Below are 56,355 nucleotides of genomic sequence, written 5' to 3'. Positions count from 1 at the left end.
CGGCTTGAGGCGACCTATCCGCAGCTGAAATTCGTCCTTGCCACGGCGGGTGAGGCCGGCAAGCAGGTCAACGACCTTGAAGACATGATGGCGACGCGCAACATCGACGGCCTTGTCGTTCTGCCGTTCGAGAGTGAGCCGCTGACCGGCCCGGTGAAGGCCGTGAAGGACGCGGGCAAGTGGGTGACCGTCGTCGACCGTGGCCTTGCCATCGACGGGGTCGAGGATCTTTACGTCGCGGGCGACAACACCGCCTTCGGCCGCGTCGCGGGGGACTATTTCAAGGCCAACCTGCCATCGGGCGCCAAGATCGTCGTCCTGCGCGGTATCCCGACGACGCTGGATAACGAGCGTGTCGATGCCTTCCAGAAGGCCATCGAAGGGTCGGGGATCGAAATCCTGGACATGCAGCACGGCAACTGGAACCGTGACGACGCCTTCACCGTGATGCAGGACTACCTGTCGAAATACCCCCAGATCGACGCGGTCTGGGCGGCGGATGACGACATGGCGATGGGCGTGACCGAGGCCATCGCACAGGCGGGCCGGACGGATGAGATGTGGATCATCGGCGGCGCCGGGATGAAGGAAATCGTCAAGCGGATCATGGACAAGGACCCGCAATTCCCGGTGGACGTGACCTACCCGCCCGCGCTGATTTCCGCCGCGATCGAGATGACGGCGCTGCGCTTCGTCTCCGACACGCCGGTCTATGGGCGCTTCATCATCGGTTCCACCCTCATCACGCCGGAGAACGCGGAACGGTTCTACTACCCCGACAGCCCGTTCTGATCCGGGGCTTTACGACACAGGACGGCCGGGGCGGGGCACCGCTCCGGCCGTTTTCGTTGTGGCGAGGCGCGTCGTCAGGACGCGCATCGGCGGGCCTGGGGGGGCGAGCAAGCCGACCGCGTCCCGGACCTGATCCGGGACCTCTTCCTCCGGCGGCGGCGGTCCCGGATCGGGTCCGGGACGACAAAACTCAGGCCTTCCCGTTCTTCTCCGCCGCCGTCAGCCCGCGCGGGGTGGCAGAACCCGAACGCTCAGGCGCGGCGGCCGCCGAAAAGCCGTTCGACCAGCACGAAGAACAGCGGCACGAAGATCACGCCAAGGATCGTCGCGCTCAGCGTGCCACCCAGAACCGCCGCGCCGACCGCCTGACGCCCGCCAGACCCCGCGCCGGTGGACAGCACCAGCGGCAGCACGCCCAGCGAGAAGGCCATCGAGGTCATGATGATCGGGCGGAAGCGTTGCCCCGCCGCCTCGCGCACGGCGCTGTAAAGCTCCTCCCCCGCCTGATACCTGTCGCGCGCGAATTCCACGATCAGGATCGCGTTCTTGCCGGTCAGGCCGATGACGGTCAGCAGCCCGACCTGGAAGAAGACGCCGTTGTCGAAGCCCGCGAACCGCGCGGCGGCCAGCGTGCCGACGACACCGATGGGCATGGCGAGCATCACCGCGAAGGGGATGGTCCAGCTTTCGTAAAGCGCGGCAAGGCAGAGGAACACCGCCGCCAGCGACAGCGCGTAAAGCAGCGGGGTCTGGCCGCTCGAGTCCCGTTCTTCCAGCGACAGCCCGGTCCAGGCGACCGAATAGCCGCCGGGAAGCTGGGCCGCCAGCCGCTCCATCTCGGCCATCGCCTCGCCGGTGGACACGCCCGGCGCGGGGGAGCCCTGGATCTGCATCGACGGCACACCGCCATAGCGGGTCAGGCCCTGCGGCCCGTATTGCCAGCTTTCGGTGGTGAAGTTGGCGAAGGGGACAAGATCGCCCGAACTGTTGCGCACCCGCCATTTCTGAAGGTCGGCGGGAACGGAGCGCGCGTCGGCCTCCCCCTGCACATAGACCCGCTTGATGCGGCCATTGTCGTTGAAGTCATTCACATAGCGCCCGGCCCAGGCGATGGACAGAAGGTTGCCGACATCGCTGGGCGACACCCCCATCGCGCCCGCCGCGCGCCAGTCGATATCAAGGTTGAACTGCGCCGCATCCTCAAGCCCCGAGGGCCGGGCGGACGCGATCAGCGGGCTTTGCGCGGCCATGCCCAGAAGCGTGTTGCGCGCACCCAGCAACTCCTCATGGCTTTGCCCGCCCTGCGCCTGAAGGTAGAAGTCAAAGCCCGAGATGTTGCCAAGCTCGATCACCGCGGGCGGGACGATGGGAAAGACCATCGCGTCGCGGATGCCCATGAAGGCGCCAAAGGCGCGGCCCGCGATGGCCTGCACGTTCTGGTCCGGGTTCGGCCGTTCGGCCCAGTCCTTCAGCCGGATGAAGGCCAGGCCCATGTTCTGCCCCCGCCCCGCGAAGGAGAACCCGGCAACGCCGAAGGTGGATTCCACGCTCGCCCCCTCGGCAGAGTTGAAATAGGTCTCAACCTCCTGCACGACCTCAAGCGTGCGTTCCGCCGTGGCCCCCGTCGGCCCCTGGATCAGCGTCATCAGGATGCCCTGATCCTCATTCGGGAGAAAGCCGGTCGGCGTGGTCATGAAAAGCCAGCCGATCGCCGCGCCGATCCCCAGATAGACAAGTCCGACGCGGATCGGGCGGATGATGACATAGCCCACGGTCCGGCTGTAACCGCCCAGCACCGCCTCAAACCCCCGGTTGAACAGGCCGAGGATGCCGCGATGCGTATGATGGGCGTCCTTCGCGCGCAGGATCGTGGCGCAAAGCGCGGGCGTCAGCGTCAGCGCGACCAGCACCGACAGCGCCATGGCCGACACGATGGTGATGGCGAACTGCCGGTAGATCACGCCGGTCGAGCCGCCGAAAAAGGCCATCGGCACGAAAACGGCCGACAGGACCAGCGCGATGCCGACCAGCGCGCCGGTGATCTGGCCCATCGACTTGCGCGTCGCCTCGCGCGGGTCAAGGCCCTCTTCCTCCATGATCCGTTCGACGTTCTCCACCACGACGATGGCGTCATCGACCAGAAGGCCGATGGCCAGCACCATGGCCAGCATGGTCAGCACGTTGATGGTGAACCCCGCGATGCCGAGGATCGCGAAGGTGCCAAGGATGACGACCGGCACCGCCAGCGTCGGGATCAGCGTGGCGCGGACGTTTTGCAGGAAGAGAAGCATGACGAGGAAGACGAGGACGATTGCCTCGAACAGGGTCTTCACCACCTCTTCGATCGAGATCTGGATGAAAGGCGTCGTGTCATAGGGGATGACATAGCTGACGCCTTCGGGGAAGAATTTCGAAAACTCCGCCACCCGGTCCTTCACCCGCTGCGCCGTATCAAGCGCGTTGGCGCCCGAGGCAAGCTGGATCGCCATGCCGGAAGACGGCTTGCCATTATAGCGCGCGATGACCGAATAGTCCTGCGCGCCAACTTCGACCCGCGCGACATCCTTGAGAAGGACAAGGCCGCCATTCGTCTCGGCCCTGAGAACGATATTCTCGAAATCCTCGGGCGTGGAGAGAAGCGACTGCGCCGTGATGGTGGCGTTCAACTGCTGGCCGTCCATCGTCGGAAGCGTGCCGAAGGCGCCGGCGGAGATCTGCGCGTTCTGCGCCGAAACCGCGTTGACGACATCGCTTGGCGAAAGCTGGAACGCGGCCAGTTTCGACGGGTCGAGCCAGATGCGCATCGCATATTGCGCGCCAAAGACCTGAACGCCCCCGACCCCCTCGATCCGGCTGAATTCATCCACGAGGTTTGAGTTGAGGTAATCCGACAGGTCGGCCTGATCCAGCTTGCCGTCGTCCGAGATCAGCCCGATGACCATCAGGAAGCTCGACGTGGATTTCTGCACCCGAAGGCCCTGACGCTGCACCGTTTCGGGCAGAAGCGTGGTGGCCTGCGCCAGCTTGTTCTGGACCTGAACCTGCGCGATATCGGCATCGGTCCCGGTCTCGAACGTCAGGTTGACCGAGGCGGAGCCATCGGAGGTTGAGCTTGACGACATATAGCGCATCCCGTCGAGGCCGGTCATCTGCTGTTCGATGATCTGGGTGACGGTATTGGCGACCGTTTCCGCCGAAGCGCCGGGGTATGAGGCCGAGATACGCACCGAAGGCGGCGCGATCTGGGGATACTGCGCGATGGGCAGGGTCAGGATCGACAGGATGCCGACCCCCATGATGAGGATCGAGATGACCCAGGCAAAGACCGGGCGGTCGATGAAAAAGCGTGCCATTCCTCGGTCTCCGGTCAGTTCGCGGCAGGCGCGGCGGCGGGGGCGTCGGTCTTTTCTTCCGGCGTGACCTTGGCGCCGGGCGCGATCTTCTGAAGCCCTTCGACGATCAGCTTGTCGCCGGGCGCGAGGCCATCGGTCACGATCCAGTTCGCGCCCTGATCACGCAGCACGGTCAGCTGCCGCTGTTCGACGACGTTGTCGGCATTGACGACCAGCGCCGTCGGTTGCCCGCGCCGGTCGCGCCCGATCCCCTGTTGCGGGGCGAGGATGGCGTTGTCCACCACGCCCTGCGGCATCTCGACCTGCACATACATGCCCGGCAACAGCAGATGGTCGGGGTTGGGGAACATCAGCCTGAGGACGATCACCCCGGTCAGTTCGTTCACATGCGGCTCTGCCGCTTCCAGATGCCCTTTCTGGCCGTAGTCCGATCCGTCCGCCAGACGCAGCGTCACGGTCGGGTCCATGCCGCGCGTGGCATCGGGGTTGGCGCGGCGCCAGCGCAGAAGCTCGGCCGCGGACTGGGTCACGTCGACATAGACCGGGTCAAGGTCGCGGATCACGGTCAGCGCCGTCGCCTGCCCCGCCGTCACCAGCGCGCCCTGCGTCGTCTCGCTCAGGCCCACGACACCGGACAGCGGCGCGCGGATGGTGGTCCGGTCAAGGTCAATCTGCGCCGATTGCAGGTTCGCGCGTGCCACCTTCACGGCGGCATCGGCGACGTCGCGGGCGGCGATGGCATCGTCAAGGTTCTGCTGGCTGACGACCGAGCGGCCCAGCAGCGTTTCCTGCCGCTTCGCCTCACTTTCGGCCGACCGCAGCGTCGCCTCGGCCTGCGACAGCGCGGCTTCGGCGGCGGCCACCTTGGCCTCATAGCTCGCGGCGTCGATCTTGTAGAGGGGGTCGTTCTGCGCCACCTCCGCGCCCTCGTTGAAAAGGCGGTCGGTGATGATCCCGCTGACCTGCGGCCGCACCTCGGCCACGCCCGAGGCCGCAACCCGCCCCGGCAGGGGGGAGATCAGCGTCACCGGCTCTGCCCCCAGCGTGACGACGGTCACGGGCTGCGGCGGCGTCTCGCCCGCGCCTTGCGCGAAGGCGCCGACCGAGGTCCCGAGGATCGCCGCAGCAAGAATGTAAGCAAATCGCAGCATGAAGCGCCCCTCGAAAGACATGATCCTGTTCGGCCCTAAAGGAACATATCCGGCGGGCGGCCACCAGTCGCCCTTTTGCGCATTGACGCACAGAACTTCGTGCGCGCGTCGCGAAACCCTTGGGCAACATGCACAAATCCCCGGCAGTCAGCGAACGCCCCTTGCGTCAGGCAAAGCGGCCCCGCGTCCGGTTTGCGAAGCGCACCAGCGACAGCATCACCGGCACCTCGACGAGCACCCCCACGACGGTCGCAAGCGCCGCGCCGGAGTTGAGGCCAAAAAGGCTGATCGCGACGGCGACGGCAAGTTCGAAGAAGTTCGACGTCCCGATCAGGGCGCAGGGCGCTGCGATCCGGTGCGGCACGCGCAGCGCATAGGCCGCCGCATAGGCCAACGCGAAGATGCCGTAAGACTGGATCAGGATCGGCACAGCGATCATCACGATCACCTGCGGCCGGTCAAGGATCACCTGACCCTGAAGCCCGAAGAGGATCATCACCGTCGCGATCAGGCCGACCACGGACCACGGCTTTATCCTGTCGCGAAAGGCCTCGATCCGCGCGGGGCTGCCAAGCGCCTTGCGCGTCCAGATCCCCGCCGCCAGCGGCAGCGCAACGAAGAGGACGACCGACAGGACAAGCGTCCCCCAAGGCACGGCGATATCCGTGACGCCAAGCAGAAACGCCACGATCGGCGCGAAGGCAAAGACCATGACGACGTCATTCACCGAGACCTGGAGGAGCGTATACCCCTCATCCCCCTTCGTCAGTTGCGACCAGACGAACACCATCGCCGTGCAAGGGGCAGCGCCCAGAAGGATCAGCCCCGCGATATATTGCTGCGCATCGGCAGGCGCGATCCGGTCGGCGAAGACATGTTCGAAGAAGAGAACGCCAAGCGCGGCCATGGTGAAGGGCTTGATAAGCCAGTTGACCACCAGCGTGATCGCCAGCCCCCTGGGCTGTTTCAGCACACCGCGCAGCGCGCCGGGATCGACGCCCACCATCATCGGATAGACCATCGCCCAGACCAGGACGGCCACGATCAGGTTCACCTTCGCAACCTCAGCCGCCGCGACAGCGGTCACAAGACCCGGCGCGATGCTGCCGATGCCGATCCCGGCGGCCATCGCCAGCGCGATCCAAAGCGACAGGTATTTTTCAAAGACGCCCATCGGACCTTACTCCCCAACCCTCAACCGCCCGGCGGCAAGCGCCGAAAGCGCGACCATCACCGCCGCCGTCCCCAGCATCAGGGCAAGTCCGCCGGACTGATAGGTCAGACCCGACAGCACCGTCCCCAGAAGCCGCCCGGCGGCATTGGCCATGTAATAGAAGCCGACATCCATCGTCACCCTCTCTTCCCGTGTGAAGGCGAGGATGAGGTAGGAATGCAGCGCCGAGTTCACGGCGAAGATGGCGCCGAAGACCAGAAGCCCCGCAACCAGCGTCACAGTCAACCAGCCCTGCGGCGCGGGCGACAGAAGCGCGGCAAGGGTCAGGAGCGCCGGAACGACCGCCAGCGCCCAGGCCCAGCCGCGCGCGGCGCGGGCCAGATCGCCTTCGGACCGGGTCGCGGCCCGCAAGATGCGCGGCGCGACGGCCTGAACCGCGCCGTAAAGGATGATCCAGAACGCCATGAAGATGCCGATCAGGAAGAAGGCGGCGCGGTTGCCCGCCGCGCTGCCGTCCGATAGCACCGCGTAGAAATAGATCGGGATACCAACCACGAACCACACGTCCCGCGCGCCGAACAGGAACACCCGCGCCACGCTCAGCCAGTTCACATTGGCCGAGGGGGAAAAGACCTGCGTGAACGTCACCCCCTTGCGCCCCTGCGGCAGCCCCGGCGGCATCGCGAGCATGACGGCGACAAGGATCAGCGCAAGGGTGGCGGCCATGGCATAGACCGCCAAGACGAAGCCCAGCGTTGACAAAAGCGCAGCACCCAGAAGGAAGCCCAGCCCCTTCACCGCGTTCTTCGACCCGGTCAGCACTGCGACCCAGCGGAAAAGCCCCCCCTCCCCTTTCGGGGCCAGCAGCTTTACCGCCGATTTCGACGACATCTTGGCCAGGTCCTTGGCCACGCCACTTGCCCCCTGCACGGCCATCACATAGGCGACGGACAGCGCCACCCCCCAGCTTGGATCAAGCTCTGCCAGCGCCAGAAGGGCCGCGACCTGCACGGCAAGCCCCGCATAAAGCGTGGAGGTCAGGCCAAAGCGTGCGGCGATCCAGCCCGCCGACAGGTTGGTGACCATCCCGGCGACCTCATACAGCACGAAAAGGTACGCAAGCTGCACCGGCGTGAAGCCGAGCGTGTGGAAGTGCAGCAGCACCAGCATCCGCAGCGCGCCGTCGGTCAGCATGAAGGCCCAGTAGGCCGCCGTCACCGCCATATAGGCCGCGAACCCCTCGGGCCGCGCCGTCAAAGCGCGCGCCCCACCATCATCGCCACATCGACCAGACGATGCGCATAGCCCATTTCATTGTCGTACCAGGCGTAGACCTTCACCTGCGTGCCGCCCACGACCATGGTCGAGGGCGCATCGACGATGCTCGACCGCGTGTCGTTGGTGTAGTCGGCCGAAGCCAGCGGCCGTTCCTCATAGCCAAGGATACCGCTCAGCGGGCCTTCGGCGGCGGCCTTGAACAGCGCGTTGACCTCCTCCACCGTCGTCTCCCGCGCCATTTCGAACACGCAATCGGTCAGCGAGGCATTCAGAAGCGGCACCCGGACGGCGTGGCCGTTCAGCCGCCCCTTCAACTCGGGATAAATCAGCGTGATCGCGGTGGCCGATCCGGTGGTGGTCGGGATCAGCGACGTCAGGGCGGACCGCGCCCGGCGCAGGTCCTTGGCCGGGCGGTCGACGATGGTCTGGGTATTGGTGACGTCATGGATCGTGGTGATCGACCCATGCCGGATGCCGATCGCCTCATGCAGGACCTTCACCACCGGCGCGAGGCAGTTCGTGGTGCAGGAGGCGGCAGTGACGATCCTGTGCCGCGCCGGGTCATAGCTGTCATCGTTGACACCATGGACGATATTGGCGGCCTCTGCGTCCTTCACCGGGGCGGAGACGACCACCTTCCTGACGCCCGCCGCGAAATAGGGTTCCAACGCCGCCGCGCTTTTAAAGGCGCCGGTGCAGTCGATGACGACATCGACCCCCTGCAAGGGCAGCGCGGACAGGTCCCTTGCCCCGATGAAGGGCAGGCGCGTGCCGTCGATGGTCACGCTGTCCGCGTCGTGGGTGATGTCGGCCGACCAACGCCCATGCACGCTGTCGAATTCCAGCAGATGCGCGTGCATCGCCGGATCGCCCACCGCGTCGTTGATCCAGGCCACCCGCGCCCCCCGCTCCAACAGCGGTTTCAGCGCAAGCTTGCCCATCCGGCCAAGGCCGTTCAGCGCATAGACGGTCATTCCGACGCCTCCGTCCCCGCGATCGCATCCACCGCCTTTTGCAGCGAGATCCGGTCAAGCGCGGCGATCGGCAGGGCGGCGAAGGCCCTGATCCGGTTTTGCAGCGCGCCATAGGCCTGATGGAAGGCAAGGTTCCTTTCGGCTTCGGTCCCCTCGGCCTTCACCGGGTCGGGCATTCCCCAATGGGCGCTGACCGGCTGGCCGGTCCAGGCGGGGCAATCCTCATTCGCGGCCTGATTGCAGACGGTGAAGACGAAGTCGAAGTTCGGTGCGTCCGGCCCCTGAAACTCCGCCACGGTCTTGGACCGCAGGGGCGAGATGTCGTGACCGTTCTGCCGCAACACATCCAGCGCGAAGGGGTTCAGCGACGATTGCGGCCGCGTTCCGGCCGAATGGACGTTGAAACGGTCCCCGGCCTCCTTGCGCAGGATCGCCTCGGCAAAGATCGACCGGGCAGAGTTCCCGGTGCAGATGAACAGGACGTTGTATTTTCGGTCTGTCATGGTCTCGGGTCCTTTCGTCGGGACGGGCAGGCACAGCTCCGGCCGACCGCGGCAGCAGTCGAGCAGGAGGTAATCGAAGGTCCGCCGCACCTCCTCCATGTCGATGCTGTAGCGCAGCGAGGTGGCGGCGCGTTCCTGGCTGACCAGCCCGGCCTGCATCAGAGCGGAAAGATAGGCCGAGAGGGTCGAGGGTTTCAGCCCCAGCGCCCCGGCCAGTTCCCCGGCCGGAACCCGGTCCGGGTAGCGGCGCATGAGAAGCCGGAACAGCGCCAGGCGCTGCGGGTGGCCAAGGGTGGTCAGGCGGGAGGGAATCAGTGTTTCCATAATTCACGAATATATGAAACAGGATGCCGCACAACCGCTATTCCGCGATGTTACAAGAACTTCATGGAAGCCGCCCGCCGCCTCACATCTTCGTTCTTCCCCTTCCGCCCATCCCGCTCCGGTGGCAGAATGGCGCAACGAACAGGAGCGCCCGCATGAGCTATGCCAAGACCGAAGACGCCGTTGCCCGCCTGACGCCGGAACAATACCGCGTCACGCAGCAAAACGGCACCGAACGGCCGTTCACCGGCGAATATGACGACCATTTCGAACCCGGCCTTTACGTCGATATCGTATCGGGCGAACCGCTTTTCGCCTCATCGGCCAAGTTCGCCTCTGGCTGTGGCTGGCCGTCGTTCTCGAAACCCGTCGTCGATGCCAACGTGACCGAGCTTCGCGACACCACGCATGGCATGGTCCGCGTCGAGGTGCGGTCGGCCCATGGCGACAGCCATCTGGGCCATGTCTTCCCCGACGGGCCGCGCGCGATGGGCGGGCTGCGCTACTGCATCAACTCCGCCAGCCTGCGCTTCATCCCGAAGGACAGGATGGAGGCCGAGGGCTATGGCGCCTATCTCGATCAGGTGGAGGATCGCAAATGACCGAACGTGCCGTTCTAGCCGGTGGCTGCTTCTGGGGCATGCAGGACCTGATCCGCAGGCTGCCCGGTGTCGAAAAGACCCGCGTCGGCTATACCGGCGGCGATGTCGACCACGCCACCTATCGCAACCACGGCACCCATGCCGAGGGGATCGAGGTCCTCTTCGACCCGGCGAAGATCAGCTTTCGCACGCTGCTGGAGTTCTTCTTCCAGATCCACGACCCGACCACGCCGAACCGGCAGGGCAACGATCTGGGCATGTCCTACCGCTCGGCCATCTACTATACGTCCGAGGCGCAGAAGGCCGTGGCGGAGGATACCATCGCCGACGTGAACGCAAGCGGCCTTTGGCCCGGCAAGGTCGTGACGGAGGTTGAGCCTGCGGGCGATTTCTGGGAGGCGGAGCCAGAGCATCAGGATTACCTGAAACGTTTCCCGAACGGCTATACCTGCCACTTCCCCCGCCCCGACTGGGTCCTGCCCAAACGCGCGGCGGAATAGACCCTATTTCGCGTCGCGCTCCATGATCCATTCGACCTCGGGCGCGGCGACGAAGCGCCATTTGCGCAAGGGGCCGGCCATGACGTTGAGGTAATACATCTCGAACCCGTAGGGCGCGCCGCAGGGATGGTGGCCGCGCGGGACGCAGACGACATCACCGTCCTTGACCGCCATGGTTTCGTCGAGCGTGGCGTCGTCGGTATAGACGCGCTGCACCGCCCAGCCTGAGGCGGGGTTCAGACGGTGATAGTAGGTTTCCTCAAGATAGGTGATGCGGGGGAAGTCGTCCTCATCATGGCGGTGGCTCGGGTAGCTTGACCAGTGGCCCGCAGGCGTGAAGACCTCGGTCACCAGAAGGCTGTCGGCATAATCCTCGGCCTCCATCGCGATGTTGTTGATATGGCGCGTGTTGGTGCCGCACCCGCGTTCGGTCAGCGTGATGCCCTCCGGCCCGATCCGCCGCGCGGCGTGGCCGCCCTTACCGGGGGCGGAACAGACGGCGATCACGCAATCGGTTTCGGCGGTGGCGGTCCAGTCGGCGCCGTTCGGGACGTAAAGGCAGTGCGGCGGGGTCTTTTCGAAGACATTCATCCGGTCGCCCAGCATGCCCCAGTCCTGCCCGGCGGCCCGCATCGCGGCCTTGCCTTCCACCATGACAAGGATTGCCTCACGATCCCCCGTCGCCTCGGCGGCACTTTCCCCGGCCCTGAGGCGATAAAGCGCAAAGCCGACATAGCGCCAGCCGGCGGTGGCGGGCGTGATGTCATGCACCTTGCCATGGGTGCCGAAGGGGCGATGCAGCAATCCGCTCATGGGTCTTGTCCTTTTCATCGGTGTCGCGGGGGGGCTCAGACCAGCCCCGCCTCGGCGGCAAGCGTCTTCAGCGTCCTCAGGCCAAGCGACTGGTAGTGAACGGGATCGCGAACTTCCGGGTCCTGCTCCGCCTCGATCACGATCCAGCCGCCATAGCCGCTGTCCTTCAGGATGCGCAGCAAGGGCGCGAAGTCCACCCCGCCTTCGGGATCGCCCGGCACGGTGAAGACGCCCGCGCGGACCCCATCCATGAAGGACATGCCGGTGTCGCGGACCTTTGCCATCACCTCGGGCCGGACGTTCTTGGCATGAAAATGCGCGACGCGGCCCGCGTATTTGCGCAAGACAGGGGCCGGGTCCGCGCCATGGCCGCCAAAATAGCAATGGCCCGCGTCAAACAGAAGCTTCATCGCCGGGCCGGTCGCGGCCATGAAGGCGTCGATTTCTTCCGGGGTTTCGACCACGGTTCCCATGTGGTGATGATAGACCAGCGTGATGCCCTGCGCGGCGGTGAAATTCGCCAGTTCCTCCACCTTCGCGCCGAAGTCGCGCATCGCCGCCGCCGTCAGGACCGGGCTTTGCGACAGCGCCACATCGCGCCCCTGGATGGAGTTCGAAGTTTCGCACACGATGCAGACCGCTGAGCCGTTATGCTTCAACTTGTCAAGGTGGCGCTGGATCGCGGCCTTTTCCGCCGCGACCGGCTGTGTCAGCAGGTTCAGCGAATACCAGCCCGAGATGAAGGCAAGGCCATGGCCCCCCAGAAGCTGGCGCAAGGCCTCGGGGTCGTCGGGCCAGCGGTGGCCATTCTCGATCCCGTCAAAGCCGATCGCCGCCGCCTCGCGGAGGATCTGGTCGGTGGGGATATGCGCGCCAAGGCTTTGGTCGTCGTCATTGGCCCAGGCGATGGGATTGGTTCCGAAACGGATCATTCTGCCCTCAATTCACCAGCGATTGCCGCGCCACGCCGTCCAGATAGCGCGCATAGGCCTGTTTCAGTTTCTCCGTCGCGCCCACCTCTGGCACCGCGACATCCCACCAGTGGCCCGCCTCGCCAAAGCTGGGGCCTTCGGTCGGATCTGTCTCGATCACGATCACCGTCGGGATATTACGCCCGCGCGCGGCGGCGATCTGGTCTTCCAGATCGGCGATGTCACGGGCCTTGACCGCATGGGCGCCCATCGCGGCGGCATGGGCGACATAGTCGATCTGGGGCTCTGCCGCGATGTTGCAGTCCTTGTAGAGGTTGTTGAACGCCTCGCCCCCGCAACCCTGTTGCAGGCGGTTGATACAGCCAAAGCCCCGGTTGTCGGTCAGCACGACGGTAAAGGGAATGCGCCGCATGACGGCGGTGGCGAGTTCGGAATTGGCCATCATGTAGGACCCGTCGCCGACGAAACAGATCACCTCGCGCTCTGGCCGGGCAAGCTTTAGCCCCATCGCCCCGGCGATCTCATACCCCATGCAGCTATAGCCGTATTCCATGTGATAGCCGCCCTGGCCGGGCTGCCAGAGAAGTTTCAGCGCACCGGGCATGGTCCCGGCGGCGCACATGGCGATGGCATCGTCGCCGGTCGCGCGCTGGACCGCCCCGATCACCTCGCAATCCATCGGGCGATACCCGGCGGGGACATCGCCGCGCGGCGCGCAATGGGCGGTGACGGCGTCAAGCCAGGCGCTGCGCGCGGCGGGGTCATGGGCCGTGGCCTTGTAGCCCCCAAGCCGCGCGCTCAACCGTTCCAGCGCCACACCGGCATCGGCCATCAGCGGGACGGCCCCGTGCTTCATCGCGTCATAGGCCGCGACATTGATGGAGATGAGTGTGCGCCCCGGACGGGAGAAGAGCGACCACGATCCGGTGGTGAAATCCTGAAACCGGGTGCCGACGCCAATGACAACATCCGCCTGCGCGCAAAGCGCGTTCGCCGCCGCCGACCCGTCAACGCCGCAGGCGCCGAAATTCATCGGATGGGCCTGCGCCAGCGCGGATTTCCCCGCTTGCGTCTCTACCACCGGAATGCCGTGGCGGGTCGCGAAATCGGCCAGCAGCTGTTCCGCGCCCGCATAGATCGTGCCGCCGCCCGCGATGATGACCGGGGCCTTGGCCGCCGCGATCAGGGTGGCGACGCCATCAAGCTCCCGCAGGTCCGGTTCCGGGCGGCGGATATACCAGACGCGCGGTTCGAAGAAGGCGGCGGGATAGTCGTACCCCTCGGCCTGCACGTCCTGACAGAAGGACAGCGTCACCGGGCCGCAGCTTGCCGGATCGGTCAGGGTCGCCATCGCGCGGGGCAACGCAGTCAAAAGCTGCTCTGGCCGGGTGATCCGGTCGAAATAGCGCGAGACGGGGCGGAAGCAGTCATTGGCGCTGACCGTCCCATCCTCAAAATCCTCGACCTGTTGCAGCACCGGGTCGGGGCGGCGGTTGGCGAAGACGTCGCCGGGGATCAGCAGGACCGGCAGGCGATTCACATGCGCCAGCGCCGCCGCCGTCACCATATTGGTCGCGCCCGGCCCGATGGACGATGTCACCGCCATGCAGCGCCGCCGCTTCATGCCCTTGGCATAGGCGATGGCGGTATGGGCCATGGTCTGTTCGTTCTGCCCCCGCCAGGTCGGAAAGCCGTTGCCCGCCTTTTCCAGCGCCTCGCCCAGCCCGGCGACATTGCCATGGCCGAAGATGGCCCAGATGCCATCGACGAAACGCTCCCCCTCCTCGGTCATCTGCGCGGACAGCCATTTCACCATGGCCTGCGCGGCGGTCAGCCGGATGGTCCCGTTCATCCCCGTCACCCTTTCCTTCCCGAATGCGCGGCGCGCGCGCTATCCCAGATGGCGCACAGCCGCTCGAACCGGCCGGTCATCTCTGCCACGGCGTCGGCATTGGCCATCTCGCCCTTCAGCCAGGCCCGCGCCGCATCGCCAAAGATTGTCCGCCCGACGGCAAAGCCCCTGACCAGATCGAACCCGGCCGCGACCGCGAAGCTTGCCGCCAGCCGGTCCTCCGGCGCATCAAGGCCAAGGACCACGATGCCCCGCGTATTGGGATCGTTCTCCTCGATCGCGGCGACGGCGGCGGCCCATCCGGCGGCATCGGCCATCGGCTCAAGCTTCCACCAGTCGGGATAGACGCCGATCTGGTAAAAGCGCCGGATCAGCGCGGCGGTGGTATCGGCGGTGACCGGCCCGACCTTTGAGGGGATCACCTCAAGCAGAAATTCAAGCCGGTTGCGACGGGCGGCGGTGAACAGGCGTTTGACGACCCTTTCCTGCGCGGCGCGCATGTCCTCGCTGTCGTCGGGGTGGCAGAAGACCAGGAACTTGACCACATTCTCCCGCGCCCATTCGCCAAGGCCACCGCAATCGGGGCCAAGCTCCGCCTCGGTCGCGACCGGGCGGGAGCCGGGAAGTTCACAGGGCCGCCCTATCCATAACCCGGTGCCAGAGGCGCGATGAAGCGCCCGCCGCCCGATCCGGTTGTCGCAAAGGATGCCGTAACCGACGCGCCCCCGCTGTACGGCCAGCGCGGCATCAAGGCACAACTCCTTGAACGCGCCGCCCTTCGCCGGGGTGTAACCCTCCATCTCTTCCAGTTGCAGGCGGTGGTCGAAGGCAAAGGTCCTGAGCGTCGACCAGTCGCCCCCGTTGCGGGTGTGCCGCGTCGTCGCCCAGTGGATCTGTTCCAGCTCCGCATCGTTCCTCAGGTCCGGGCGCTGGACGCCACGGCGCAGGAAGAAGTCCAGCTCGGCCTCGGTCGGGTAGGACGGCGTGCAGCCATGGCGGCTGACGGCGAAGGCACCGCAGGCATTGGCGTAGGTCAGCGCCCTCGGCCAGTCGGCGGCGAACGGGTCGTCGGCCGCCATCCAGCCCTTGAGGAGGCCGGCAAAGAACCCGTCCCCCGCGCCAAGGACGTTGAAGACCTCGATCGGGAAGCCGGGTCCGGTCTGGCCGTCATCAAGGCTGGCGGGGATCGCGCCCGCGATGGCCACCGCCCCCTTGGCGCCCCTCTTGCAGACCAGCGTTGCGCCGCTCACCTCCCGCACGGCACGAAGGGCGGCGAGCGTGTCGGTGGAGCCTCCGGCGATGTGAAACTCCTCCTCCGTCCCCACGATCAGGTCGAAGTAATGCAACGTAGACAGCAGCTTTGCCGTCACCGCCCCGCTTTCGACGAACCGGCTTTCGCCATCGCCATGCCCCGCCACACCCCAGAGGTTCGGGCGGTAGTCGATATCAAGCGCGGTGCGCAGCCCATGCTTGCGCGCCAAGTCCAGCGCCTTCAGCACCGCCGCCTCGGTGCGCGGATGCGACAGGTGGGTGCCGGTCACCACCACGGCGCGGGACGACGCGATGAAGCCTTCGTCGATATCCCCCTCATCCAGCGCCATGTCTGCGCAATTCTCCCGGTAGAAGATCAGCGGGAACTGATCCTCATCCCGGATGCCGAGGATCGCCAGCGCGGTCAGGCGATCAGGGTCTGTGACGACGCCGTCGGTCGAGACACCCTCACGCGCCAGTTGCTCAAGGATGAAGCGGCCCATGTGTTCGTCGCCGACACGGGTGATGAGGCCGGCACGCAGCCCCAGACGCGCGGCGCCGCAGGCGATGTTGGTGGGCGAGCCGCCGATATATTTCTCGAACGAGCCCATATCCTCCAGCCGTCCGCCGACCTGCGCGCCGTAAAGATCGACGCTTGCCCGGCCGATGGTGATGATGTCCAGCGTCTTGTCCGTCATATGTCCGTCCCGATCCGCACCGGCGCCCCGTTCGAACGCGCCATGGCGTGAATGATTGTCTCGATCTCCAACCCCGCCGCAAGGTCCGGCCCGGCCGCCCGCCCCCCGGCGATGGCGCGGCAAAGGTCGCGCGCCTCGATCACCTTCTGTTCGTTGAAGCCGAAGTTATGCCCCGGCGCCGGGCAGAAGGCGGCGAAATCCGGCTGGTCGGGGCCGGTCAGGTGGCGGGTGAACCCGGCCTCCCCTGCGCGATGAACCCACAACTCGTTCATGGTCTCCTGATCGAAGACCAGCGTGCCTTCGCTGCCATGCACCTCCCATTGCAGCCGACACTTGCGCCCCCGCGCCACGCGGGAGGTGGCAAAACTGCCCTGCGCGCCCGAGGTGAAGCGGATCAGCGCAAGGGCGCTGTCCTCATTCTCCACCCGTTTCGGCCCGTCGGGGGCGGGGCGTTCGGCCACGGCGATCTGGGTCATCGCCGTCACCTCCGCCACCGGCCCCATCAGCGCAACCATCTGGCTGACAAGGTGGCAGCCCAGATCCCCCAGCGCCCCCAGCCCGCCTTCGGCATGGGTCATGCGCCAGCTCCACGGCAGGCCGGGATCGGCGGAATAATCCTCATCATAAACCCCCCGGAAGGACAGCGGCCGACCGATGGCGCCGCCTTCGACCAGCGCGCGGGCGGCCTGAAAGGCGGGGCTGCGCAGGTAGTTGTAGCCAAGGATCGTGACCTGACCCGGATGCGCGGCGGCGGTCGCGGCCATGGCGCGGGCATCGTCCAGCGTCAGCGCCATCGGCTTTTCCAGCCAGACATGCTTGCCCGCCCGCAACGCCGCCTCGGCCATCGGCCGGTGCAGCCCGTTCGGCGCGGTGATCGACACGACATCGACCGCCGGGTCCGCCACCGTCGCGCGCCAGTCGTCGCTGGCGCGGGCGAAGCCGAACTGCCCGGCAAAGGCGCGCGCCCTGTCGGCGGGCGTGTCGCACAGAACCTCAAGCCGCGGATGCGCGCCGCCAAAGACCGTCGCGACATTGCGCCAGGCCATCGCGTGGCACTTGCCCATGAAGCCGGTGCCGATCAGCGCCACGCCAAGAGGGGTGCGGGGCATCTCCATCCTAGCCGACCTTCACCACCGCCCCGGTCCGCGCCGAGGTCAGCGCCGCCTCGGCCAGTTCCAGCGCCTTCAACCCGTCCTCGCCGGTCGTGGGCGTCGGCGCGCAGTCCGCCACCGCCTTGCAAAACGCCGCAATCTCATTCGCATAGGCGGCCGTATAGCGGGTCATGAAGAAGTTCAGAAGCGGTGGCCGGGAGAACCCCGCACCATCCGCAAGCTCAATATTCGCCTCATGCGTGTTGCGCGCTGAAACAAGGCCCTTCGACCCCAGAACCTCGATCCGCTGATCGTAGCCATAGCTCGCCCGGCGGGAGTTGGAGATGGTGCATTGCTTGCCGCTGGCGGTGCGCAGCACGACGGTGGCGCTGTCATAATCGCCCAGTTCACCGATCTTCGGGTCGGTCAGGACGGACGCGGCGGCATAGACGGTTTCGACCTCCTCCCCCAGAAGCCAGCGGGCGACGTCGAAATCATGGATCGTCATGTCGCGGAAGATCCCGCCCGAGACCTTGATATAGTCCGCAGGCGGCGCGCCCGGATCGCGTGAGGTGATGGTGATCATCTCCACCTCGCCCACCCGGCCCGCGTCGATGGCGGATTTCAGCGCCATGAAATCCGGGTCGAAGCGGCGGTTGAAGCCAACCATCAGGGTGCCGCCCTCGGCCTTGACGGTGGCCAGCGCCGCCTTGACCCGCGCGACATCCAGATCGACGGGCTTCTCGCAGAACACATGCTTGCCGGCGCGCACGAATTTCTCGATCAGGTCGGCATGGGTGTCGGTCGGCGTGCAGATCACCACGGCGTCGATGTCACCGGCGGCGGCAATTTCGTCGATGGAGCGGATGGCGCAGCCATAGTCGCGCGCCACCTCCTTCGCGGCCGCCTCCATCGGGTCAGAGACCGCGACAAGCGCTGCCCCCGTGGTCGCGGCCACCGCGCGGGCGTGAACCTTGCCGATACGGCCCGCGCCAAGAATGCCAAAGCGAACTGACATCATCTTCCTTTCCCGGCGCCTTGCGCGCCCTTGTCTGGGGTTACTCCGGGTAGGCCCCGGAAACGTTCTGATCGAAATCGACGATGGCCCCGGTCATCACGCCTGACCGTGGCCCCAGCATATAGGCCGCAAGGCCCGCGACGTGGTCAGGCTTGACCAGCATCCCGAAGGGCTGGCGTGCCTCTGCCTCGGCCAGCCAGCCGTCACCCGCACCGTGAAACCGCCGCTGGACGGCATCCTCGCCCGGCGTGTCCATCCAGCCGCAATTGATCCCGTTGACCCGGATACGATGCCCGGCCAGCGCGTTCGCCGCGTTCTTCGTCACATTCGCCAGCGCCGCCTTCGAGGCCGCGTAGGGCGCCAGGAAGGACTGCCCGCAATGGACCACCATCGACAGGATATTGACCGCCGCCGCCGGATGCCCGCCTTCGACCGCGCGTTGGGCAAGGCGCTGTAGCGCGAAGAACGGTCCGCGCGCATTCGCGGCCATGACCCGGTCCCAAAGGTCCGGCGTGGTGTCGAGGATCGAGCCGCGATCGGTCAGCGCGCCCGCGTTCACCAGCGCATCGACCCGCCCCATGGCCCCGGCGGCACGGTCGACCAGATCAATGACCGCCCGCGCATCGGCCAGATCGACGGCCATGAACGCCGCCCCCAGCCGCCGCGCCGCCGCCTGCCCCTTTTCGGCGTCGCGCCCGGCAAGGACCAGCCGGGTGCAACCCTCGGCCACCAGCCGCGCCGCGATGGTAAGGCCAAGCCCCTGGGTGCCGCCGATCACCAGCGCGGCGGTGTCGCGATGGGGTGCGTCGGTCATCCCGCCGCCTCGTATTCGGGCTGCGTCTTGGCGCCGGTGATATAGGCGACGACGTCCTGACCGTCGGTCTCTTCCTTGCGCAGGTTGGCGCAGATGCGGCCGCGCCGCCAGACGACGATCCGGTCGCAAAGATCCATCACCTGCCGCATGTTGTGGCTGATGAGGATCAGGGGTTCGCCCGCCTCTTTCAGCGTGCGGATGATGTTTTCCACCTGCGCGGTTTCCTGGACGCCAAGCGCCGCCGTGGGCTCATCCATGATCGTCAGCTTGGAATGAAAGGTCGCGGTGCGCGCGATGGCCACGCATTGCCGCTGACCGCCCGACATGTTCTCGATCGTGTTGCGGATGTTGGGGATCTTGACCCCGGTCCGTTCAAGCCCGCGCATCGTCGCCTCGCGCATCGCCTTGTAATCGAGGATGGAGAAGGGGCCGAGCCTGACCTTCACCTTCTCGCGCCCCAGAAACAGGTTGTCGGGAACGTCGAGATGATCGGCGAGCGCAAGGGTCTGGTAAACCGTCTCGATCCCGGCCTCGCGCGCCGCAAGCGGGCCGTCGAAATCGACATAGCGCCCGTCGAACCAGACCTTGCCGGATGTGCGCTGCTCCACCGCCGTGATCTGGCGCACGAAGGTGGACTTGCCCGCGCCGTTATCGCCCATGATGGCGACATGCTCGCCCTTGCGGATCTCGAAGTTGCAATCGACCAGCGCGTGAACGCCGCCGTAATGCTTGGTCAGCCCCTCGGTCCGCAGGATCACCTCGCCGGTCTGCGCGCCCGCCTGCGGGGCGGTCCGGTCCGTCGCCTTCGTCTGACTATCGCTTGCCATGGTCCCCTCCCCTACATCCGGGCCGCGTTGCGGCTCTGGCGCCATTGGTCAAGCACGACCGCGCCGACGATGATCGCGCCCTTCACCATCTCCTGGTAATAGGCGTCGAGCCTGAGAAAGGTGAAGCCAGAGATGATGACGCCGAAGATCAGCGCGCCCAGCACGGTGCCAAGCATCGACCCGCGCCCGCCTTGCAGCGACACGCCGCCGATCACCGCCATGGCGATGGCGTCAAGCTCATACATCTGGCCCATGCCGGCCTGCGCGGTCAGGTTCTTGGAACTCAGCACGATGGCCGCGATCGAGGCGAGCATCCCGGCGATGGCATAGATCAGCACCTTGTGCCGCGCGACCTTGATCCCCGACATCCGCGCCGCGTCCTCGTTCGAGCCGATGGCATAGGTGTGCTTGCCGTAGACGGTGTATTTCATCACGAAGTGAAACAGGATCGCCAGCGCGACGAAGATCGCGACCGGCATCATGCCCTTGCCGATGGCGGCATAGCTGTCGGTCGGGAAGGAAATCGGCTGCCCCTTGGACCACCACTTCGCCAGGCCCCGCGCCGTCACCATCATGCCAAGCGTGGCGATGAAGGGCGGGATGCGGGTATAGGCGATCAGAAGCCCGTTGATGACGCCCGCGACGATGCCGCAGATCAGGCCGACAACAATCGGCACGATGACCGGCAGATCGACAAGGCCAAGTTCGGGGAACATCGCCTTGGGGTTCGGGTTGCCGTTCACCGTCGCGACCTGCGCGAAGCTCATCGCGATCATGGCCGTGGCGCCGACGACGGAACCGGAACTCAGGTCGATGCCGCCGCTGATGATGACCTGCGTCACCCCCAGCGCGATGATGCCGACGATGGCGACCTGAAGAATGATGATCTTCAGGCGCGGTTCGTTGAACAGCGTGTCCACGTTGTCGCGGGTGTTGAAGAGAAAGCTGTCATGGATCAGAAGCCGGCCCAGGACCTCGAACACGACGATCATCAAGATCAGCGCGATCAGAACGCCCAGTTCCGGCGGGCGGGCGCGTTTGGAGGCATCGAAGGTCAGCCCTCCGACGCCATGCGTCGTCTCCGACATGGGTCTCTCCTCCTGTTCCGGCGGCGGGATTGGGGGCGGCCGGGTGGCCGCCTCCCCCCCTTGCTGTGGTTTCGGCTCAGTTCTTCGACAGGAACTGGTCGATATTGGCCGGGGTGACCAGCTGGAACGGGATGTAGACCTTGGTGTCCACCGCCTCGCCCTTCGACAGCTTCAGCGCCGCGTCAAGCGCGCCCGCGCCCTGACCGGCGGCATCCTGAAACACCGTCGCGTCCAGATCGCCCGCCTGCATCGCGGCCAGCGCGTCCTGCGTCGCATCGACCCCGCCGACGATCACGTCGGCCATGCTCATCCCGGCCGCCTTCATCGCCTGGATCGCGCCGATGGCCATCTCGTCATTGTTGGAGATCACGGCATCGAACGGCTCCCCGGTGGACAGCCAGTTGGTCATCAGGTCCTGCGCCTCGTCGCGCGACCAGTTGGCGGTCTGCTCTTGCAGGATGTTCAGCGTCACGCCGCATTCGCCCGACGCCATCACGTCATGGATATCGGCGGTCCGCTGCACGGCGGCCTGGTTGGACAGCTCACCCATCATGACATAGATGTTGGCCTCGGTCTTGCCCGCCTCGGACAGAAGGCGGCAGACCTCCTTGGTTTCAAGCGTGCCGGATTCGCGTTCATCGGACGCGACGAAGGCCTGATTGTCGGGCAGCGTGTCGACGTTGATCGGTTCGCGGTTGACATAGACAAGGGGAACGCCCGCCGCCGCCGCGGCATCCGACATCGCCTGCGTGGCCGAGGTATCGACCGGGTTGACGATGATCGCATCGACGCCGCTGGCGATGAAGTTGTTGATCTGGTCCAGCTGCTTGGCCACGTCGTTCTGCGCGTCCTCCACCTGGATATCGACGCCGTCCATGGCGTCGGCCTGCTCGATCATCCCGTTGCGCAGCACGGTCAGGAAATTGTCGTCGAACAGCGCCATCGACACGCCGATATTTTCGGCGGATGCGACCGTTCCCATCAGGGTTGCGGTCAGCGAGGCTGCAAGCAGCATCTTCTTCGTCATCTGGGTTCCTCCTCCCGAGGGTGTCGGTGTCCGGCGCACCGTGTTTTCTCTGCCGGAAAGCCCCGGAGATCCGGGCAGTCCCGCACTAGGCCGCAAGGGCCTTTACCTGCGCGGAGATAAACGCGAATGAGGCGCGAATGGCCGTCAGCGGATCGGGCAGCGCATGGACCGCGGGCGAGAAGCATTCATAGGAAAATGCCCCGTCATAGCCCGCCGCCAAAAGCGCCCGGATCTGTTCGATATTTCCCAGCCGGTCGCTTTCATCGACCAGCACGCGGTGTTCGTCCTCCATCTGGCCGATGGTCAGGCCGGGGTCCGTCACGGCAGAGATATGGACGATGCCGGTCTGGCCCGGATAAAGCGGCCCGCCACCTGCAAGGGTGTGGTGGAAGGTGTCGTGGACGATCCTGTAGACGCCGTTGGCGTCAAGCACGCCGATGGTCTCGACCAGTTCGGCCTTGCTGCGCAGCGAGGACCGGGCGAAGCCCAGCGGTTCGACCAGCGCGACCATGCCCGCATCCTCAAGCATCCCCCGCGCGCCTTTCAGCGCGACGCGCAGGTTGGCCTGACGTTCGCCATTGGCGGTGGCGGTGCCGTCGTTGCGCGGGATCAGGCTGATCGTTTCCCCCCCGGCGGCGGCGGCGATGGCGACAAGGGCGCGGACTTCATCGGCGATGGCGTCGGACCAGCTGTTGAACGGGTAGACCTGGCTGACGCCCAGTATCCGCAGCCCGCGATCGCGCGCCATGGCGCCTGCATCGGCGGCGGCGATGCCGTCGAAGATCGGGCGGCCCAGATCGTTGCGCACCTCGATGCCCGTGACACCAAGCGCCTGCGCGAGGTCAAGGAACGCCGCATAACCCAGCCCCGGCGCGGTCATCTGGTTCAGCGCGAATTTCATGTCGTTCCCCCCTGACGCGGCCGGTAGCCGGCTGGCCTGCATGTCGGGCGGGATACTGCGGATGGAGGGACGATTCCGTCAACGAGTCGGCCCGCTCTTTTCGTCATTAATGACGAAAACACATGCGCCTGAATGACGAAAAAACGTCACTCACAACATTTCGGCAAGCATCACGCGGGGTTCAAGGAAATGCTGCGATCCCGGCCCGCTATCGGGCTTCCCGGCCGCCGCGATCATGAATCCCAGCAGGTCGCGGCACAGCTCCCGCAAGGGGGTGGAGATGACCATGACGGCATAGCCATCCAGCAGCGCGGCGCGGCTTTCGCCGGTCAGTTCGTTGACGATCAGGGCGACCTTGCCGGGCGGGCGCGCCTCGCGCAGCGCGCGGATCGCACCCTCCATCCCGCCGCCCGCCACATAGATGCCGCGCAGATCGGCATGGCGGTTCAGAAGGTCCAGCGTCGCCTCATAGGTCACCTCGACCGTCTCAAGGTTCACCAGCGCCTCAAGCACCGTGAAGGCCGGGGCCGTCTCGCGCACGAAGGACCGGAACCCGACCTCGCGCAGATCATGCCCGTGCCAGCGGTTACCGCCGACAAAGATCGCCAGCTTGCCGGGCTGCGCCACCGTCCGCGTCATCATCCAGGCGGCCAGCCGCCCGATCTTCATGTTGTTGAGGCCAAGGTAGCTTTGCCGGATACCCTGCCCGAAATCGTTGAGAAGCGAAAAGACGGGGATATTCGCGCCGGTCAGGTCGCGCACCACCTGGTTCAGCTTCTGGTGATTGATCGCCACGGCGGCGACGGCATCGACCCGGCCGCGAAACTGCGCCATCGCGGCGGCGAATTCCTCGGGCGATTGCGAGGTGACATAGCGGATCAGCGGTCGGATGCGGACATCGCTGCGGGCTGCCGCCGCTGCCTCGATCTCACGCGCGAAGGTCTGGTAGAATTCATGCTTCTTCTTGATGAGAAGGAAGCCCAGCCGCAGTTCGGGAACCTGCTGGACCATGCGGAACTCAAGCAAGCCGCGCGCGTGATAGCCGACCTTGTCGGCGGCGCGGGCGATCTTGCGCAGCGTCTCTTCCCGCACGGTCGACCGGCCGTTCAGCGCGCGATCCACCGTCGCGACGCTTAACCCCGCCTCGCGGGCGACATCCTTCATGGTCGGCCGACGCGCCATTGCCCTTCCTGATCCCGATTGCGTGGCGCGACTATGATAGGTCCGGCCCGCGACCTCAAAGGGATATTGACCGGCGCGGCGTCAGCGCAGCGCCTCGGTCGCGATGGTGCGGGCAAGGTCGCGCACGATCAGGCCCCGCGCGGCGGCAATGTCGGCGGCGGTTCCCGCGCCCCCGATGGGAACGGTCAGGTCGAACAGACGCCCCCGGTTTCGCCCGCCCTCGGTCGCAACGAAATACTGCCCCGACAGGCGCAGCGCGCCGCCCGCATCGGCGACCATGTCGGCCACCCGCACCTCGATGGCGGCATCCGGGCCGGTGGTAAAGGGCCATGGCTCTGCCGCCACGCGGGCGCCGGTGATCCGGCTGAGGTAGCTGGACAGTTCCAGCGTCATCGCGCGCACCGGCTCATCCGCCCAGAGAAGCTTGGGGTTGCTGGTCAACGCACCACCCGCGTCACGGGTGAAGATCTCTTGCGATGAGGCATAGTCGGGCAGCGACAGGTCCCGCACGACGACTGACCCGAACGCAACGGCGACGTGATCCCCGGCCGGGGCCGTCGGCACCGCAAAGCGCTGTTCGGGACCGGCGAAGCAGGCGGACAGCAGGACGGTCACGGCCAGCAGCGGCAGGGGTCTGAGCGTTGTCATCATGTCACCGTCCCATCAAAAGCGAATTCGGTTTGCGTTCCAGCGCGCGGGCCAGCGACGATACCGCCTGGGCCGCGCGCTCCACCTCGCGGATCGCGGCGCGGGTGTCGCGGGCGATGCCCGCATTCGCCTGATACCCTTTCAGCGTCTCGCTGGCCTGCGCCAGCACGTCCTGCGCCTTCTGGATCACCGCGGGCAGCCCCTCGGTCGCCTTGGCGAATTTCTCGGCCGCGCCGCTGGCCGAGGAAAGCGCGCTGTTGGCGTTCTCGATCGCCCCGCCCTCACGGATCTGGGTCAGGATGGCGCGCATCTCATCCAGCGTCTTGTTCAGGTTGCCCGACAGCGCCTTGGTGTCGTCCGAGGCCAGAAGCCCGCGCGCATCCGTCACAAGGCCGTTGATATTGCCCGGCACCGCCCGCGCATCGTCGCCACTGATCAGCGCATTGGCGCTGGCCATCAGGTCGATGGCGTTGTTCAGAACCTCTTCGATGGGCAGGGCGTTGATCCGCTGGAAGACCCCCTCGGCGGTGGCGGAGACGTCGGAGATCTTGCTGTCCGTCGTCGGGATCACCGGGCTTGGCCCACCCGTCATGTCGATCGCGGCCTCCGCCACGCCGGGGACGGTGACCAGTTCCACGTTCAGCCCGCCGGTGAGGATAGAGGCCGACACCAGCCGGGCGCGCAGCCCTTCCTTCACCCGGTCGTTCAGAAACGCCAGGGCGTCCTCTGGCCCGCCGCCGCCTTCAAGGCCCAATCGCCCCGGCTGGATCGACAGCGTCGCGGCCAGCCGCACACGCTCGTCTCCGAAACGCTCGGAGTCGACGATACCGTTCAGCGCCGTCACCTTGCCGATGGTCAACCCGTTCAGCGTGACCAGCGCATCGGACGTCAGGCCCGCGACGTTATCCTGGAAAATCGCCGTCAGGTTCAGCGCCTCGCCTTCCTCACCGGCAAAGACGCTTGACCGCGCGCCGGCCTCGTCGGGGTAGACTGCAAAGACCGCGTTCTGGTTTACCGGCGTGCCGCCGGAGACGACGGTTTCGAACGTCACCCCGCCCGAGACGAGCGAGGCGATGGACTTGAAGTCGATGCTGGCGCCCCCCGGCCCGACCGAGAAGGAAAAGCCCGAGGCATCCCAGAACCGGGTGGAACTGTTGATAAGGCCGTCATGCGGCTTGAAGATCAGCGCCTCGGCCTCGGCCGTGGATCCGTCGTCTGAAATCCGGGTCTTGCCGATACGCCCGACCTCGATCCCGCGATAAAGGATCGGCGTGTTTTCGGTCAGCATCGTCTCCCCCGTCGCGCGCAGGGTCAGATAAAGCCCGTCGCGGCCCATCCGGTCCAGCGGCGCATCGGGCAGGCCGGTGAAATCCTGCTGCAAACCGTCGGGGGTGTCGTTCCAGATCCCCTCGATGAAGACGCCCGTCAGAACCGTATCCAGCCCCGAAACACCCTGCGTCGTCACCCGTGGCCGCACGATCCAGAACCGCGCGTCCTTGTCGACATAGTCGGCCACGTCCTTGTTCAGCCGGACGGTGACCAGCACATGCGACAGCCCCTTGGTGAAGCTGACGCTTTCGACAAGGCCCACCGTCACGTCGCGATAGCGCAGCTCCGTCTCGCCCGCGCGCACGCCTGACGCGCTGTCGAAGGTGATCGTGATCACCGGCCCGCGGTCGGCATAGCTTTGCCAGGCGACCCCCAGCACGATGGCCAGCGCCAGAAGCGGCACGATCCAGACGATCGAGACCCTTTCCAGTAGGCTCTTGCGGGCGCTTTTCACCGGCACTTTCGGAGCAGCAACCTGGTCAGGCATCGGCCCCCCTTCCCTTCCGGCGCTCGGCCCGATCCGCGTCCCAGATCAGGCGGCTGTCAAAGCTTTGCGCCGACAGCATGGTAAAGATCACCGACAGCGCGAAGAAAAGGCTTGCCCGTCCCGGCGTGATCGAGGCCAGCGCATGAAGCTGCACCAGCGACGACAGGATCGCGACGACGAAAACGTCGATCATCGACCAGCGGCCGATATATTCGACCACCTCGTAAAGCTGGTGCCGCCTTTCCCGCGACAGCCGCGCGCCGCGCGTCACGCCGATGGCCAGCCCGGCGACGGCAATGAACTTGCCGATCGGGATCAGGACGCTGGCGGCAAGGATGACGCCCGCAATCGCCCAGTTGCCGTGTTGGGCAAGCTCAACCGCGCCGCCGACGATGGTGTTGTCCTGCCGGATGAAAAGCGTCCGCGTCTCAAGCATCGGGTAGATATTCGCCGGAATGTAGCAGATCAGCCCGACGATCCACCACGCCCAGACCCGCTGAAGGCTGGTCGTGTCGCGTGAGGCAAGATGCTGACCGCAGCGCGCGCAGGCTTCCGTCCCCGCCGGCCAGACCCGCGTGCAGCGCGTGCAGGCCACCAGCCCCATCTCGCGCGCGGTTCTTATGTCTCCAGCGACTTCCATACCGAGTACCTGCACATGAGCGTATCCTGCACGACGATCATCACCACGAGAACGGCAAACATCCAGAACGCCGGACCGAAATTCACCTCGGCAAGATCGCTTATCTTGACCAGGGCCACCGCGCAACCAAGCGCGAAGATTTCCGCCATAGACCACGGCCCGAGCGATTCCGCAAAGCGGAAGGCAGCGCGCGCGCCGGGCGCTGCGGGCCGGTTGCGCACCACCGGCACCAGGACATAGATCAACAGCATCAGCCGCATCATCGGGACGACCACGATAAAACCCAGAACCGCCAGCGACAACGCCGCGAGCGGCCCGGAAAAGGCAAACGCGGCATCAAGGATCGAACTGTCGTTGTGAACGCCCCCCGCCCCGATGCGGAGGAAGGGAAAGACCGACGCCGCAACGATCAGGATCAGCACCGTCACGGCCATCGCGATCAACTGCTTGCCCGCCCGACGGCGCGGCGCGATCAGGACCGTGTGACACCGCGCGCAAACCGCCCGCTCGCGCGGCGCGGGTTCGACGATCTCATAGACGGCATCGCATTTCGGGCAGGCGATCAGCCGTTCAAGGTTCAGCCTATTCGTCGCCCCTTCGGCCATGCGCGACTCTCCCCCAAGCGTCAGGGGGCCAGAGTGCCGCGCCCGCGAAGGATGAACAAGGGCCGAGCGTGGGGCGGTCGCACGAAAGACCGCCGGGATTGAGGGTAGCAGGCCATGATGTTGCCGCCGAGGTATTCCAGAGCTTTCGTAGAGTAGTGTCTATTCCGCCGAAACAGAGCCTAAATTACCCCTGAAAGCCGCTCTTCCGTCTCGGGCAGGCGCTTCAGGCTTTCGGCGATGCGCGCGCGCCAGCGGGGGCCGCGCGACAGGGCGTCCTGATAGGCCTCGGCCAGTTCATCCGGGCGGTCCTCGGCCAGGACGGCAATCAGGAATTCGGCCTGCGCGCGGTCCTTGCGCGACTTCAACTGATCCGGCCCGCCCTTGCGTCGGTCGGCAACGATCAGCTTGTGGATCGCGAAGCGCTCTGGCCGCGGGATCTGGACCAGAACACCGTTGCGATAAAGTGCGATGGCGGGGATCGGGTCGGCGATCAGGAAGTTGAGGTAGTTCAGCGCCTGCGCGCTGACCCCCAGCGCCGGAAGCGGCCTGACGGTTTCTTCGCCGAAGGCAGGCGTCAGGAACTCAACCATCGTCTCGGAATGGCTCTGCCGCCATTTCCAGACCTGTTGATCGCCGATCCCCGGCAACGGATCGAATTTCAGCGCTGTCAGGATATCGGCGGGCGCTTCCTCAACCTTGTCGTCGAGGGCGACCGAGAGGCGTTCAAAGCTTGCCAGATCGATGTCGCCGGTCTGTGCCAGATCCTCATGGTCCATGCGAACGCCCAATTCGCCTTGATAGAGACTATATGCGGTGGTCCCGACCAGCGTCCCGCCCAGCCGAAACACCCCCGCGCGGGCGAAGGCCAGAAGCATGGACCCGGTTTCCCGATCCGTGGCGATGAACCCTTCGGCCCGCAGCGTCCGCGCCAGCCGTGTCATCCGGGCACGGCGCTGATCGGCCTCGGCCTTCAGGGCCTGCGCCTTATCCAACCGCGCGCGCAGGTCGTCACTCTCCTCGCCCAGATAGCGGCTTTTCATCTCGGTCCCGATGCGGAAACGTTCGTACAGATAGGTGCGCCCGTTGCGCTGGCGCGCCTCGATACTGCCCAAAAGGGCGGCGGCGCTTTCGTCGAGGTGAAGGCGCAGCAGGTCCTGATAGGCGACCACGGCGGGGCGGCTGTGCGCGGGGATCTGCATTGGCGTCCTTTCTGTGTGCATCATAAAATATATTGATGCACATAATCCGGCAAGTGTGCAGCAAATATTCTTTTGATACACGCGGCTCCCGTGGCCCGTCAGGCGATGACAGAGACACTTCTGACCGACGGCTCCACCGCCCGCAGCGCTGCAAGAAGCCTTTCGCGCAAATGCTGCTCGACATAGCGCGCATGAAACCGCGTCGGCGCGGCTAGGGTCAGGCTGCCTTCCTCCATCCCGACTTCGGTCAGCGGATGGAACCACGCGCCATAAACCGCCGCATCCTCCCCATGAAGCCGCGCCTGCGCGCCAGCCCAGAGTGTACCATCGGCGGCCGGTTGCGGCGCCGCGCGAAGCGGCACGACATTCGAGGCCCCCTCCCCTGCCCCGCTTTCGGCAGGCGCGACGCGGGCGATGAAATCCTGCCCGATATGGGGCCAGACAGGGCGCGTATCCTCCATCATTCGACCCAAATCCAGCCCGTAGACACTAACCCGCCCCCGCGCGCCCTGCCGTTTCAGGACCATCCAGCCAAGCGCGCGCAGCTTCGCCATCTCGCGTTTCACGGTGCGTTCGTCGACCGACCAGAGCTTTGCAATCTCCCCCTGCCCCATCGTTAGCTCATCGCGCTGCCAGTTGTAGCGCGTGGTGATCAGCGCCATGATCCGAAGCACCTGACGCTGCGCATGTTTGTCCTGCGCCAGGGCAAAGGCCATGAGGGCCGAGAGGATATCGTATTTCCGGGAAGCCGCTTCACGGCCGACCGGCCGGGGAAGCTGCATGGCGCTCTCCTGTCCCTTGCCCGTTCCGCTGTGGAACGGTGATTCTGCCTCGATCCAATGGGCCTTGTTGGCCTCTGAAGGTGAAAATCGTGTCAGCTCAACGCTCTTCACCGCTTATCGGCTATTTGCGTCCGGTTTTAGGATTCTGTCAAGGGCGCGGTGAGAGTGGGGGGTTTTTGACCCAAACCTATTTCGAAGAAAAAGGGTTTCAATGGTTATGGGGGGCGTCCTGGGTGTCCCTTATTAAGGTAATTATGTCCCCCAATATCGAGTGGGGCGTAATCTCATGTCCCGCAATATAGTCTCTGATCCGCGCTGCGGTCCCCATGGCGCCGGAGACCTCCGATTCGGCGCCAAAACCCTGTGCCGGGCCTGAAAAATGGCGCGGAGGCGGAACCTCTCCCTGACTATAACTTCGCTTTTGCAATTTTGGCAAATCCGGCGTATTTCGGAAATCAATAAGAATTTACGTCTAGAACGAGGAAGAGCATGTATACCCATGAGGACCTGGCACGGCTTCAGGCGCAATCGCTGAAGATGCAAAGCTGGATCAGGCAGCAGACTTTCAGCCCCGAGAATATCAAGACCCTGCGCCGCTTTTCATCCTGGGAAGTGTCGGAGCTGATCTTCCAGATCAACCAGTCCACCTTCCGTGGCCGCCTTGCCGCCGAGCCCGATCTGCCGGGTGGTGAGGTTGAACCCGACGGCCGTCAGCGCTGGTTCTCGCTGGATGAGATCAACGAACTGCGGCGGAAGATGAAGATCAACCGCAAGACGCTGATGCCGCCCCGCCCCGCGGGGAAACGCGCCTTCCGCGCTGCTGTGGCGAACTTCAAGGGCGGCGCCGGGAAATCCACTGTCGCGCTGCACCTCGCCCATGCCGCGGCGCTGGACGGCTACCGCGTGCTGGTGGTGGATTTCGACCCGCAAGCGACGCTGAGCCATTCGATGGGCCTGACCGACGTCGCCGAGGATTATACCGTCTGGGGCATCATGGCCCGCGACCTGATCCGCGAGACGGACCGGATGAACGCGGCGGCGTCCGGCGCGGCCTCCGGCACCACCCTGCCCCGCCGGCAGATCCCCGGCTCGATCCGCGATCTTGGCCTTGGGGAGTTGCGCCATGGCGACTTCATCAAGACCACGGCCTGGTCCACGATAGACATCATCCCGTCCTGCGCCAACGCGGCGTTCGTGGAATTCGCCAGCGCGCAGTACCGGCACCTGAACCCGGAATGGTCCTTCTTCGCCGCCGTCTCACGTTACCTCGACGGGCTTGGCGATGACGATTATGACCTCATCCTGTTCGATTGCCCGCCCGCCATCGGCTATCAGTCGATGAACGCGGTCTTCGCGGCCGACATGCTCTATATCCCCTCCGGCCCCGGTTACTGGGAATATGACAGCACCACCAGCTTCATCGGTCAGCTTGCCGAGGCGCTTGAGGATCTGTCGGGTTTCGGCGCGACCTTCCCCGCGGGGAAGATTTCGCTGCCCAAGGCCTTCGCCGATGTCCGCTTTCTGATGACGCGCTATGAGCCGGGCAATGACCTGCACCGTGCGATGTTCGAGGCCTTCCGTAAGGTTTTTGGGGAACATGTTGCCGAACACCCGATCGAGATGACGCGGGCGGTGGAGCAATCGGGCCGCTTCCTCTCGTCCGTCTATGAGATCGACTATCGCGAGATGACGCGGGAAACCTGGCGCCGGGCGCGGGCGAGTTTCGACCGCGCCTATGAGGAATTCAAGGGCAGCGTGATCGCCGCCTGGGACCGGATTTAAGGAGGGCGGACCATGACCAAGCGACGCCGGATGTTCGATATCGAGATGCCGTCTGAGGCCCCGCCGGAGGAGCCGCGGATCAGGACGCTGGGCGCCGAGGCCCCGGCGCGTCGTGGCCCGATGGCCGCCGCGATTGCGGAAACCGCCGGGGCAACCCGCGAAAGGCAAGAGGTCGAGGCGCGGATCCGGGCCGAGAATGACGCGCTGGCGCATGAGCATATGCGGCTGAAGCGCCTTGGCCTCGTGATCGAGATGGTGCCGCTCGACGCGATCGAGATGGTCAAGCTCGTCCGCGACCGCAAGCAGGGGCAGGATGAGGAGCTTGGCGAGCTTAAGGCCTCGATCCGGGAGCTTGGCCTGTCGAACCCGATCCGGCTTGAGGCGCGCGAGGATGGCCGGTTTGAACTGATCCAGGGCTACCGCCGCCTGTCGGCCTATCGGGAGCTTCTGGCAGAGACCGGCGATGCCGCGGCCTGGGGTGCGATCCCGGCGGCCGTCACGGCGGCAGGCGACGGGATCGAGGCGCTCTACCGCCGGATGGTGGATGAGAACCTGATCCGCAAGGACATCTCATTTGCCGAAATGGCGGCGCTGGCGATCGACTATGCCGGTGATGCGGAGACGGCCGTCGATGATGCCGACAAGGCGGTCGCGCTGCTGTTCAAGTCGGCCGGCTATCAGAAGCGCAGCTATATCCGCGCCTTCATTCCGCTTGTGCAGGAGGTGGGCGCGGACCTTCGTTTCGTCGAACAGATCCCGCGCGCGCTGGGTCTGGCCCTGGCGAAGCGGATCGCCGAGGGGGAGCCGGTCGGGGCCGAGGTGCGCGCGGGTCTGGCGGGTCTTGATGGCCGGACGGCGGTGGAGGAGATCGACGTGCTGCGGCGTGTGGCCGGGCAGGGCGACGAGGCGCCGGTCGCGCCGTCCACCGAACGCGCGGCGTCACCGAAGCGCCCGGCGAAGGCGAAGTCGAGCTTTCAGTTCGACCGGCCCGAGGGGCGGGGCAAATGCGTCGCCGCCGCCGGGCGGCTTGAGATCCGGCTGGAGCGGGACTTTACCACCATCGACCGGCGGCGGCTTGAGCGGGCGGTGAAGGCGATGTTCGATCAGCTGGACGGGTGAGCGAAACCTTCCCCGCGGGGAAGGTGTTGCGATGAGGGCGGGGCTTCGGTCCCGCCTTTTTCTTTGCGCTGACGGATCTTCCCCGCGGGGAAGGTTCTGCCCGGAGCGCGGGGGAAGTGGCGTCAGGCTGACCGCTTTTAGGGAGGGCGGATTTGGGGCTACGAGGCCCGTCGAATAAGGTTGCTTGAGTAATGCGCAAAATGGTCCAATAATGCTCATTATGAATAAGGCCGATCAACCAGCACGGGACACGACAGAGAACCCCGAAGACCGGGGCAGGGGGCCGTATGACCCCAGGGCAGAGGCGGCAGACGACCTGTGGTTCCTGCCAACTGTCGATGATGAGGCGGAGCCGGACTTCCTGCTTCCGGGGCCCCGCGCCGCGCAGCGGCCGCTTTTCGATCCGGCAGAGTGGCGCGCGGCGCAGGACCGGCTTTCGGGGCCGCTGGCCGAACTCGCGGTCGCTTTCGGGGCGCTTGATGAACGGTTGCGGGCCGGACCCGAAGGCTGGCGGCACCGGCTGGCGCTGATGGAGGTGGCCGATCTTGGCTGGTGGACCGGGGAGCGTATCGGGGCGGAGCGGTTGGCGCTTTGGCTTGGCACGCGGATCGGCGCGACGGGGGAGGACGCGCAGGCGCTGGCCCGTGCCGGATGGGCCGTGCGGCGGCTTTCGGGCGGGCCGGGGCCGGGCGATGGCGGCTGGGAACGCGGCCTCGGCGCGTTCCTTGGCCGGGTGGAGTCCTTCGGCGACGGGGCGACGGAAACCGTCTCTGATCTTGCCGAAATCATGGACGGGGCAGGGGGGCTGCACCCCGTCACAGCCGCAGCGGTCCTGTTTCACGCCTGGCGGATGCTGGGCGAAGGTCCGGCGCAGGATACCGAGGCGGCGGCGATGGCGGCGCGATACGGCGCGCGGATGGCGCGGCCGGGGCAGGGGGGGGCGCTTTTCCTGCCGCTGGCGCTGACGGGGCCGGGCGGGCTGCGCGCGACGGGCGCCATGCCGGAACGTCTGTCGCGCTGGATCGCGGGGGCGACGCAGGCCACGCTTGCCGCGCTTCTGCATCTGGACCGGATCAGGGACTGGCAGGCGGGCGCGCTTTCCGCGACGCGCGACCTTTCGGGGCGGACCCCGGCGCGATTGATCGAGGCGCTTTCGGCCTGGCCCATGCTGTCCGCGCCGATGGCGGAGGAGTTGACGGGCGCCTCACGCGCCGCCGTTCAGCGCAATCTGGACACGCTAACGGCGCGCGGATTGGTCCGCGAGGTGACCGGGCAGGGCCGCTATCGTGTCTGGGGCGCGAGCGTCTAGGCAGGGACCGCCGACACGCAGGTCGCGCCGAATTCCGCCGCCATAGTGTCGATTTCGGGTCGGCCCGCCATCAGGCAGGACCCGGTCGACAGCGCGTCGGCAAGCGCGGCGGAAGGGGCGGTGATGCTGATCCCCGTCCAGCGGGCCGGGGCAGGCTCCCCCGTCCTGGGGTCGAGGATATGGCCATAGCGCCCGTCCTGATCGAAGACCGTGCCAGTCGGGGCAGAGGTCGCCAGCGCGCGGTTGCTGATGTCCGTCGCGCCACCCTGCGCCAGCCGCACCGGCCATGCACCGCCGCCGGGCATCTGCCCCAGCGCGACGAATTCCCCGGTGTCGATCAGGATGTCCGTGAGCCCCTCGGCGGCCAGCAGCGCTGCCACGCGGTCCCCGATGAAGCCCTGCGCGATACCGTTCAACGTCAGCCCCATGCCGGGGGCCATGGTGATCGCGGCCTCATCCAGCCGCAGGTCGTCCCAGCCACCAAGATCCCGCACCGCCGCAAGCTCGGCCAGCGTCGGCCGGGTGCCAGCGGCGGCGCGTTCGGCCCAAAGCGCCCAGAGCGGCTGCACGGTCGGGTCGAAAGCGCCAGAGGAGGCACGGTGGACCGCGCCGGCCAGCGTCAGGCATTGCAAAAGCTCTGGCGGTGGCGCGTCCAGCCGACCCTCGGCGTTCAGCCGGGAGAGGGCGGAATCGGCTCTGAACAGGCTGAAAATCCCTTCCAGTCGGGCGATCTCTGCCGCGGCCCGCGCGGCGATAGCCCCGGCATACGGGTGGTCCAGCCGGATCGAGGCGCGGGCGCCAAGGGCGATGCCGGTCCAGACCCGCTTCGGCCCGGCAAGGGCGGCAGGCGCGGCAAGACCGGCGGTGGCGGCAGCGGTGATGGTCAGGAAACGGCGGCGGTTCATCATGGTTATCCTCCGATCTTGTCGGACAGCGCCTTGAGGCGGTTTGAGTAATCGGCGTCGCTGGTCCCGTCACCGGGCAGGGCAACGGGGGCGATCACGGCGCGGTCGGGGATCGCCGTCAGCGACATGACAGCGCCGCCGTTTTGGCTGGCAAAACCGGCGGCCTTGTCGAGATCGGCGAAGGGCACCAGTTCCGGCGCGCCCATACCGCCCTCTACCGTCGACCCGACGACGTAATGGGCGGTTTTCGCGTCGATCCAGTTCGCGGCGCCCGGCTGGGTCCAGGTGGCCCCCGGCGCGCCCATGTCGTTGACCCAGATGGCCAGGATCACGCCCTCCTGCTCGGGCAGGCGGCTATAGGCGACGGCATCGCGGACCTGGCTGAAGTAAAGCGGCTTGCCCGGATAGCCCTTCATATGGACCTGCGCCTTGGGGCCGTCATGTTCCAGAAGCTGCATCTGGCAGTAATGCCCGACCGATTCCTCGGTCAGCGGGACGGCGGAGATGTCCTGCGCCTCATCCTTGCAGGCGGTCAGCAGCAGGGCGCAGATCAGCAGCGCGCGTTTCATGGCGTCACCTTTCGGAATGCGGCCGTTGCCAGCGCCAGCGCGAGGACCGGCCAGACGAGGACCGAGGCGGCGGATTGCCAGATCGGGATGGCGTTCGCCGCCCCGGCGATGCCTGCGGCCGCCGAGGTCGCCTGCGAGGCGGCGAGGTTGTAAAGGCGGAAGGCGTCGGCCGGGTTGGCCAGCAGCGCGAAGGGGAAGGCCGTGGTGGTGAACCAGCCGTCGCCATTGGCCACGACGGCGGCCAGCAGCCCGAGGTCGTAAAGCACGACGGCGCCAAGCCAGAGCCCCATCGCCAGCCCCGCCGCGCCAGACGGCCGCCGGGCCAGCGACGAAAGCGCATAGCCCGCGCCAAGGAAGGTGGCGCCAAGCAGGATGGAACTCCACCCCAGCCGCCAGAGCGCGGGCAGGCCCTCGACGGAACCCGCATCGCTGCGGAACGCGGCGGCGGCGGCAAGGGCGAAGCCCACTGCGACCGCGATGGCCAGGACGGTGAGATGGGCAAGGAACTTGCCCAACAGGATCTCAACCCGCGCGACGGGGTAGGTGAGGAGAAGCGGCAGGGTGCCACGCTCGACCTCTCCGGCGACGGCATCGAAGCTCATCAACAGGGCCAGAAGCGGCACGAGGTAGACCGTCAGAGAGGTCAGCGAAGCGACCGTGACCGACAGGCGATCCACCCCCAGCTCCCCCGTGGGGGCAGAGCCTGCGGCGGACAGGACCAGCGCGAAAAGACCCATCAGGACGACGGCGATGGCCACCCAGCGGTTGCGCAGGCTGATCCTGAATTCGGAACGGGCGGTGGCGAGGATGCGGGTCATTGTCCGTCCCTCCGGCTGAAATGGCTATAGATATCCTCAAGGCTGGGCGGGACGACCTCGATATCGGCCACCTTGTCGCCGAAGCCCGCGATGCGGGCGAGGATCGGCAGTTTTTCGTCCTGCGCGCAGGTCAGGCGCAGGTCGCCCTCGACCCGGATGGCGCCGGGCAGGGCGGCGGCGAGTTCGGAGATATAACCGTTGCGCGCCGTGACCTGCATCGCGACCGGCAGGGCGGCGGTGCGGCGCAGGTCGGCCAGCGTCCCCATGGCCACCATCCGCCCGCCGGACAGGATCAAGATGCGGTCGGTGCGCGCCTCGACCTCGGTCAGCGCGTGGGAAGACAGGAGGATCGACGCGCCTTCGGCCGCCAGCCCGTCGAGAAGGGCGTAGAAATCGCGGCGCGAGACCGGATCGAGGCCCGAGGTCGGTTCGTCCAGCACCAGAAGCCGGGGCTTGCCGATCAGGGCCTGTGCCAGCCCGACGCGCTGCCGCATCCCCTTGGAATAGGTGCCGATGCGGCGGCGGGCGGCGGCGTGCAATCCGACCCGTTCCAGAAGATCCATCGCCAGTTTCGGGCTTTCACCGCGCAGCGACAGGTAATGGGCGATCTGCTCCTGCCCCGTCAGCGCCGGGTGAAAGGCCGCGTTTTCCGGCAGGTAGGCCACCTGCGCGCGCGCGGCGGGGGCGCCCGGCCTGCCGCCGCAGACCTCGACCGTGCCGCTGTCATAGGGGATCAGGCCAAGGATGATCTTCATCATCGTCGACTTGCCCGCGCCGTTATGGCCCAGAAGGGCCACGCGCTGCCCTGGCGCGATGTCCAGCGACACGGCGTCCAGCGCCTTTACCCCCGCGAAGGTCTTAGTGAGTGCCGAGATTTTCAACGTCAATGTCATCATGGTTTCCTTGCGCCCACCGGCCCGCCACCTCTGCCTCCATCGCGGCCACGTCTGGCGGCACGGGGATGGTCAGGGGGGACATCAGGGGGAATGAATCCAGCACGCCGCCGGGCAGCGTGGCGGGAAAGTTCTTCTGGCTCCACCGCACCAGCTGCACTGCCGGGGCGCCGGTCAGAAGGGCGGCGGCGGGCTGCGACCAGAGGATGTGGTCCATCAGGTCGTTGGGGCGGAACACGCCATCGGCGATGTCGTCGCCGTTCAGGTCAAAGGCGGGGTGATCGGACCAATAGTTGCCACGGCCCTCGAAACTCCATTCGACATGCTTGGTGCCGACATATTTCACCTGCTCGCGGTTGGCGATGAAGCTGTTTTCGGTCAGCACATTGCGTTCGGACCCGGCGGTGAAGTGGATGCCGATGCCGCAGCCTTCGAAGCGGTTGCGATAAATCAGGTTCTTGTGCGCGTTGTAGATGAAAAGACACTTTTGCGCCCCGCCACGCACCAGATTGCCGGAAATGTCGGCGTTGTTGGCGTAGTTCAGCATCACCCCGTTGGAGCGGTCGCCAAGCGACAGGTTGTCCTTCACCACGATCTTGTTGGAAAACATGATCGCAAAGCCAAGGTGGTTGCCGATGGAGATGTTGCCGGTCACCTCGCTATCGTTCGTGTACATGTAGTGAACGGCAAAGCGCAGGTCGCGGAAGAGGTTGTCGCGGAAGATGTCGTCGCGCGAGGCGTTGGCGAAGATGCCATCCCGGCCCCAGCGGACGGAGTTGTTGGCGACCAAGGCGCCGGGGCTGTTCCAGACATAGATGCCGTTGCCACGGTCGTTCATCTTGGGGTTGCGGGTGCCCTCGATCGTGTTGCCGGTGACTTGCGCATCCTTGCCGCCGTGAATGTCGATGCCATGCAGGTTGCCGATGACCCGGTTATCCTCAACCCTCGCGCGGTCGGCGCCCTTCAGGATCTTGATCCCGGCGTCGAGGTCCTGGCTGCTCAGCCCCGATCCGGTCACGCTCACGCCGCGCAGCGTCACGTCGGGTGCGGCGATGGTCACGGTCGTGCCGTTGCCCTCGCCATTGATCTCGGCCCCTTCCACGCCAATCAGGCTGAGCGGCCGGTCGATGGTGATTGCGCCGGAATAGAGACCTTTTTCAAGCGTCAGCACATCGCCGGGGGTGGCCCCGGCGATGGCCATTTGCAAGGCGCCCGGCCCCGGCGCGACCGCGACCTCCCCCGCCCAGGCGGGCAGGGAGAGGAGCAGGCTTGCGATCAGGGTCGGGAGCGTTTTCATCGTGTCAGGCGTTCCGCGGTTCGACGAACATCCGGCCGCGCATCTCCATGTGGAGTGCGTGGCAGAACCACTGGCAATAGTACCAGTAAACGCCCGGCTGGCCCGCGATGAAGGTGACGGAGCTTGTCGCCTGCGGCCCGATTTCCATCGCGACGCCATGGTTGCCCATGGTGAAGCCGTGGGTGAGGTCGTCGATGTCGTCAAGGTTGGTGACGCAGACCGTCACCTCATCGCCTTCCTTCACGGTAAAGCTTTCGATGGCGAATTGCGGCGCCTGGCTCGACATATAGACGCGCACCTTGTTGCCGTCGCGGATGACGGTGTCCTGGTAATCGTCCAGATCGACGCCGTCCGCCTCGGCCTGCTTGCGGGTTTCGGCCCACATGCGGTCCTGACGGTCCCAGACCGAGAGCGGGTTCACCTTCGAGGCATGCACGATGATCGAGTCATGCGGTTCGGCGAAGGTCGGGCCGTCATGCACCAGCGTCAGCTTGTCGCCGTCGATCAGGAAGACCTGCTCATTCTCGGGCTTCAGCGGGCCGACGTTCAGGAAGCGGTCCTTCGAGAACTTGTTCATCGTGATGTAGAACTTCGCCGACGCGTCCAGCGTCTCCCCCTCGGCGGTGGAGTTGTGGCCGGGCTGGTAGTGAACGTCCGCCTTGGTGACGATCGGGTCGACCTGTTCGCCGGCATAGGCCTTGATTGCCTTCTCGATGTCCCAGACCACCACCTGACTGTCGAGGAAGAGCGTCGTATAGGCACGCCCCTGACCGTCGAAGCAGGTGTGTAGGGGGCCAAGGCCCAGTTCCGGTTCGGCCACGACGACGGACCGCGGGTCGGCGCCGTTGTAGAACACGTCCTCAAGCTTGGTGACGTCGATCACCGAGACGGTGGGCGACAGCTTGCCGCCGATGCAGAGGTGAACCTTGTCCGGCGCCATGTTGCAGCCGTGCGGGTTGTTCGGCACCGGGATGTAGCGGACATAGTTCTTTTCGGAACCTTTCCGGCCGTCGATCACCTTGACGCCGTTCAGCTCGATGAAGTCGCCCGCCTCGATCCCCTTTTCGATCTCGGCGATGTTGTAGACGACGACATGGTCCATGTCGGCGGCCGTCATATCGGCCAGCGTCATCCCCATTTCCGAGTTGTAGGAGGTCGAGAAGGCATATTTGCCCTCATAATCGGCATCGGTGTTGTCGAGGTTGCCGGTCACCATGACCTGCCAGGCGACGGTCATGTCGTCGGCGTTGATGGCGGTGTAGAAGTTCACATACTGCGCCGGATCGTCAAGGATCTTGCCGTCATTGACCATCGGCACCTCATCCTCGCCATTGGCGAAGACATAGTTGGTGCGCGGCCATTTCTGCGGGCGCAGGCCGTGGATGCCCTTGGCGTTCGGGATCTCGATGATCTTGTCGGTTTTCATCACGTCGCAGCGCACCCGCGCGACGCGCGTGTTGGCCTTGTCGTTCATGAACAGGAAGCGCCCGTCGTAGCGGCCTTCGGTGAAGGACATGTGGACGTGGTGCAAATCGCCGTTGCGCGGGAATTCCAGCCCGTTGGCGGCAAGGAACTTCTTCGTCTTCTCGGTCAGACCCTCGGTCAGGATCTTGCGCGATTCGTTGGTGATACCCCAGCCGGTCGCGGAATCGATGTTGAACACCGGAACGCGCATCAGTTCGCGCATCGACGGGATGCCGAGGATGCGCATCTCGCCGGTCTGGCCCGAGGACCAGAAGCCGTAATATTCGTCAAGCTGGCCCGGCTCGACATTCGTTGCCTCGGCCGCGCGGGCTGCCGTGGTTCCGGCAAGCGTCGCCGCGCCAATGGCACCGCCGGTCACCAGTGCGCGTCCTCCGAGCGCCCCGGCAAGGGCGGCGCTGCCCGCAGTGGCGCCAAGCATTCCGCGTCGCGTGATGCCGGTCTTCGATCCCTCAGACATGATGTGTCCTTTCATTCAGCAGGTTGGGATTTGGGTGAGTTGGGATGCCCGGTCAGGTCGCGCGGCGCAGCCGAGCCCACGGTATCGCGGCGCTTCATCTTCTTGATGACGACCGGGCAGATGGTCTTGGATTGATAGAGAACCTGGCAATGCAGGCAGTTGACGCATTCGTTCGGGTTGATCTCACCCGTGGGGTGGATCGCCTGAACGGGGCATTGGTTGGCGCAGGACTGGCAGGGGTTGCCGCATTCGCGGTAGCGCTTCAGCCAGTCGAACATGCGCAGCCGCGCGGGGATCGCCAGCGCGGCCCCCAGCGGGCAGAGATAGCGGCAGTAGAAGCGTTCAACGAACAGACCCGCCATCAAAAGCGCCGCCGCATAGGCCACGAAGGGCCAGGCGCGGACGAATTTCAACACGATGGCGGTCTTGAACGGTTCCACCTCGGCCAGATGTTCCGCCTGCTCGATGCTCATCAGCGAGACGCCGAAAAGGCCAAGGAAGATCATGTACTTGACCGGCCAGAGGCGTTCGTGCAGGCCCCAGGGCAGGGTCCATTGCGGCACATGCAGTGCGCGGGCGATGCGGTTGGTCAGTTCCTGAAGCGCGCCGAACGGGCAAAGCCAGCCGCAATAGGCCCCGCGCCCCCAGAACAGAAGCGCCGCCGCGACCGCGAACCAGAGGATGAAGGTCAGCGGGTCAAGCAGGAAGGCCTGCCAGCTGAAGCCGCTGACGAAGGCCCCGAACAGCGCCATCAGGTTGACGACAGAGAGCTGCGCGTTGGCATACCAGCCAAGATAGACCAGCACGACCGTCAGGTAGGTCATGCGGAACCAGAAGAAGAGCCGCGCATTCCGCGTCGCGAAGCCCTGGAAGAAGAAGACGCCCGTCAGCACCAGTAGCAGCCCGGCGGTGACGGTGATGGCGGGTTTCTTGTCCTGCCAGATCCGTTTCCAAAGCGCCTGATGGGCGGCGGCCTCATCCTGATTGGCGACCTCGGCGGCAGCGTCGGGTGCCGCGGGAGCAGGGGCGACGGCCACGGCGCGCAGGTATTTTTCCGGCAGTTGATAGCCCAGATCGAAGGTGGTGAAGAGCTTTTCGATCGGCCCGACCTCTCGCTGCACCAGAAGCTGGATGCGGAAGGGTTTGGAGGGGTCGAACCCGCTGTCGGCGGGGATCTTGAACAGATCGGCCTCGGTGAAGGCGGGCGCGCCCTCGGCGGCAAGCGACACGATACGCTTGTGCATCCGGTCGCGGAAACGGACCGACACGTCGTCCTGGATCAGCACGATCCGGTCGAAGATGCCGCCGCGCACATAGCCCGAGCCCTTGAAGCTATAAAGGCCGCGCCCGACGATGGCGATGGCGTTTTCGCCCTCTTTCAGCCAGGTGGAAAGGTTCTTTGCCGTGGCCTCGCCCAGAAGCGCCCTGGCGATGGCGGGCTGCGAAACCAGTGCCGCCTGCATCTCGATAAACGTCGTCTCGGGCGCCTCGGTCAGCGCGCGTTCGGTGGCACGCGGGTCGCCAAGCGCCTCGAAGGCGGCATTGACCTGCCCGACGTCAAGCGCGAGGCGCCGCAGCGTGCCATCGCCTTCAAGCGTCATCCAGTCGGGTGCGGCCTCGGCATCGGGGTTCAGTTCGAATTTCGGGCCGCTGTCGGGCGCCGCGACGGCCAGCCCGCCAAGGCCAAGCGCGCGGGCCACCTTCAACCCGGCGCGGACGATGGAATCGTCGATCACCATCACCGTGACCGTCGCGCCCGAAATGATGTCGAGATCGTGGGAGGTGCCGCCCGATTCCGCCTCGGCGACAAGGTCAAGCCCGGCGTAATCGGCGGCCAGCGCCTTCATCTTGGCGTCGGGAATGCCGATCAGGACGATGGGTTCGGAGTGTTTGACAAGCTGGACGCCGATGACCTTGGCGTCCTTGTCGACGGCGACCATCGTGTGAATGGGCTTGCCCGAATAGCCCGTGGTCGACACGAAATCGGAGGTGATGAAGGCCCAGCCGATCGTCTCGCCGCCCTTCAGGACGGGGGCCACCGGCACGTCGTCGCGAATCGCGCCAAAGGCATCGGCTTCGGCGACCAGTTCGGCAGGGGCGGTATCGGCTAGGTACTTTGCCAGAACAGGCTCTGCGGCTGCGGAAATGGCCGCGAAGACCATGAAGACAAGCGAAAGGAAGAGGCGGAAAATCATCATGTGCGGGCTGTCGGTTGGGTCCGCCCGCAAAAGCGTTGCATCCCGTGATCGTCCTTGGTGGCGATGTCGGCGGTTTTGCCGGTCAGGGCCATATCAAGACGTTCACGGGCCGCGGGTGGAGGGCCTCGGGTTTCGGGGCGAAGGTGGGGACGGGCGGGCAGGGTGAGGGTGTTCACCCGCGCCTGAACCGTGTGGAAGGTCGCGTGGCGCACGGGCAGGCCGCGCGACGGGGACGTCAGAAGCGCGGTCGGGGCCAGACAATCGGGGCAGTTGGCGCAATCCTTCATCGGCGTGACGGGGTTGCCGTCCTGATCGAGGATGATGGTGGCAGAGCCACCCTCGGCGCAGATCACAAAGGCGGTGCCGTCGGGCGTTTTGGCGAAGGGCGCGGCCGCCGCCATGCCCGACAGCAGCAGCGCGACGGCCATCAGGATCACAAGGACGATGCCCTGCGCGCGGATCGCAGGGGCAGGGGTCACGCGGCTGCGTGGCGATCCCTTTCCGCCAATATGTGCTGGCCGCTGCATCTGGTATCCGACGATCCGTGGATGTTTCAGTTCACTCGCACGCACCTACCCCTGCGCAGGGCGCTGCCGCCTTGACCAAAGTCAGGCTTGGCGGCTGATCACGATGGGGGGAGTGTGCCATAGTCTCGTGGCGGGGGATAGGCGCGACGGGAAAAAGCTCCGCCGGTTGTGCCGGGCCGCCTATAGCATTTCGGGTTTATGTTGAATCAGAATTCGAACGAAATAAGTTCGAATTCTGATACTTGCGTTCTCAACGAAAACCCGAAACGCTTTAGCGGGGCGCGGCTGTTCCCTCACCCGACCATGCCGCGCCTGCGGGGCCGGAGAGGAAGCCGTCCGAAAGCGTGCCGCCCGGCACCATCGGGCGCAGCATCGCCGCAAGGTCGGCGCCGGAGATCTTGCCCGACAGACGGTCCGCATAGGCGCCGCAGATCGCGGCGAAATCGCGTGACTGGGGCGACAGTCTCAGGGCGGAGACGCCCGCGCCTTGCAGATCCTCGACCTTCAGCGCCATGCTGGCGGTGGACTGGCTCAGGGTCTGGACACCGTTCACGGTCAGGAACCTCTGGCCGTCCAGCGTGCCGACATCACGGCCGTCCGGGTCCTCGCCACAGACGAACTGGCAGCTGTCCTTGGCCCGGTCATGGAGCCGCGCGTGATAGCAGCGCGCGGAGATCGCCAGTGGCAGGCGGCCATGGCCCCAGACCTCGACCGGGACGCCTTCGTCGCGGCCCGCCTGCGCCAGAACGGCGACCGAATCGAGCGTCAGTTCCGGCGGCAGGCAGATGCGCCGCGCGCCGCGCCGGATCAGCCAGCGCAGCGTGCCTTCGTTATAGACATTGACCAGCGGTCCGACCCAGAAGGCCTGCCCCTCAGGGATGTGGATCAGCGCGGAAAGGTCGTTCACCTCGACCGGCAGGTCCAGGTCCATCAGATCGGCGGTCAGCTTGCGTTCGCGTTTCAGCGTGACAAGCGCCAGCGAGGTCAGCGCGACCTCTTTCCCGGCGGTCTGCAACGCCTCCACCGCCGCCGGGATCTCGTCGCGCCAGAAGGGCAGGCGCTTGGAACAGACGAGTTCGCCCAGGGACACCCGCGCGACCGGGCTGGCGGCAAGGTCGCGGTAGAAGGCGCGGATCGTCTCTGCTTCCCAGAAGAAGAAATTCGGGCCGACTGTCAGGTCCATGCCGTCACCTCCAGGTCTTGGCATAGGCGCCGGTGGTGGCCTTCTGCCCCTCGGTCAGCCGCGCCAGCATGGTTTCGGGCATGGGCCGGCCTGCTGCCTGCGCCTCGACCGCCGCGCGGAAGGCGCGCACGACCTGCGCGACATAGGCGCGGCTGCGCTGGCGCCCCTCGATCTTGAGGGCCGACACGCCTGCCTTGGCGAGTTCGGGGATCAGTTGCGTGGCATCAAGGCTGACCGGGTCCTCGAAGATATGGCCGGTCTGGCCGTCGGAGGTGAAGCAGCCCTTGCAGAGCGTGGGGTAGGGCGCGGGGGCGCCTTTTGGCGTGCGGTGGATGGTGAAACCGCCAAGACGGGCAGCAAGATCGCGGCCTTCCTCGGCATAGGCGACATGGCTCGCCGGTGAACAGACGCCGTTCATGTTGGGCGATTTCCCGGTGGCGTAGGAGGACAGCGAACAGCGCCCCTCGGCCATCACGCAAAGACCGCCAAAGACGAAGACCTCGGTTTCGACGTCGATCTCGCGGTTGATGGCGGCGATTTCCTGCACCGTCAGGACGCGCGGCAGGACCACGCGGCGCACGCCGAAAGCGCTGGCGTAAAGGTTGATCGCATCGGGATTGGCGGCGGCGGCCTGCACTGAAAGATGGCGGCGGAGCGCGGGGTGACGGTCGGCCGCGTGGGCCAGAAGGCCGATGTCGGCAAGGATCACCGCATCGGCCCCGGCGGCCTCGGCATTGGCCAGCGCGCGGTGCCAGAGCGGTTCGGCGCCCGCGCGCGGGAAGGTGTTGATCGCGACCAGAACCTTCGCGCCGCGCGCATGGGCGAAGGTGACCGCCTCGGCCATATCCTCGGGCGTGAAGTTCAGGCCGGGGAAGTTGCGGGCGTTGGTTTCGTCGGCAAAGCCGCAATAGACGGCATGGGCGCCCGCCTCGACAGCGGCGCGCAGCGCGGCGGGGGTGCCGGCGGGGCAGACCAGTTCCATCATGCGAAATCGTCCAGCCGGGTCATGCGGTGCAGCGTCAGGCCGGTCGCGCGTTCGGCCCCGGTCAAAAGCCCGCGCAAGGGCGTGGCGAGCGGGCCGGAAAGAGTGGCGAGTTCCTCGGCCAGGTCCAGTTCGGCATCGTCGATGGCGTTGCGCAGCGCCAGCACGGCGGCGGTGTCGCCCTCGACCGTCAGATCGCGCGAGAAGAAGAGCGCATCGCCATCCTCGGCCCCGTGCATCATGGCGAGGAAGGCCGACAGCGGCCCCGCGATTCGCGCGTCATGCGCGGGCGGGCGGGCGCGGCGATGGGCCGTCATGGCGGCATCGGCGGGATGCAGCAGCAAGAGCCAGGGCAGGTCCAACGGGTCGATCAGGAACCGATGCCCGCCATAGTCGCCCAGGCGCCGGGTCATCTCCGGGTGGGATTTCACCATGCGGCGGGTCACGGCGCCCAGAAACAGGCTGAGCGGCGGCAGGGGAAGCGGCAGGGCGGCCAGCCGCAGGGGGCGCGGCAGACGCGGCAGGGGTGCAGTCATGGATCGGTCCCGATACGGATACCCCATCCATAGGCGAAGGCGCCGGGGTCGGTATTGACATTAGTCAATTTGTTCGGGCTTTGGGGGCGCTATCGGGGCAGAAAAGGACCTTCCCCGATGCGCAGCCTTCCTGTCTTCGACGATCTCCGCGCCTTTCTCGGCTGGGCCGAGGCGGCGGGCGATCTGGCGCGGCTTTCGGCGCCGGTCGATCTGCGGCACGAGATGACGGCGGTGCAACTGGCCACGTTGCGCGCCGGGGGGCCGGTCCTGCGCTTCGATGCGGCCCGCAGGGATGGCCAGCGCGCCGGGATGCCGGTCATCGCGAACCTTTTCGGGACGCCCGCGCGGGTGGCGGCGGGGCTTGGCCTTGCGCCGGGTGAGGTGCCGGGGTTCGGGGAGTTCCTTGCCGCCCTGCGCAATCCGCCCCCGGTCGAGGGGATGCGCGACGCGCTGTCGAAATGGCCGATGTTGCGGGCGGCGCTGCAAACCCGGCCCAAGGTGTTGCGCCGGGGCGTGGCGCAGGAACGGGCGGCCCCGGCGGATATGTCGCTGATCCCGGCGCAGATCCCCTGGCCGGGTGACGCCGGGCCGCTCCTGACCTGGCCCGTGGTCGTGACCCGCCCGCACGGGTCCGAGGCGCGCCAGACCGGGCGCTACAATCTGGGCATCTACCGCGCGCAGGTCCTGTCCCCCGACCGGCTGATCCTGCGCTGGCTGGCCCATCGCGGGGGTGCTGCGCATCACCGGACATGGGCGCGGGCGAGCGAACCGATGCCGGTCGCCATCGCGCTTGGCGCCGATCCCGCCACCTTGCTGGCGGCAGCCCTTCCCCTGCCGGAAACTGTATCTGAGATGGCCTTTTCCGGTGTCCTGCGCGGCGCGCGGGCCGAGCTTGCGCCCGCCACCACGGTGCCGCTTCTGGTCCCTGCCAATGCGGAGATCATCCTGGAAGGCTGGGTCCATCCCGGTGAGGTCGCGCCGGAGGGGCCGTTCGGCGACCATACCGGCTATTACAACGCGGTAGAGCCGTTTCCGGTCATGCGGCTGAGTGCGATCACCCATCGCCGCGACCCGATCTACCTGACCACCGTCACCGGCCGCCCGCCCGATGAGCCATCGGTCATTGGTGAGGTGTTCAACACGCTCGCCCTGCCGATGATACGGGCGCAGATCCCCGAGGTGACCGACCTCTGGCTGCCGCCCGCGGCCTGTTCCTACCGCATGGCGGTGGTGCAGATCGACAAGCGCTATCCCGGTCAGGCGCGACGGGTGATGATGGCGCTTTGGGGGATGCTGGCGCAGTTCAGCTATACCAAGACGATCATCGTCGTCGACCGCGACATCGACCCGCGCAACTGGGACGATATCGCCTGGGCGATGGCGACGCGGATGGATGCTGCGCGCGACGTGATGCTGCTGGACGGCACGCCAATGGATTACCTCGACTTCGCCAGCCCGCACGAGGGGCTGGCGGGCAAGATGGGCATCGACGCCACCACCAAGATCGGGGCGGAGACGGTCCGCGACTGGGGGCAGGTGATGGCGCTTGACCCGGCGCATGTGGCGCGGGCGGAAAGCCTCCTTCGCGGGGTTCTGCCATGAGGCCGCGCGTCGTTCTTGGCGTTTCGGGGGCCTCTGGCGCCGCGCTCGCGCTGGATTGCGCGCGGGTCCTGACGGGGCAGGGGGCGGAGGTGGAGCTTGTCCTGTCCACCATGGCCGAACGCACGCTGGCGCTTGAGGTCGGGCCGGGCGCGGTGGACGCGCTGACGGCACTGGCGGCGCGGGTGCATGCCGTGACCGATCTGGGCGCCAGCATCGCCAGCGGATCCTACCCCGTCAGCGGCATGATTGTCGCGCCCTGTTCGATGCGCAGCCTTTCGGCCATTGCCCATGGTCTTGACGACACGCTTCTGACCCGCGCGGCATCCGTCCAGTTGAAGGAGCGGCGGCCGCTGATCCTTCTGGCGCGCGAGGCGCCGCTGACGCTGGCCCATCTGCGCAACATGACCGCCGCGACCGAGATGGGGGCGGTCGTCATGCCCCCGGTTCCCGCCTTCTACCTGCGCCCCGAAACCACGGCGCAGATCATCGCCCAGATCGCCGCGCGCGCCGTCGATCTTCTGCATCTTGCCGCCCCGGCTGCGCGCGCCTGGGACCCAAGCGAAGGAAACGCACCATGACCGATCTTGCACCCACCGCCATCGTCGGCGACATCGCCTCGGACCTGCCCGGCGCGGCCGAGGTCTTTCGCCGCGCCGGCATCAGCTTTTGTTGCGGCGGCAAGCTGTCACTGTCCGAGGCGGCCGCGAAGGCCGGGATCGCGGCCGGGGACCTGCTGGCCGAATTGCGCGCGCTGTCAGCCGCCGCCGGTCGCGACGCGCCGGAGGAGACCGTTCCGCTGATCGACCATATCCTGTCGCGCTATCACGAGACGCATCGCGAGGAACTGGACTGGTTGATCCCGCTGGCCCAGAAGGTCGAGACGGTGCATGGCGATCACGACGCGGCGCCGCTGGGCCTGACAAAGGCGCTGATCGCGCTGCGCGACGATCTGGAAAGCCATATGGCCAAGGAAGAGCAGGTCCTCTTCCCGATGATGCGGCAGGGCGGGCATCCGATGATCGTGCATCCCATCGCCGCGATGCGCCATGAGCATGACACCACGACCGACATGCTGCGCGCGGTGGAACATGTGACCCATTCCCTGACCTTGCCCGAGGGTGCCTGCCGGTCCTGGACGGCGCTTTACACCGGCCTTCGCAAGCTGACCGAGGATCTGGTGGCGCATATCCATCTGGAAAACGCGGTCCTGTTCCCGCGGTTCGAGGTGGCAGGCTGAGCGCGGCGCCGGATAAGGGCTTTTGGGGCGCGCCGCATCTGCCGCTGTTTCTGATGGCGGCGGTCTGGGCGGTGCTGGTGCCTTTGGTCTGGCTCATCCCCGACCTGTCGGACGATCCGGTCGGCTGGCACCGGCAGGAGCTGATCCTTGGCTTTGCCGGGGCGGCCATGGGGGGCTATCTGCTGACCGCGCTGCCCCATTGGCTGAAACAGGCGGGGGCGGGGGCGAAGGGTCCGGGGCGGCGGGCGGTGCAGGCGCTGGTGCTGGCATGGATCGCGGGGCGCATCGCGGCGGCGCAGCCGGGTGACGGGGCGCTGGTGCTGCTGGGGATCGCGGCCTATCCGGTGGCCCTTGCCCTTTCCCTTCTGATCCCGGTCCTGTCGGCGCGGCTCTGGCGGCGGTTGCCGATCGCGCTGGCGCCGGTTGGTTTGCTTGCGGTCGGCGTCGGGCTGCGGCTGGGCGGTGACGGGTTGGCCGCTGCGCTGGCCATGGCGCTGATCGTGGCGGTGGTCGGCGGCCGGATCGTGCCGGCCTTCCTTGCGTCCCGCGCCGCGCAGGCCACGCCGCTGCAGCGGGGGGCCTTGCCCGCAATGGCGCGGCTCGCGGACGCCGTCCTGGCGCTTGCGCTGGTCGGCCATCTTGCCGGGGTCGGGGACAGCGTGACCGGCGGGCTGCTGCTGGCCGCCGCTGCCGGGCAGGCGGCGCGGATGGGGCGCTGGCCGCTGGCGGCGGGGCTGGCCGGGGGGCAGGGCGATCTGCTGATGCTGGTCCTCGCCTGGGTGTGGCTGCCGGTCGGGCTGACCCTGACCGGGGCGGGGCTGATCCTGCCGGATGCGCTTGCGGGCCTTCCCCTGCCGACCGGGTTGCATGCGCTGACCATGGGGCTGATGGGCGGCATGATCCTGGCGGTGATGGCGCGGGCCTATATGCGCCGCGCGCCGGGGGCCTTGCGCGTGGGCGCGGGGCTGGCGCTGGCCTTCGCACTGGTCATGATTTCGACCCTGTTACGGCTGATTTTGTCCGCCACGCCGGTGGCGCTGAGCGTTCCGGCGGCGCTTTGGTGCCTTGGCTGGGCGGTCTTCACCCTCTGCGCGTTGCGGTCGATGGCGGGGCCAACACCGCACCCCGTCCTGAGCGCCGCGCGGGGTTATAGCATTTCGGGTTTACACTGACTCAGAATTCAAACTTGTTTCGCTCGAATTCTGATGCCTGGTTTCCAACGAGAACCCGAAACGCTTTAATCGTCGCTCAAACGGCCGTCGCGCAGGTGGATCAGACGGTCGAAACGGTCAAAGATCTTTTCGTCATGGGTGACGGTGATGATGCAGGCCTCCTGTTCCACCGCCAGCTTGCGCAGAAGGTCCATCACCAGTTGCGCGCGCTTGCTGTCGAGCGCGGCGGTCGGCTCATCCGCCAGAATGATCCGGGGGCGGTTGGCCAGCGCCCGCGCGATGGCGACGCGCTGCGCCTCCCCGCCCGAAAGAAGCGCGGGCTTCACCGGGGCGCGGTGGCCGACCTCAAGATAGTCGAGCAGCTCGCGCGACCGGGCGCGGCCCTCGGCGGGCGATTTGCCCGCAAGGTCGAGAACGACCGAGACATTCTCCTCCGCCGTCAGGAAGGGCAGGAGGTTATGCGCCTGAAAGATGAAACCGATCTTTTCGAGCCTAAGCCGCCTGAGATCGCCGCGCAGCCATTTGCCGTCGAAGACCGTTTCGCCATCCAGCGCGACCCGACCGGCGGACGGGGCAAGGATGCAGCCGATGATGTTCAGCAGCGTCGTCTTGCCCGATCCCGAGGGGCCGAGAAGGGCGATCACCTCACCGGCATGGACCTGAAGATCGACGGAGCGGAGCGCATCGACGCGCGTCTCCCCCTCGCCGAAATGCTTGGCCACGCCCGCGACGTCGACCAGAAGATCCCCCAGCGCCATGGCCTAGCTCCCCAACGCGGTGGCGGGATCGACCTTCATCGCCGCCCGCACCCCAAGTGCGGAGGCGGCAAGGCAGACCACGACGATGATGCCCGCCAGCACCATCGCGTTGAAGGGCTCAAGAACCACCCGGCGCGGGAAATTGTCCTTGACCAGCAGGATCAGCGCCAGCCCGATCCCCCAGCCCGACATGCCCAGAAGAAGCGCCTGCTGCACGATCAGCCCGATGATGGTGCGATCGGGCGCGCCGATCAGCTTCAGCGTCGCGATCTGCTTCAGCTTTTCCATCGTCATCGTGTAGATGATAAGCGCGATCACCACGGCCGAGACCGACAGGAGAATGCCGAGGAAAAGGCCGATCTGGCGCCGCGCCTTGTCCACGACCGAGGCGAGAAGGATGGTTTCCTGATCCGCCTGCGTGAGCGCGGAGAGGTGTTTCCACTGGCGCAGCGTGGCGGTCAGAAGGTCGACATCGGCGCCGGGTTTGACACGGACGATGATGGCCGCGACCGAGGCGGATTTGACCGGGTTCGCCCCGCGCGCGGCCTGCACCCGCTGATCGGCGGGGGACAGTTCGGTCTGAAGGCCCATCGCGTCGGACAGCGTCATGAAGACGGCCGGATCGCCGCCGGAGTTCATCGCGCCTTCGACAAGGCCCACGACGGTAAAGCGGTTGCGCCCCAGCCGGATCGTGTCGCCGGGGGTGAGGCCGGTCTTGCGGTCGGCGACCAGTTCGAAATGGCTGGTGCCGATGGCGCGGCCTTCGGCGATGCGCAGCGGCCCGCCGGGGCGCCCGGTCTCATATCCGATGACGTAAAGGCGCAGGGTCTTGCCGCCATGGGTCGCCTCGACCGTCTGGTAATTGATCGCGCCCGCCTCGGCCACGCCGGGCATCCGCGCCACCGCATCGCGGGTGTCGGCGGGGATGGAGGACGCCTCGGCAAAGGGGCCCTGGGTGCCGGATTCCACCACCCACATGTCGACGGCGGGGGCCTTTACCACCGCCAGCGCGTCAGAGACGAGGCCGTTATAGATCCCGATCATCGCAAGGACGACCGTCATCAGAAGGCCAAGACCGAAACAGGTCAGGATAAAGCGGAAAAGCCCGTGGCGGATGTCTTTCAGGGCGAGGTTCATGGCGCGGTTCCGATCCGGGCCAGCCGCCCCGTATCCGCGCCCTTGGGCGGCATCGCGACGATCTCTGCCCCGTCGGGCAGGCCCGCCGTCACCTCGACCCGGCCCCTGTCGTCGCGCGCGCCAAAGGACAGACCGGCGCGGCCAAGGCGGCCGTCCTGAACGATCCAGACCGTGCCGCGATGCCCGTCGAAGCCGTCGATGGCAAGTTCCGGCACCATCAGCGCCCGGTCGCGGGTGCCGGTCAGGATGCGGACCTCGGCCTGTTCGCCCAGATACATCGGCTGCGGGCAGTCGGTGCAGGTCAGCCAGACACGGCGTTCTTCGTTCACGCGGTCGCTTTCCAGACCGATCCGGGCGACGGTGCCATGGAATTCCCCTGCCGGTTGGGACCGCAGGCGGATCGTCCCCGGCTGGCCAAGGGCAAGCTGACCGGCGCGCTCTTCGTCGATATAGGCCTGAATCCAGACGGTTTCGGGGGCGATCAGGGTAAAGATCGGATCGCCGGCCCTGACGACGGTGCCGGGTTCGACATGGCGGGCGACGACGGTCGCGTCATAGGGTGCCTTCAGCCGGTGATGGGCCAGAAGCGTTTCCTCCATCATCAGTGCGGCGGCGGCATCTTCGCCCTGTGCCTTGATGACCGCCAGATCGGCATGGGCGACGGCAAGGTCGGCGCGGGCGACGTCTTCGTCACGCTGCGCCTCTTCCGCCCGCTGGGCGGAGGCGACATCCTGCCGGGCCAGCGCCTTTTGCCGGTCATTCGCCGCCACGCGCTGTGCCAGAACCGCCTGCGCCCGGTCCAGCGCCGCCGTGGATTTGGCCAGGCTCGCGGTGCTGGCGGCAACGGCGGCACGGGCGCGCAGTACGCGCGCTTCCTGTTCGCCCTGATGCAGGACGGCAAGCTCCTGCCCCTTGCGCACGGTATCGCCCGCGTCAACGTCCAGCGTTTCAAGCGTCGCGCCGACCTCGAAGCCCACGCGCGACAGGATGCGCGCCTCGACCGTGCCAAGGCCGTAGATGCGCAGCGGCACATCGGTTTCGGGGCTGACAACGCTTACCTCAAGCGGCCGTTCGGTCAGAAACAGCGCCCCGGCACCAAGGGCCAGGACGGCAACCGCGCCATAGATCAGGGATTTCCGCATGGTCTAATCCTTCCTTGCCGCAAGCAGGTGAAGCTGAACATCAAGCAGGCGCAGACCCTCATCCCGCAGGGGGAACCCACGCGCGCCCAGGGACCAGCGGATCGCGACGCCCTGCACCAGTGAGGACAGCAGCACCGCAATATCCGCCGCCAGAACGTCGTCCCGCAGCAGGTGGCGGTGCTGGGCCGCGTCGGCCTCGCGCACGATATGGCCGTGAAAGGCGGTGAGGAGGTTGCGAAAGGCCGCGCGCAGGTCGGCATTCTCGACGTTCAATTCGCGCGAGAAGAGCAGCATCGGCAGGGCGGGCGACGCCGCGATCCGGTCCAGCTGCGCGGTGACAAGCGCTTTCAGCCGTGTGACGGGGTCGTCCGATTGCGCCAGCGCCTCCGCCCAGGCGGCAGAGAGCGTTTCGGCCACATGATCGGCGGTCGCGCCCCACATGTCCGCTTTCGTGGGAAAGTGCCGAAAAAGGGCCGCCTGCGTCACCCCGACCGCCTTGGCCACGGCCCCGGTGGTGACACGGTCCGGCCCGATGCGGTCGGCCAGATCAATGACCTTCGCCACGATCTCGGCCTTTCTGAGGTCTGCGGGTTTTCTCATCGTCGGCATTCAGTAAGTGAGCAGTCACTTACTTATCACGACAAATGCATAAGTCAAGGGCGCGCCCGTCACGGCGCGCCCTGGGACGACGTTTCAATGTCGGCTCGGCCGGGTGGGGTCAGTACCACATGTCCGGCACGGACGCCTTGCGGCGGGCGATGAAGTCCTGCAACGCCTCATCGGTGCCTTCGTCCATCGCGGGGGCCTCATACTCGGCCAGGGTCTTTTTCCACTGAAGGTTCGCGCGCAGGGCGGAATCGAAGGTGCCCTTTTCGCTCCACGTTTCCCAGGGCTGGTCGTCGTTCAGGGTGCTTTCCCAATAGGCCGTCTCATAATGGCGCAGCGTGTGCTGGGTGGAGAAGAGGTGTTGCCCCGGCCCAAGTTCCGCGAGCGCGTCAAAGCCCAGCGTGTCGTCGTTCACCTCCATCCCGTCGAGATAGGCGTGAAGCGCGCCGCACATGTCCATGTCCATGACCATCTTCTCATAGGACATCGACAAAAGCCCGTCGAGGAACCCGGCGGAGTGCAGGACATAGTTGGTTCCGCCCTGGATCGCCGACATCATCGACATCATGGATTGCTGCATCGCCTGCCCGTCGGGCAGTTTCGAGGTGCTGAAATTCCCCGCGCAGCGCAGTGGCAGGTTCAGCCGCCGCGCCAGTTGCCCCATCACCAGCGATCCGATGGCGGGTTCCGGCGTCCCGAAGGTGGGTGAGCCGGTCCTGAGCGACATGGAGGAGAAGAAGCTGGCCAGAATGGCAGGCGCGCCCGGCCGCACAAGCTGTGTCAGCGCGCAGGAGGCCAGGGATTCCGCCAGCCCCTGCGCCACCGATCCCGCCATGGTCAGCGGCGACACCGCACCGCCCAGCAGGAAAGGCAGGTGGATGGAGCCCTGACCGGCGGCGGCATAGGTGCGGATACCGGCCGTCGTCACACCGTCCAGCACCAGCGGCGAGGTTGTGTTGAAGTTGCCCATGATGACGCAGTTCTGATCGACAAAATCGGCGCCGAAAAGGATGCGGCACATCTCTACACTGTCGGCGGCGCGTTCGGCTGCGGTGATCGACCCAAGGAAGGCGCGGTCGGAATAGCGCATATGGGCATAGACCATGTCCAGATGGCGCTTGTTCACGGCAACGTCCGTCGGCTCACACACCGTGCCGCCGGAATGGTGCAGCCAGGGCGAGGACTGGGCAAGCTTCACGAAGTTGCGGAAATCCTCGATCGTGCCGTAGCGGCGGCCCTGATCGAGGTCCATCACGAAGGGCGACCCGTAAGAGGGCGCGAAAACCACGTTCCTGCCGCCGATCTGGACGTTGTTCGCAGGGTTGCGGGCGTGCTGGGTGAACTCTGCCGGGGCGGTCTTGAGGATCTCGCGCAGCATTCCCGGCTCAAAGCTCAGCGTCCAGATGTCGTCGGCCTTCGCGGTGACCTTGGCGCCGGCCTTGCGGTAAAGTTCCATCGCCTCGGCATCGTCGCGCAGTTCGATCCCGATTTCGGCGAGGATGCGTTCGGCGGTTTGCTCGATCTTCTCAAGGCTTTCCTCGGAGAGGATATCATAGGTGGGAATGTTGCGGACGATATAGGGCCGCCCCTGATCCTGCGCGCCTTGCGACCGGCGTTCGCGCCGCGCGCCCCGGCCGCCGCGTTTGGTTGTCGCCCCGGATGTTGCGAGTGCTGCTTCGGCCGTCATGGTCCCCTCCATAAATCAGCGGGTAGGGTAGGGCGTGTTCAGCCGCAAGTAACGCTGGAAAAGTTTCATGGACTTGATAAGGAGAATTCATGGATACGCTGCGCCGCCTTGTTCCCTCCGTCAACGCCCTGATCGTGTTCGAAGCCGCCGGTCGGCTGATGAGCTTCAGTGCCGCGGGGCGGGAGCTGAAGATGACGCAGGCGGCGGTGTCCTATGCCATCGCGCGGCTGGAGGACCAACTGGGCGTGCCGCTTTTCCTGCGCGAACACCGCCGCGTGCGGCTGTCGGAGGCGGGGGAAAAGTTTCACGCCGATGTCTCGCTTGGCCTGTCGCATATCCAGCGTTCGGCCCAAAGCTTGCGGGCGGTCGCGACCGGCAGCCATGTGACGCTGGCCTGTTCGACAGCCTTCGCGGCGTTCTGGATGGTGCCGCGCATGCAGGCCTTCCGTGAGGACCTTCCCGACATCGACCTGCGCATCCAGACGGCCGACCGCGATCTTGACCTGCGGGGCGAGGGCGCGTCCCTGGGCATCCGCGGCGGCGACCCGGAGGACTGGCCCCAATACGCCTCGGCGGTTCTGGCGCCCGAGGTGATCTATCCCGTCGCGGGGCCAAGCTATCTGACCCAGTTCGACCGGCCCGTGACGGCCGAGGATGTCCTGTCGCACCGCCTGATCCATCTTGAGGAACCGTTCCGTACCGCGACGACCTGGGCGGAGTGGTTTGCGGCGCAAGGCATCGCGGGCAGGCGGGTGCCACGGGGCTTGCAGATCAACGATTACGTTCTGGTCATCCAGTCGGTGATCGAAGGCCAGGGGATCGCGCTTGGCTGGCACCACCTGGTCGACCGGCTGGTCGCCAAGGGGGTCCTTGTCCGGCTGAGCGGCGATGCGCTGCGGACCGGCAAGGCCTTCCATGTGGTCTGGCCCAGGGATCGACCGCTTTCCCCCGCCGCCGCGCAGGTGCGCGACTGGCTGACGGCGCGGGGCCTGCGGTAGGGGGGCGTGCAGGGGAAGATACGGCATCGACGGCCCCCGGGTGGGGGCGACGCGACGCGCGGTCGTGACGTCGCCCTGCGTGGTCCAGTTTCGATCCGCGCCCCCGGGTGGGGGCGACTCG

51 protein-coding genes (1 of these 51 only partly in view) are annotated in these 56,355 nt (G+C 66.4%); 11 read left to right on the top strand and 40 right to left on the bottom strand.

Annotated features, from left to right (window positions below; translation table 11 throughout):
• On the top strand, window positions 1-792 hold the 3' portion of the coding sequence (locus tag LX70_RS13835) for an ABC transporter substrate-binding protein (RefSeq protein WP_105515378.1). It extends 174 nt beyond the left edge of the window; the window shows 792 of its 966 coding nt (coding positions 175-966); the start codon falls outside the window, past its left edge; its stop codon occupies window positions 790-792.
• 251 nt (window positions 793-1,043) lie between these two features.
• Here the strand turns inward: LX70_RS13835 and LX70_RS13830 are convergent, their stop codons facing one another.
• The 6 genes from LX70_RS13830 to LX70_RS13805 all read right to left on the bottom strand — a co-directional run bounded on the left by LX70_RS13830 (window position 1,044) and on the right by LX70_RS13805 (window position 9,549).
• A complete protein-coding gene (locus LX70_RS13830) occupies window positions 1,044-4,145 on the bottom strand; it encodes an efflux RND transporter permease subunit (RefSeq protein WP_105515377.1) in 3,102 nt (1,033 codons plus the stop codon).
• Window positions 4,146-4,159: 14 nt separating this feature from the next.
• A complete protein-coding gene (locus LX70_RS13825) occupies window positions 4,160-5,296 on the bottom strand; it encodes an efflux RND transporter periplasmic adaptor subunit (RefSeq protein WP_105515555.1) in 1,137 nt (378 codons plus the stop codon).
• Between the two features lie 166 nt (window positions 5,297-5,462).
• The gene (gene arsB, locus LX70_RS13820; protein WP_105515376.1) at window positions 5,463-6,470 is read right to left on the bottom strand and encodes an ACR3 family arsenite efflux transporter; all 1,008 of its coding nucleotides are present in this window, start codon (window positions 6,468-6,470) and stop codon (window positions 5,463-5,465) included.
• Between the two features lie 6 nt (window positions 6,471-6,476).
• Window positions 6,477-7,727: an organoarsenical effux MFS transporter ArsJ gene (gene arsJ / locus LX70_RS13815; RefSeq protein WP_105515375.1), complete on the bottom strand. Its 1,251-nt coding sequence runs from the start codon at window positions 7,725-7,727 to the stop codon at window positions 6,477-6,479.
• The gene (locus LX70_RS13810) at window positions 7,724-8,722 is read right to left on the bottom strand and encodes an ArsJ-associated glyceraldehyde-3-phosphate dehydrogenase (protein ID WP_105515374.1); all 999 of its coding nucleotides are present in this window, start codon (window positions 8,720-8,722) and stop codon (window positions 7,724-7,726) included. Before LX70_RS13810 ends, arsJ begins: the two co-directional genes overlap by 4 nt.
• A complete protein-coding gene (locus LX70_RS13805) occupies window positions 8,719-9,549 on the bottom strand; it encodes an arsenate reductase/protein-tyrosine-phosphatase family protein (RefSeq protein ID WP_105515373.1) in 831 nt (276 codons plus the stop codon). The genes LX70_RS13810 and LX70_RS13805 overlap by 4 nt, the downstream gene beginning before the upstream one ends.
• 155 nt (window positions 9,550-9,704) lie before the next feature.
• On the opposite strand from LX70_RS13805, the gene msrB reads away from it, so the two are divergent.
• Window positions 9,705-10,151 (top strand): peptide-methionine (R)-S-oxide reductase MsrB, encoded by a 447-nt coding sequence (msrB, locus tag LX70_RS13800; RefSeq protein WP_105515372.1) that lies wholly within the window; start codon window positions 9,705-9,707, stop codon window positions 10,149-10,151.
• On the top strand, window positions 10,148-10,651 hold the full coding sequence (gene msrA / locus LX70_RS13795; protein ID WP_105515371.1) for a peptide-methionine (S)-S-oxide reductase MsrA: 504 nt from the start codon (window positions 10,148-10,150) through the stop codon (window positions 10,649-10,651). The genes msrB and msrA overlap by 4 nt, the downstream gene beginning before the upstream one ends.
• A 3-nt stretch (window positions 10,652-10,654) precedes the next feature.
• On the opposite strand, the gene iolB is transcribed toward msrA, so the two are convergent.
• From iolB to LX70_RS13705, 18 genes are all read right to left on the bottom strand, one after another.
• Entirely contained in the window at window positions 10,655-11,464 is an 810-nt protein-coding gene (gene iolB / locus LX70_RS13790; RefSeq protein WP_105515370.1) for a 5-deoxy-glucuronate isomerase, read from the bottom strand.
• A gap of 35 nt (window positions 11,465-11,499) precedes the next feature.
• Complete coding sequence (gene iolE / locus LX70_RS13785) at window positions 11,500-12,396, bottom strand: myo-inosose-2 dehydratase (protein WP_105515369.1); 897 nt, start codon at window positions 12,394-12,396, stop codon at window positions 11,500-11,502.
• A gap of 7 nt (window positions 12,397-12,403) precedes the next feature.
• Window positions 12,404-14,248 (bottom strand): 3D-(3,5/4)-trihydroxycyclohexane-1,2-dione acylhydrolase (decyclizing), encoded by a 1,845-nt coding sequence (gene iolD / locus LX70_RS13780; protein ID WP_105515368.1) that lies wholly within the window; start codon window positions 14,246-14,248, stop codon window positions 12,404-12,406.
• 5 nt (window positions 14,249-14,253) lie between these two features.
• The gene (locus tag LX70_RS13775) at window positions 14,254-16,197 is read right to left on the bottom strand and encodes a bifunctional 5-dehydro-2-deoxygluconokinase/5-dehydro-2-deoxyphosphogluconate aldolase (RefSeq protein ID WP_105515367.1); all 1,944 of its coding nucleotides are present in this window, start codon (window positions 16,195-16,197) and stop codon (window positions 14,254-14,256) included.
• A complete protein-coding gene (locus tag LX70_RS13770) occupies window positions 16,194-17,306 on the bottom strand; it encodes a Gfo/Idh/MocA family protein (RefSeq protein WP_105515554.1) in 1,113 nt (370 codons plus the stop codon). The genes LX70_RS13775 and LX70_RS13770 overlap by 4 nt, the downstream gene beginning before the upstream one ends.
• Before the next feature lie 7 nt (window positions 17,307-17,313).
• Complete coding sequence (gene iolG / locus LX70_RS13765) at window positions 17,314-18,306, bottom strand: inositol 2-dehydrogenase (protein ID WP_105515553.1); 993 nt, start codon at window positions 18,304-18,306, stop codon at window positions 17,314-17,316.
• 40 nt (window positions 18,307-18,346) lie between these two features.
• Window positions 18,347-19,120 (bottom strand): SDR family oxidoreductase, encoded by a 774-nt coding sequence (locus LX70_RS13760; protein ID WP_105515366.1) that lies wholly within the window; start codon window positions 19,118-19,120, stop codon window positions 18,347-18,349.
• Window positions 19,117-19,947, bottom strand: a complete 831-nt coding sequence (locus LX70_RS13755) for an ATP-binding cassette domain-containing protein (RefSeq protein ID WP_105515552.1) — start codon at window positions 19,945-19,947, stop codon at window positions 19,117-19,119. Before LX70_RS13755 ends, LX70_RS13760 begins: the two co-directional genes overlap by 4 nt.
• A gap of 11 nt (window positions 19,948-19,958) precedes the next feature.
• Window positions 19,959-21,035 carry an ABC transporter permease gene (locus tag LX70_RS13750; RefSeq protein ID WP_105515365.1) on the bottom strand — a complete coding sequence of 359 codons (1,077 nt, stop codon included), beginning with the start codon at window positions 21,033-21,035 and terminating at the stop codon, window positions 19,959-19,961.
• A gap of 76 nt (window positions 21,036-21,111) precedes the next feature.
• A complete protein-coding gene (locus tag LX70_RS13745; RefSeq protein WP_105515364.1) occupies window positions 21,112-22,062 on the bottom strand; it encodes a sugar ABC transporter substrate-binding protein in 951 nt (316 codons plus the stop codon).
• Between the two features lie 85 nt (window positions 22,063-22,147).
• Complete coding sequence (locus LX70_RS13740) at window positions 22,148-22,963, bottom strand: TIM barrel protein (protein WP_105515551.1); 816 nt, start codon at window positions 22,961-22,963, stop codon at window positions 22,148-22,150.
• Window positions 22,964-23,113: 150 nt separating this feature from the next.
• Window positions 23,114-24,145, bottom strand: coding sequence for a LacI family DNA-binding transcriptional regulator (locus LX70_RS13735; RefSeq protein ID WP_105515363.1), 1,032 nt, complete (start codon window positions 24,143-24,145; stop codon window positions 23,114-23,116).
• 81 nt (window positions 24,146-24,226) lie between these two features.
• On the bottom strand, window positions 24,227-24,793 hold the full coding sequence (locus LX70_RS13730) for a PqiC family protein (RefSeq protein WP_105515550.1): 567 nt from the start codon (window positions 24,791-24,793) through the stop codon (window positions 24,227-24,229).
• A 4-nt stretch (window positions 24,794-24,797) separates the two neighbouring features.
• Window positions 24,798-26,609 (bottom strand): PqiB family protein, encoded by a 1,812-nt coding sequence (locus tag LX70_RS13725; RefSeq protein WP_105515362.1) that lies wholly within the window; start codon window positions 26,607-26,609, stop codon window positions 24,798-24,800.
• Complete coding sequence (locus tag LX70_RS13720) at window positions 26,602-27,249, bottom strand: paraquat-inducible protein A (RefSeq protein WP_425430593.1); 648 nt, start codon at window positions 27,247-27,249, stop codon at window positions 26,602-26,604. Before LX70_RS13720 ends, LX70_RS13725 begins: the two co-directional genes overlap by 8 nt.
• The gene (locus tag LX70_RS13715) at window positions 27,228-27,854 is read right to left on the bottom strand and encodes a paraquat-inducible protein A (protein ID WP_105515360.1); all 627 of its coding nucleotides are present in this window, start codon (window positions 27,852-27,854) and stop codon (window positions 27,228-27,230) included. The genes LX70_RS13720 and LX70_RS13715 overlap by 22 nt, the downstream gene beginning before the upstream one ends.
• A gap of 179 nt (window positions 27,855-28,033) precedes the next feature.
• On the bottom strand, window positions 28,034-29,053 hold the full coding sequence (locus LX70_RS13710; protein WP_105515359.1) for a nucleotidyltransferase family protein: 1,020 nt from the start codon (window positions 29,051-29,053) through the stop codon (window positions 28,034-28,036).
• A 98-nt stretch (window positions 29,054-29,151) separates the two neighbouring features.
• Window positions 29,152-29,835 (bottom strand): DnaA N-terminal domain-containing protein, encoded by a 684-nt coding sequence (locus LX70_RS13705; protein WP_105515358.1) that lies wholly within the window; start codon window positions 29,833-29,835, stop codon window positions 29,152-29,154.
• Window positions 29,836-30,324: 489 nt separating this feature from the next.
• Between LX70_RS13705 and LX70_RS13700 the strand changes: the two genes are divergently transcribed.
• The 3 genes from LX70_RS13700 (at window position 30,325) to LX70_RS13690 (ending at window position 34,045) form a co-directional block, all read left to right on the top strand.
• The gene (locus LX70_RS13700; protein WP_105515357.1) at window positions 30,325-31,617 is read left to right on the top strand and encodes an AAA family ATPase; all 1,293 of its coding nucleotides are present in this window, start codon (window positions 30,325-30,327) and stop codon (window positions 31,615-31,617) included.
• A 12-nt stretch (window positions 31,618-31,629) separates the two neighbouring features.
• Complete coding sequence (locus LX70_RS13695) at window positions 31,630-32,736, top strand: ParB/RepB/Spo0J family partition protein (protein WP_105515356.1); 1,107 nt, start codon at window positions 31,630-31,632, stop codon at window positions 32,734-32,736.
• Between the two features lie 211 nt (window positions 32,737-32,947).
• On the top strand, window positions 32,948-34,045 hold the full coding sequence (locus LX70_RS13690) for a helix-turn-helix domain-containing protein (RefSeq protein ID WP_245885091.1): 1,098 nt from the start codon (window positions 32,948-32,950) through the stop codon (window positions 34,043-34,045).
• On the opposite strand, the gene LX70_RS13685 is transcribed toward LX70_RS13690, so the two are convergent.
• From LX70_RS13685 to ubiT, 11 genes are all read right to left on the bottom strand, one after another.
• Window positions 34,042-34,950 (bottom strand): FAD:protein FMN transferase, encoded by a 909-nt coding sequence (locus LX70_RS13685; protein ID WP_105515549.1) that lies wholly within the window; start codon window positions 34,948-34,950, stop codon window positions 34,042-34,044. The genes LX70_RS13690 and LX70_RS13685 overlap by 4 nt on opposite strands.
• Window positions 34,951-34,955: 5 nt before the next feature.
• On the bottom strand, window positions 34,956-35,519 hold the full coding sequence (locus LX70_RS13680; protein WP_105515354.1) for a nitrous oxide reductase accessory protein NosL: 564 nt from the start codon (window positions 35,517-35,519) through the stop codon (window positions 34,956-34,958).
• Window positions 35,516-36,337: an ABC transporter permease gene (locus tag LX70_RS13675; RefSeq protein WP_105515353.1), complete on the bottom strand. Its 822-nt coding sequence runs from the start codon at window positions 36,335-36,337 to the stop codon at window positions 35,516-35,518. The genes LX70_RS13680 and LX70_RS13675 overlap by 4 nt, the downstream gene beginning before the upstream one ends.
• Complete coding sequence (locus LX70_RS13670) at window positions 36,334-37,230, bottom strand: ABC transporter ATP-binding protein (RefSeq protein WP_105515352.1); 897 nt, start codon at window positions 37,228-37,230, stop codon at window positions 36,334-36,336. Before LX70_RS13670 ends, LX70_RS13675 begins: the two co-directional genes overlap by 4 nt.
• Window positions 37,196-38,527: a nitrous oxide reductase family maturation protein NosD gene (locus tag LX70_RS13665; RefSeq protein ID WP_105515351.1), complete on the bottom strand. Its 1,332-nt coding sequence runs from the start codon at window positions 38,525-38,527 to the stop codon at window positions 37,196-37,198. Before LX70_RS13665 ends, LX70_RS13670 begins: the two co-directional genes overlap by 35 nt.
• Before the next feature lie 4 nt (window positions 38,528-38,531).
• Window positions 38,532-40,469, bottom strand: a complete 1,938-nt coding sequence (gene nosZ, locus LX70_RS13660) for a TAT-dependent nitrous-oxide reductase (protein ID WP_105515548.1) — start codon at window positions 40,467-40,469, stop codon at window positions 38,532-38,534.
• A gap of 11 nt (window positions 40,470-40,480) precedes the next feature.
• Window positions 40,481-42,667 carry a NosR/NirI family protein gene (locus LX70_RS13655; protein ID WP_105515350.1) on the bottom strand — a complete coding sequence of 729 codons (2,187 nt, stop codon included), beginning with the start codon at window positions 42,665-42,667 and terminating at the stop codon, window positions 40,481-40,483.
• Entirely contained in the window at window positions 42,664-43,146 is a 483-nt protein-coding gene (locus LX70_RS13650; protein ID WP_105515349.1) for a DUF2946 family protein, read from the bottom strand. Before LX70_RS13650 ends, LX70_RS13655 begins: the two co-directional genes overlap by 4 nt.
• A gap of 319 nt (window positions 43,147-43,465) precedes the next feature.
• Window positions 43,466-44,377 carry a ubiquinone anaerobic biosynthesis protein UbiV gene (gene ubiV, locus LX70_RS13645; protein ID WP_105515348.1) on the bottom strand — a complete coding sequence of 304 codons (912 nt, stop codon included), beginning with the start codon at window positions 44,375-44,377 and terminating at the stop codon, window positions 43,466-43,468.
• 4 nt (window positions 44,378-44,381) lie between these two features.
• Entirely contained in the window at window positions 44,382-45,359 is a 978-nt protein-coding gene (ubiU, locus tag LX70_RS13640) for a ubiquinone anaerobic biosynthesis protein UbiU (protein ID WP_105515547.1), read from the bottom strand.
• Window positions 45,359-45,895, bottom strand: coding sequence for a ubiquinone anaerobic biosynthesis accessory factor UbiT (ubiT, locus tag LX70_RS13635; protein ID WP_105515347.1), 537 nt, complete (start codon window positions 45,893-45,895; stop codon window positions 45,359-45,361). The genes ubiU and ubiT overlap by 1 nt, the downstream gene beginning before the upstream one ends.
• A 117-nt stretch (window positions 45,896-46,012) precedes the next feature.
• On the opposite strand from ubiT, the gene LX70_RS13630 reads away from it, so the two are divergent.
• From LX70_RS13630 to LX70_RS13615, 4 genes are read left to right on the top strand one after another with little or no spacing between them, the layout of a single operon-like run.
• The gene (locus tag LX70_RS13630) at window positions 46,013-47,497 is read left to right on the top strand and encodes a UbiD family decarboxylase (protein WP_105515346.1); all 1,485 of its coding nucleotides are present in this window, start codon (window positions 46,013-46,015) and stop codon (window positions 47,495-47,497) included.
• A complete protein-coding gene (locus tag LX70_RS13625) occupies window positions 47,494-48,075 on the top strand; it encodes a UbiX family flavin prenyltransferase (protein ID WP_105515345.1) in 582 nt (193 codons plus the stop codon). Before LX70_RS13630 ends, LX70_RS13625 begins: the two co-directional genes overlap by 4 nt.
• Window positions 48,072-48,734, top strand: a complete 663-nt coding sequence (gene ric, locus LX70_RS13620) for an iron-sulfur cluster repair di-iron protein (protein ID WP_105515344.1) — start codon at window positions 48,072-48,074, stop codon at window positions 48,732-48,734. Before LX70_RS13625 ends, ric begins: the two co-directional genes overlap by 4 nt.
• Window positions 48,620-49,906: an NnrS family protein gene (locus tag LX70_RS13615; RefSeq protein ID WP_342747707.1), complete on the top strand. Its 1,287-nt coding sequence runs from the start codon at window positions 48,620-48,622 to the stop codon at window positions 49,904-49,906. The genes ric and LX70_RS13615 overlap by 115 nt, the downstream gene beginning before the upstream one ends.
• 65 nt (window positions 49,907-49,971) lie before the next feature.
• Here LX70_RS13615 and LX70_RS13610 read toward each other — a convergent pair whose 3' ends face one another.
• From LX70_RS13610 to LX70_RS13590, 5 genes are all read right to left on the bottom strand, one after another.
• The gene (locus tag LX70_RS13610) at window positions 49,972-50,664 is read right to left on the bottom strand and encodes an ABC transporter ATP-binding protein (RefSeq protein ID WP_105515342.1); all 693 of its coding nucleotides are present in this window, start codon (window positions 50,662-50,664) and stop codon (window positions 49,972-49,974) included.
• Window positions 50,665-50,667: 3 nt separating this feature from the next.
• Window positions 50,668-51,801, bottom strand: a complete 1,134-nt coding sequence (locus LX70_RS13605) for an ABC transporter permease (RefSeq protein WP_105515341.1) — start codon at window positions 51,799-51,801, stop codon at window positions 50,668-50,670.
• Entirely contained in the window at window positions 51,798-52,943 is a 1,146-nt protein-coding gene (locus LX70_RS13600) for an efflux RND transporter periplasmic adaptor subunit (RefSeq protein ID WP_105515340.1), read from the bottom strand. Before LX70_RS13600 ends, LX70_RS13605 begins: the two co-directional genes overlap by 4 nt.
• 3 nt (window positions 52,944-52,946) lie before the next feature.
• Complete coding sequence (locus LX70_RS13595; RefSeq protein ID WP_105515546.1) at window positions 52,947-53,543, bottom strand: TetR/AcrR family transcriptional regulator; 597 nt, start codon at window positions 53,541-53,543, stop codon at window positions 52,947-52,949.
• Between the two features lie 118 nt (window positions 53,544-53,661).
• Entirely contained in the window at window positions 53,662-55,236 is a 1,575-nt protein-coding gene (locus tag LX70_RS13590; protein ID WP_105515545.1) for a trimethylamine methyltransferase family protein, read from the bottom strand.
• Window positions 55,237-55,325: 89 nt separating this feature from the next.
• On the opposite strand from LX70_RS13590, the gene LX70_RS13585 reads away from it, so the two are divergent.
• A complete protein-coding gene (locus LX70_RS13585; RefSeq protein WP_105515339.1) occupies window positions 55,326-56,234 on the top strand; it encodes a LysR substrate-binding domain-containing protein in 909 nt (302 codons plus the stop codon).
• The last annotated feature ends 121 nt before the right edge of the window (window positions 56,235-56,355 follow it).

This window comes from Albidovulum denitrificans (assembly GCF_002973535.1).
In the GTDB taxonomy this organism is placed as follows: Bacteria; Pseudomonadota; Alphaproteobacteria; order Rhodobacterales; family Rhodobacteraceae; genus Albidovulum; species Albidovulum denitrificans.
The sequence above is the reverse complement of the archived record's forward strand: the minus strand, read 5'-3'. Positions and strand labels throughout refer to the sequence as shown.

Bases quoted from the DNA above. Each gene is read 5' to 3' on its own strand.
- LX70_RS13830 (WP_105515377.1), bottom strand. From the start codon at position 4,145: ATGGCACGCTTTTTCATCGACCGCCCGGTCTTTGCCTGGGTCATCTCG.
- LX70_RS13825 (WP_105515555.1), bottom strand. From the start codon at position 5,296: ATGCTGCGATTTGCTTACATTCTTGCTGCGGCGATCCTCGGGACCTCG.
- arsB (WP_105515376.1), bottom strand. From the start codon at position 6,470: ATGGGCGTCTTTGAAAAATACCTGTCGCTTTGGATCGCGCTGGCGATG.
- LX70_RS13810 (WP_105515374.1), bottom strand. From the start codon at position 8,722: ATGACCGTCTATGCGCTGAACGGCCTTGGCCGGATGGGCAAGCTTGCG.
- LX70_RS13805 (WP_105515373.1), bottom strand. From the start codon at position 9,549: ATGGAAACACTGATTCCCTCCCGCCTGACCACCCTTGGCCACCCGCAG.
- msrB (WP_105515372.1), top strand. From the start codon at position 9,705: ATGAGCTATGCCAAGACCGAAGACGCCGTTGCCCGCCTGACGCCGGAA.
- msrA (WP_105515371.1), top strand. From the start codon at position 10,148: ATGACCGAACGTGCCGTTCTAGCCGGTGGCTGCTTCTGGGGCATGCAG.
- iolB (WP_105515370.1), bottom strand. From the start codon at position 11,464: ATGAGCGGATTGCTGCATCGCCCCTTCGGCACCCATGGCAAGGTGCAT.
- iolE (WP_105515369.1), bottom strand. From the start codon at position 12,396: ATGATCCGTTTCGGAACCAATCCCATCGCCTGGGCCAATGACGACGAC.
- iolD (WP_105515368.1), bottom strand. From the start codon at position 14,248: ATGAACGGGACCATCCGGCTGACCGCCGCGCAGGCCATGGTGAAATGG.
- LX70_RS13775 (WP_105515367.1), bottom strand. From the start codon at position 16,197: ATGACGGACAAGACGCTGGACATCATCACCATCGGCCGGGCAAGCGTC.
- LX70_RS13770 (WP_105515554.1), bottom strand. From the start codon at position 17,306: ATGCCCCGCACCCCTCTTGGCGTGGCGCTGATCGGCACCGGCTTCATG.
- iolG (WP_105515553.1), bottom strand. From the start codon at position 18,306: ATGTCAGTTCGCTTTGGCATTCTTGGCGCGGGCCGTATCGGCAAGGTT.
- LX70_RS13760 (WP_105515366.1), bottom strand. From the start codon at position 19,120: ATGACCGACGCACCCCATCGCGACACCGCCGCGCTGGTGATCGGCGGC.
- LX70_RS13755 (WP_105515552.1), bottom strand. From the start codon at position 19,947: ATGGCAAGCGATAGTCAGACGAAGGCGACGGACCGGACCGCCCCGCAG.
- LX70_RS13750 (WP_105515365.1), bottom strand. From the start codon at position 21,035: ATGTCGGAGACGACGCATGGCGTCGGAGGGCTGACCTTCGATGCCTCC.
- LX70_RS13745 (WP_105515364.1), bottom strand. From the start codon at position 22,062: ATGACGAAGAAGATGCTGCTTGCAGCCTCGCTGACCGCAACCCTGATG.
- LX70_RS13740 (WP_105515551.1), bottom strand. From the start codon at position 22,963: ATGAAATTCGCGCTGAACCAGATGACCGCGCCGGGGCTGGGTTATGCG.
- LX70_RS13735 (WP_105515363.1), bottom strand. From the start codon at position 24,145: ATGGCGCGTCGGCCGACCATGAAGGATGTCGCCCGCGAGGCGGGGTTA.
- LX70_RS13730 (WP_105515550.1), bottom strand. From the start codon at position 24,793: ATGACAACGCTCAGACCCCTGCCGCTGCTGGCCGTGACCGTCCTGCTG.
- LX70_RS13725 (WP_105515362.1), bottom strand. From the start codon at position 26,609: ATGCCTGACCAGGTTGCTGCTCCGAAAGTGCCGGTGAAAAGCGCCCGC.
- LX70_RS13720 (WP_425430593.1), bottom strand. From the start codon at position 27,249: ATGGAAGTCGCTGGAGACATAAGAACCGCGCGCGAGATGGGGCTGGTG.
- LX70_RS13715 (WP_105515360.1), bottom strand. From the start codon at position 27,854: ATGGCCGAAGGGGCGACGAATAGGCTGAACCTTGAACGGCTGATCGCC.
- LX70_RS13710 (WP_105515359.1), bottom strand. From the start codon at position 29,053: ATGCAGATCCCCGCGCACAGCCGCCCCGCCGTGGTCGCCTATCAGGAC.
- LX70_RS13705 (WP_105515358.1), bottom strand. From the start codon at position 29,835: ATGCAGCTTCCCCGGCCGGTCGGCCGTGAAGCGGCTTCCCGGAAATAC.
- LX70_RS13700 (WP_105515357.1), top strand. From the start codon at position 30,325: ATGTATACCCATGAGGACCTGGCACGGCTTCAGGCGCAATCGCTGAAG.
- LX70_RS13695 (WP_105515356.1), top strand. From the start codon at position 31,630: ATGACCAAGCGACGCCGGATGTTCGATATCGAGATGCCGTCTGAGGCC.
- LX70_RS13690 (WP_245885091.1), top strand. From the start codon at position 32,948: ATGCTCATTATGAATAAGGCCGATCAACCAGCACGGGACACGACAGAG.
- LX70_RS13685 (WP_105515549.1), bottom strand. From the start codon at position 34,950: ATGAACCGCCGCCGTTTCCTGACCATCACCGCTGCCGCCACCGCCGGT.
- LX70_RS13680 (WP_105515354.1), bottom strand. From the start codon at position 35,519: ATGAAACGCGCGCTGCTGATCTGCGCCCTGCTGCTGACCGCCTGCAAG.
- LX70_RS13675 (WP_105515353.1), bottom strand. From the start codon at position 36,337: ATGACCCGCATCCTCGCCACCGCCCGTTCCGAATTCAGGATCAGCCTG.
- LX70_RS13670 (WP_105515352.1), bottom strand. From the start codon at position 37,230: ATGACATTGACGTTGAAAATCTCGGCACTCACTAAGACCTTCGCGGGG.
- LX70_RS13665 (WP_105515351.1), bottom strand. From the start codon at position 38,527: ATGAAAACGCTCCCGACCCTGATCGCAAGCCTGCTCCTCTCCCTGCCC.
- nosZ (WP_105515548.1), bottom strand. From the start codon at position 40,469: ATGTCTGAGGGATCGAAGACCGGCATCACGCGACGCGGAATGCTTGGC.
- LX70_RS13655 (WP_105515350.1), bottom strand. From the start codon at position 42,667: ATGATGATTTTCCGCCTCTTCCTTTCGCTTGTCTTCATGGTCTTCGCG.
- ubiV (WP_105515348.1), bottom strand. From the start codon at position 44,377: ATGGACCTGACAGTCGGCCCGAATTTCTTCTTCTGGGAAGCAGAGACG.
- ubiU (WP_105515547.1), bottom strand. From the start codon at position 45,359: ATGGAACTGGTCTGCCCCGCCGGCACCCCCGCCGCGCTGCGCGCCGCT.
- ubiT (WP_105515347.1), bottom strand. From the start codon at position 45,895: ATGACTGCACCCCTGCCGCGTCTGCCGCGCCCCCTGCGGCTGGCCGCC.
- LX70_RS13630 (WP_105515346.1), top strand. From the start codon at position 46,013: ATGCGCAGCCTTCCTGTCTTCGACGATCTCCGCGCCTTTCTCGGCTGG.
- LX70_RS13625 (WP_105515345.1), top strand. From the start codon at position 47,494: ATGAGGCCGCGCGTCGTTCTTGGCGTTTCGGGGGCCTCTGGCGCCGCG.
- ric (WP_105515344.1), top strand. From the start codon at position 48,072: ATGACCGATCTTGCACCCACCGCCATCGTCGGCGACATCGCCTCGGAC.
- LX70_RS13610 (WP_105515342.1), bottom strand. From the start codon at position 50,664: ATGGCGCTGGGGGATCTTCTGGTCGACGTCGCGGGCGTGGCCAAGCAT.
- LX70_RS13605 (WP_105515341.1), bottom strand. From the start codon at position 51,801: ATGAACCTCGCCCTGAAAGACATCCGCCACGGGCTTTTCCGCTTTATC.
- LX70_RS13600 (WP_105515340.1), bottom strand. From the start codon at position 52,943: ATGCGGAAATCCCTGATCTATGGCGCGGTTGCCGTCCTGGCCCTTGGT.
- LX70_RS13595 (WP_105515546.1), bottom strand. From the start codon at position 53,543: ATGAGAAAACCCGCAGACCTCAGAAAGGCCGAGATCGTGGCGAAGGTC.
- LX70_RS13590 (WP_105515545.1), bottom strand. From the start codon at position 55,236: ATGACGGCCGAAGCAGCACTCGCAACATCCGGGGCGACAACCAAACGC.
- LX70_RS13585 (WP_105515339.1), top strand. From the start codon at position 55,326: ATGGATACGCTGCGCCGCCTTGTTCCCTCCGTCAACGCCCTGATCGTG.